The organism is Vibrio sp. JZG10 (assembly GCF_054064075.1).
Window position 1 is genome coordinate 1 of the sequence record NZ_JBSUGE010000027.1, and the last position, 54,989, is coordinate 54,989.

The 54,989-nt window shown below is 46.5% G+C and carries 48 protein-coding genes and 1 tRNA gene; 29 read left to right on the forward strand and 20 right to left on the reverse strand.

What is annotated here, in order from left to right; all coding sequences use genetic code 11:
• Positions 1 to 2: 2 nt before the first annotated feature.
• A tRNA-Gly gene (locus ACWYVB_RS21545) sits at positions 3 to 75 on the reverse strand.
• 156 nt (positions 76 to 231) lie between these two features.
• The gene (gene orn / locus ACWYVB_RS21550; protein ID WP_005395387.1) at positions 232 to 777 is read right to left on the reverse strand and encodes an oligoribonuclease; all 546 of its coding nucleotides are present in this window, start codon (positions 775 to 777) and stop codon (positions 232 to 234) included.
• 127 nt (positions 778 to 904) lie between these two features.
• Here orn and rsgA point away from each other — a divergent pair, with 127 nt between their 5' ends.
• The 4 genes from rsgA to ACWYVB_RS21570 all read left to right on the forward strand — a co-directional run bounded on the left by rsgA (position 905) and on the right by ACWYVB_RS21570 (position 5,546).
• Positions 905 to 1,969, forward strand: coding sequence for a small ribosomal subunit biogenesis GTPase RsgA (rsgA, locus tag ACWYVB_RS21555; protein ID WP_005395388.1), 1,065 nt, complete (start codon positions 905 to 907; stop codon positions 1,967 to 1,969).
• A 116-nt stretch (positions 1,970 to 2,085) separates the two neighbouring features.
• On the forward strand, positions 2,086 to 2,943 hold the full coding sequence (gene asd, locus ACWYVB_RS21560; protein ID WP_005395389.1) for an archaetidylserine decarboxylase: 858 nt from the start codon (positions 2,086 to 2,088) through the stop codon (positions 2,941 to 2,943).
• A gap of 167 nt (positions 2,944 to 3,110) precedes the next feature.
• A complete protein-coding gene (locus tag ACWYVB_RS21565; protein WP_005395396.1) occupies positions 3,111 to 4,526 on the forward strand; it encodes an SLC13 family permease in 1,416 nt (471 codons plus the stop codon).
• A gap of 132 nt (positions 4,527 to 4,658) precedes the next feature.
• Positions 4,659 to 5,546, forward strand: coding sequence for a DMT family transporter (locus ACWYVB_RS21570; protein WP_065646957.1), 888 nt, complete (start codon positions 4,659 to 4,661; stop codon positions 5,544 to 5,546).
• An 82-nt stretch (positions 5,547 to 5,628) separates the two neighbouring features.
• Here ACWYVB_RS21570 and gpmM read toward each other — a convergent pair whose 3' ends face one another.
• On the reverse strand, positions 5,629 to 7,161 hold the full coding sequence (gpmM, locus tag ACWYVB_RS21575) for a 2,3-bisphosphoglycerate-independent phosphoglycerate mutase (protein ID WP_005395398.1): 1,533 nt from the start codon (positions 7,159 to 7,161) through the stop codon (positions 5,629 to 5,631).
• Positions 7,162 to 7,708: 547 nt separating this feature from the next.
• Between gpmM and ACWYVB_RS21580 the strand changes: the two genes are divergently transcribed.
• From ACWYVB_RS21580 to ACWYVB_RS21600, 5 genes are all read left to right on the forward strand, one after another.
• Positions 7,709 to 8,143: a rhodanese-like domain-containing protein gene (locus ACWYVB_RS21580; RefSeq protein WP_005395399.1), complete on the forward strand. Its 435-nt coding sequence runs from the start codon at positions 7,709 to 7,711 to the stop codon at positions 8,141 to 8,143.
• A gap of 247 nt (positions 8,144 to 8,390) precedes the next feature.
• Positions 8,391 to 8,855 carry a protein-export chaperone SecB gene (gene secB / locus ACWYVB_RS21585; protein WP_005395400.1) on the forward strand — a complete coding sequence of 155 codons (465 nt, stop codon included), beginning with the start codon at positions 8,391 to 8,393 and terminating at the stop codon, positions 8,853 to 8,855.
• A gap of 185 nt (positions 8,856 to 9,040) precedes the next feature.
• The gene (gene gpsA, locus ACWYVB_RS21590; protein ID WP_006743122.1) at positions 9,041 to 10,078 is read left to right on the forward strand and encodes an NAD(P)H-dependent glycerol-3-phosphate dehydrogenase; all 1,038 of its coding nucleotides are present in this window, start codon (positions 9,041 to 9,043) and stop codon (positions 10,076 to 10,078) included.
• Between the two features lie 78 nt (positions 10,079 to 10,156).
• Complete coding sequence (gene cysE / locus ACWYVB_RS21595; RefSeq protein ID WP_457530103.1) at positions 10,157 to 10,978, forward strand: serine O-acetyltransferase; 822 nt, start codon at positions 10,157 to 10,159, stop codon at positions 10,976 to 10,978.
• Between the two features lie 26 nt (positions 10,979 to 11,004).
• On the forward strand, positions 11,005 to 12,150 hold the full coding sequence (locus ACWYVB_RS21600; protein WP_457530105.1) for a murein hydrolase activator EnvC family protein: 1,146 nt from the start codon (positions 11,005 to 11,007) through the stop codon (positions 12,148 to 12,150).
• 74 nt (positions 12,151 to 12,224) lie between these two features.
• On the opposite strand, the gene ACWYVB_RS21605 is transcribed toward ACWYVB_RS21600, so the two are convergent.
• The 4 genes from ACWYVB_RS21605 to epmA all read right to left on the reverse strand — a co-directional run bounded on the left by ACWYVB_RS21605 (position 12,225) and on the right by epmA (position 15,338).
• Positions 12,225 to 13,181, reverse strand: coding sequence for a DHH family phosphoesterase (locus ACWYVB_RS21605; protein ID WP_457530107.1), 957 nt, complete (start codon positions 13,179 to 13,181; stop codon positions 12,225 to 12,227).
• A 144-nt stretch (positions 13,182 to 13,325) separates the two neighbouring features.
• A complete protein-coding gene (locus tag ACWYVB_RS21610) occupies positions 13,326 to 13,961 on the reverse strand; it encodes a TetR/AcrR family transcriptional regulator (protein WP_005395413.1) in 636 nt (211 codons plus the stop codon).
• A gap of 21 nt (positions 13,962 to 13,982) precedes the next feature.
• Entirely contained in the window at positions 13,983 to 14,357 is a 375-nt protein-coding gene (locus tag ACWYVB_RS21615; RefSeq protein ID WP_048626684.1) for a VanZ family protein, read from the reverse strand.
• Positions 14,358 to 14,366: 9 nt separating this feature from the next.
• Positions 14,367 to 15,338: an elongation factor P--(R)-beta-lysine ligase gene (gene epmA / locus ACWYVB_RS21620; protein WP_054868158.1), complete on the reverse strand. Its 972-nt coding sequence runs from the start codon at positions 15,336 to 15,338 to the stop codon at positions 14,367 to 14,369.
• Positions 15,339 to 15,773: 435 nt separating this feature from the next.
• Here epmA and frdA point away from each other — a divergent pair, with 435 nt between their 5' ends.
• The 4 genes from frdA to frdD are packed head-to-tail and all read left to right on the forward strand — an operon-like array spanning position 15,774 to position 19,105.
• Positions 15,774 to 17,573, forward strand: coding sequence for a fumarate reductase (quinol) flavoprotein subunit (gene frdA / locus ACWYVB_RS21625; RefSeq protein WP_047010259.1), 1,800 nt, complete (start codon positions 15,774 to 15,776; stop codon positions 17,571 to 17,573).
• Complete coding sequence (locus tag ACWYVB_RS21630) at positions 17,573 to 18,331, forward strand: succinate dehydrogenase/fumarate reductase iron-sulfur subunit (RefSeq protein WP_005381489.1); 759 nt, start codon at positions 17,573 to 17,575, stop codon at positions 18,329 to 18,331. The genes frdA and ACWYVB_RS21630 overlap by 1 nt, the downstream gene beginning before the upstream one ends.
• A gap of 2 nt (positions 18,332 to 18,333) precedes the next feature.
• Positions 18,334 to 18,717, forward strand: coding sequence for a fumarate reductase subunit FrdC (frdC, locus tag ACWYVB_RS21635; RefSeq protein WP_005395419.1), 384 nt, complete (start codon positions 18,334 to 18,336; stop codon positions 18,715 to 18,717).
• A 10-nt stretch (positions 18,718 to 18,727) separates the two neighbouring features.
• Complete coding sequence (gene frdD / locus ACWYVB_RS21640; protein ID WP_005395421.1) at positions 18,728 to 19,105, forward strand: fumarate reductase subunit FrdD; 378 nt, start codon at positions 18,728 to 18,730, stop codon at positions 19,103 to 19,105.
• A gap of 101 nt (positions 19,106 to 19,206) precedes the next feature.
• On the opposite strand, the gene ACWYVB_RS21645 is transcribed toward frdD, so the two are convergent.
• Together ACWYVB_RS21645 and efp are read right to left on the reverse strand one after the other, a co-directional pair.
• Entirely contained in the window at positions 19,207 to 20,610 is a 1,404-nt protein-coding gene (locus tag ACWYVB_RS21645; RefSeq protein ID WP_457530112.1) for an SPFH domain-containing protein, read from the reverse strand.
• Between the two features lie 265 nt (positions 20,611 to 20,875).
• Positions 20,876 to 21,442 carry an elongation factor P gene (gene efp / locus ACWYVB_RS21650; RefSeq protein ID WP_005395425.1) on the reverse strand — a complete coding sequence of 189 codons (567 nt, stop codon included), beginning with the start codon at positions 21,440 to 21,442 and terminating at the stop codon, positions 20,876 to 20,878.
• 32 nt (positions 21,443 to 21,474) lie between these two features.
• On the opposite strand from efp, the gene epmB reads away from it, so the two are divergent.
• Positions 21,475 to 22,497 carry an EF-P beta-lysylation protein EpmB gene (gene epmB, locus ACWYVB_RS21655; protein ID WP_134648273.1) on the forward strand — a complete coding sequence of 341 codons (1,023 nt, stop codon included), beginning with the start codon at positions 21,475 to 21,477 and terminating at the stop codon, positions 22,495 to 22,497.
• A gap of 95 nt (positions 22,498 to 22,592) precedes the next feature.
• The gene (locus tag ACWYVB_RS21660; protein WP_457530114.1) at positions 22,593 to 23,090 is read left to right on the forward strand and encodes an MgtC/SapB family protein; all 498 of its coding nucleotides are present in this window, start codon (positions 22,593 to 22,595) and stop codon (positions 23,088 to 23,090) included.
• Positions 23,091 to 23,189: 99 nt separating this feature from the next.
• Here ACWYVB_RS21660 and ACWYVB_RS21665 read toward each other — a convergent pair whose 3' ends face one another.
• The 5 genes from ACWYVB_RS21665 to ACWYVB_RS21685 all read right to left on the reverse strand — a co-directional run bounded on the left by ACWYVB_RS21665 (position 23,190) and on the right by ACWYVB_RS21685 (position 29,404).
• A complete protein-coding gene (locus ACWYVB_RS21665) occupies positions 23,190 to 23,753 on the reverse strand; it encodes a VC2662 family protein (protein ID WP_005395435.1) in 564 nt (187 codons plus the stop codon).
• A 432-nt stretch (positions 23,754 to 24,185) separates the two neighbouring features.
• On the reverse strand, positions 24,186 to 24,407 hold the full coding sequence (locus ACWYVB_RS21670) for a DUF2188 domain-containing protein (protein WP_000517703.1): 222 nt from the start codon (positions 24,405 to 24,407) through the stop codon (positions 24,186 to 24,188).
• Between the two features lie 192 nt (positions 24,408 to 24,599).
• The gene (gene ltrA / locus ACWYVB_RS21675) at positions 24,600 to 26,267 is read right to left on the reverse strand and encodes a group II intron reverse transcriptase/maturase (RefSeq protein ID WP_225468021.1); all 1,668 of its coding nucleotides are present in this window, start codon (positions 26,265 to 26,267) and stop codon (positions 24,600 to 24,602) included.
• A gap of 1,122 nt (positions 26,268 to 27,389) precedes the next feature.
• Positions 27,390 to 29,036, reverse strand: coding sequence for a chaperonin GroEL (groL, locus tag ACWYVB_RS21680; RefSeq protein WP_005381509.1), 1,647 nt, complete (start codon positions 29,034 to 29,036; stop codon positions 27,390 to 27,392).
• Positions 29,037 to 29,113: 77 nt separating this feature from the next.
• Positions 29,114 to 29,404, reverse strand: a complete 291-nt coding sequence (locus ACWYVB_RS21685) for a co-chaperone GroES (RefSeq protein ID WP_005381516.1) — start codon at positions 29,402 to 29,404, stop codon at positions 29,114 to 29,116.
• A gap of 240 nt (positions 29,405 to 29,644) precedes the next feature.
• On the opposite strand from ACWYVB_RS21685, the gene ACWYVB_RS21690 reads away from it, so the two are divergent.
• Complete coding sequence (locus ACWYVB_RS21690) at positions 29,645 to 31,027, forward strand: MATE family efflux transporter (protein WP_301657784.1); 1,383 nt, start codon at positions 29,645 to 29,647, stop codon at positions 31,025 to 31,027.
• A 94-nt stretch (positions 31,028 to 31,121) separates the two neighbouring features.
• Here ACWYVB_RS21690 and pfkA read toward each other — a convergent pair whose 3' ends face one another.
• The 3 genes from pfkA to ACWYVB_RS21705 all read right to left on the reverse strand — a co-directional run bounded on the left by pfkA (position 31,122) and on the right by ACWYVB_RS21705 (position 33,901).
• Positions 31,122 to 32,084, reverse strand: a complete 963-nt coding sequence (gene pfkA, locus ACWYVB_RS21695) for a 6-phosphofructokinase (protein WP_005397529.1) — start codon at positions 32,082 to 32,084, stop codon at positions 31,122 to 31,124.
• A gap of 284 nt (positions 32,085 to 32,368) precedes the next feature.
• Positions 32,369 to 33,277 (reverse strand): CDF family cation-efflux transporter FieF, encoded by a 909-nt coding sequence (gene fieF, locus ACWYVB_RS21700; RefSeq protein WP_005397530.1) that lies wholly within the window; start codon positions 33,275 to 33,277, stop codon positions 32,369 to 32,371.
• A gap of 111 nt (positions 33,278 to 33,388) precedes the next feature.
• Entirely contained in the window at positions 33,389 to 33,901 is a 513-nt protein-coding gene (locus tag ACWYVB_RS21705; RefSeq protein WP_114324032.1) for a CpxP family protein, read from the reverse strand.
• A 190-nt stretch (positions 33,902 to 34,091) separates the two neighbouring features.
• Between ACWYVB_RS21705 and ACWYVB_RS21710 the strand changes: the two genes are divergently transcribed.
• The 4 genes from ACWYVB_RS21710 (at position 34,092) to trmL (ending at position 37,576) form a co-directional block, all read left to right on the forward strand.
• Positions 34,092 to 34,781: a response regulator gene (locus ACWYVB_RS21710; protein WP_005397534.1), complete on the forward strand. Its 690-nt coding sequence runs from the start codon at positions 34,092 to 34,094 to the stop codon at positions 34,779 to 34,781.
• Positions 34,781 to 36,175, forward strand: coding sequence for an envelope stress sensor histidine kinase CpxA (gene cpxA / locus ACWYVB_RS21715; protein ID WP_457530120.1), 1,395 nt, complete (start codon positions 34,781 to 34,783; stop codon positions 36,173 to 36,175). Before ACWYVB_RS21710 ends, cpxA begins: the two co-directional genes overlap by 1 nt.
• 176 nt (positions 36,176 to 36,351) lie before the next feature.
• Positions 36,352 to 36,960: a superoxide dismutase gene (locus tag ACWYVB_RS21720; protein ID WP_005397537.1), complete on the forward strand. Its 609-nt coding sequence runs from the start codon at positions 36,352 to 36,354 to the stop codon at positions 36,958 to 36,960.
• A 136-nt stretch (positions 36,961 to 37,096) separates the two neighbouring features.
• Entirely contained in the window at positions 37,097 to 37,576 is a 480-nt protein-coding gene (gene trmL / locus ACWYVB_RS21725; RefSeq protein WP_005382381.1) for a tRNA (uridine(34)/cytosine(34)/5-carboxymethylaminomethyluridine(34)-2'-O)-methyltransferase TrmL, read from the forward strand.
• 71 nt (positions 37,577 to 37,647) lie between these two features.
• Here trmL and ACWYVB_RS21730 read toward each other — a convergent pair whose 3' ends face one another.
• Positions 37,648 to 38,166, reverse strand: coding sequence for an FxsA family protein (locus ACWYVB_RS21730; RefSeq protein ID WP_053807754.1), 519 nt, complete (start codon positions 38,164 to 38,166; stop codon positions 37,648 to 37,650).
• Between the two features lie 430 nt (positions 38,167 to 38,596).
• Here ACWYVB_RS21730 and aspA point away from each other — a divergent pair, with 430 nt between their 5' ends.
• The 4 genes from aspA to ACWYVB_RS21750 all read left to right on the forward strand — a co-directional run bounded on the left by aspA (position 38,597) and on the right by ACWYVB_RS21750 (position 44,327).
• Positions 38,597 to 40,048, forward strand: coding sequence for an aspartate ammonia-lyase (gene aspA / locus ACWYVB_RS21735; RefSeq protein WP_005397540.1), 1,452 nt, complete (start codon positions 38,597 to 38,599; stop codon positions 40,046 to 40,048).
• Positions 40,049 to 40,222: 174 nt separating this feature from the next.
• The gene (locus tag ACWYVB_RS21740; RefSeq protein WP_457530123.1) at positions 40,223 to 41,530 is read left to right on the forward strand and encodes an anaerobic C4-dicarboxylate transporter; all 1,308 of its coding nucleotides are present in this window, start codon (positions 40,223 to 40,225) and stop codon (positions 41,528 to 41,530) included.
• A gap of 161 nt (positions 41,531 to 41,691) precedes the next feature.
• Positions 41,692 to 43,503, forward strand: a complete 1,812-nt coding sequence (locus ACWYVB_RS21745) for a protein-disulfide reductase DsbD (protein WP_457530125.1) — start codon at positions 41,692 to 41,694, stop codon at positions 43,501 to 43,503.
• Positions 43,504 to 43,697: 194 nt separating this feature from the next.
• A complete protein-coding gene (locus ACWYVB_RS21750) occupies positions 43,698 to 44,327 on the forward strand; it encodes a response regulator (protein ID WP_005397542.1) in 630 nt (209 codons plus the stop codon).
• A gap of 26 nt (positions 44,328 to 44,353) precedes the next feature.
• On the opposite strand, the gene ACWYVB_RS21755 is transcribed toward ACWYVB_RS21750, so the two are convergent.
• Positions 44,354 to 46,075, reverse strand: coding sequence for a potassium/proton antiporter (locus tag ACWYVB_RS21755; RefSeq protein ID WP_457530127.1), 1,722 nt, complete (start codon positions 46,073 to 46,075; stop codon positions 44,354 to 44,356).
• 520 nt (positions 46,076 to 46,595) lie between these two features.
• Here ACWYVB_RS21755 and ACWYVB_RS21760 point away from each other — a divergent pair.
• The 5 genes from ACWYVB_RS21760 (at position 46,596) to ACWYVB_RS21780 (ending at position 51,320) form a co-directional block, all read left to right on the forward strand.
• The gene (locus tag ACWYVB_RS21760; protein WP_005397548.1) at positions 46,596 to 46,859 is read left to right on the forward strand and encodes a DUF4212 domain-containing protein; all 264 of its coding nucleotides are present in this window, start codon (positions 46,596 to 46,598) and stop codon (positions 46,857 to 46,859) included.
• A gap of 12 nt (positions 46,860 to 46,871) precedes the next feature.
• A complete protein-coding gene (locus ACWYVB_RS21765; RefSeq protein ID WP_005397550.1) occupies positions 46,872 to 48,599 on the forward strand; it encodes a sodium:solute symporter family protein in 1,728 nt (575 codons plus the stop codon).
• Between the two features lie 256 nt (positions 48,600 to 48,855).
• Entirely contained in the window at positions 48,856 to 49,338 is a 483-nt protein-coding gene (locus ACWYVB_RS21770) for a hypothetical protein (protein WP_301569359.1), read from the forward strand.
• A gap of 201 nt (positions 49,339 to 49,539) precedes the next feature.
• Entirely contained in the window at positions 49,540 to 49,917 is a 378-nt protein-coding gene (locus ACWYVB_RS21775; protein WP_005382370.1) for a hypothetical protein, read from the forward strand.
• A gap of 17 nt (positions 49,918 to 49,934) precedes the next feature.
• Complete coding sequence (locus ACWYVB_RS21780) at positions 49,935 to 51,320, forward strand: class II fumarate hydratase (RefSeq protein ID WP_457530131.1); 1,386 nt, start codon at positions 49,935 to 49,937, stop codon at positions 51,318 to 51,320.
• 94 nt (positions 51,321 to 51,414) lie between these two features.
• Here ACWYVB_RS21780 and ACWYVB_RS21785 read toward each other — a convergent pair whose 3' ends face one another.
• The gene (locus ACWYVB_RS21785) at positions 51,415 to 54,846 is read right to left on the reverse strand and encodes a hybrid sensor histidine kinase/response regulator (RefSeq protein WP_457530133.1); all 3,432 of its coding nucleotides are present in this window, start codon (positions 54,844 to 54,846) and stop codon (positions 51,415 to 51,417) included.
• Between the last annotated feature and the right edge of the window lie 143 nt (positions 54,847 to 54,989).

Below are 54,989 nucleotides of genomic sequence, written 5' to 3' on the forward strand. Positions count from 1 at the left end.
GGAGCGACACACGAGGTTCGAACTCGTGACCTCAACCTTGGCAAGGTTGCGCTCTACCAACTGAGCTAGTGTCGCATCAACAACGTTTCCGCTGTTTAGGGCTGCGAATTATAAGAGCATTTTTTTGTGATGCAAGTCCTTCCTTCAAAAAAACTTTATTTTTTTACTGAACGATGAAAAAGCAATCAAAAGCGATATAAATTACAACAATTTGGATCGCAACCTTAACAGTTAAATCTTGAAAATAGTACCACGATAGTACTTAAGTTCTGCAATCGACTCGCGAATGTCGTCCAAGGCCAAATGTGTTCCCTGTTTTGTGAACCCATTTAATACTTCAGGTTGCCAACGACGCGCCAATTCTTTAAGAGTGCTGACGTCAACATATCGGTAATGAAAGAACTCTTCTAATTCCGGCATGTGTTTGTACAAGAAGCGACGATCCTGCCCAATGCTGTTACCACATATTGGCGACGCCCCTTTCGGCACCCATTTTTCTAAGAATTCAATGGTTTGTGCGACCGCATCTTGTTCTGAGATTTTACTGTTGCGAACGCGTTCCACCAAGCCGCTTGCCGTATGCGTATTGGTGCACCAATCGTCCATTTTCGCTAGCTCTTCTTCCGGCTGATGAATCGCTAATACTGGACCTTCAGCCAAAATATTTAGCTCGCTATCCGTGACAATAGAAGCAATTTCAATGATTTTGTGCGTTTCAGGATCAAGCCCTGTCATCTCTAAATCAACCCAAATTAGGTTTTGATCGCTAAAGGACATGGTTACGCCGCCTATTTGTTTATCGATAAAAGAGGTACTATACCTCAAAATACGGGAAACACGATACTCACTCAGAGCCAAGATCACGGCTCAACCATTTGAGTAAATTCACATAAAGTACAGAATTGTGGCAAAGAAGAAAAAGTTAACCAAAGGTCAAGTGCGACGCGTACGCAGCAACCAACAAAAGCGTTTAAAAAAGCAAGAAGAGTCCATCCAGTGGGATGAAAACATGCTAGGCGCAAGCAAACAAGGTCTCGTGATCACTCGTTTTGGCCAGCACGCGGATATTGAAGACCTTGAAACAGGCGAGATTCAACGCTGTAACCTTCGCCGTGGTATCGAATCTTTAGTATCTGGCGATCGAGTTTTATGGCGCGAAGGCTTGGAGTCTATGGCTGGCATTTCTGGCGTTGTTGAAGCGGTAGAACCTCGTTCTTCAGTGCTCACTCGTCCAGATTACTACGATGGCCTAAAGCCCGTAGCTGCCAATATTGATCAAATGGTCATTGTCTCCTCGGTACTGCCCGAGCTATCACTGAATATTATTGACCGTTACCTCGTAGCATCAGAAACACTGAATATCGCACCATTGCTGGTCTTAAACAAAGTCGATCTTCTAGAAGCCGATGATCGTGCAATGTATGAAGAATGGCTCAAAGAATATGAACGCATTGGCTATAAAGTGCTTCTGGTAAGCAAGAAGTCTGGAGAAGGCATTGCTGAACTAGAAACTCTGCTGCGTGACCGAATTAATATCTTTGTTGGTCAATCAGGCGTAGGGAAATCCAGCTTAGTCAACGCGTTAATGCCGGAACTAGAGAGCGAAGTGGAAGAAGGCGAAGTTTCCGAGAACTCTGGCTTAGGCCAACACACCACGACAGCAGCGCGCTTGTATCATATTCCGACGGGTGGCGACTTGATCGACTCGCCTGGAGTGCGTGAATTTGGGCTTTGGCATTTGGAAGCAGAAGAAGTAACGAAAGCATTCGTTGAATTCCGACCATACTTAGGCGGTTGTAAGTTCCGAGATTGTAAGCACAATGACGACCCTGGCTGCCTTCTACGTGAAGCTGTTGAGAAAGGGGAAATCAACGAAACTCGCTTTGAAAACTACCATCGCATTTTGGAAAGCATGGTTGAAAACAAAGCAAACCGTCAGTATTCACGCAATAAGAAAGCCGATCTGTAATTAAGTTAAGACTGTAACTGTGTAAAAAGTCTTCACCTAATACTGACAAGCAAATTAAATTTCAGTAACATCACGCGCCCTAAAGCGCGAATCTAACAGAAGTATCGGAATTAAAGATGGACAAGTTTAAAGTTGGACTGCAGTACTGGATCCCACAACACGGCCTCACTCGCCTAATGGGTAAACTGGCTTCAGCAAAAGCTGGCGGTCTAACAACAGCAGTTATTCGTTGGTTTATCAAACAATACAATGTGAACATGGATGAGGCGAAGCACTCAGATCCTAAGCATTTTAAAACGTTCAACGAGTTTTTCGTTCGTGAGCTAAAAGAGGGCGCACGCCCAATTTCTGAAGGCGAAAACGTCATCACTCACCCAGCCGACGCTTGTGTTAGCCAATTTGGCCCTATTGAAGATGGTCAACTTATCCAAGCAAAAGGTCATCACTTCTCAGCGCAAGAACTGCTGGGCGGTGACGCGAATTTAGCAAACGAATTTAAAGATGGATCTTTTGCCACGCTGTACCTGTCTCCGCGCGATTACCATCGTGTACACATGCCGTGTGACGGCACACTGCGCCAAATGATTTACGTCCCTGGTGACCTGTTCTCGGTAAACCCACTTACGGCAGAAAACGTTCCAAATCTATTCGCACGTAACGAGCGTGTGGTGTGTATCTTTGACACTGAGTTTGGTCCAATGGCACAAGTGCTTGTTGGTGCGACAATTGTTGGCAGCATTGAGCAAGTGTGGGCTGGCACGATCACTCCGCCTCGTGGCAATACTGTCTACAAATGGGATTATCCAGCTGAGGGTGACAAGGCCGTGATCTTGAAAAAAGGCGAAGAGATGGGCCGCTTCAAACTGGGCTCTACTGTTATTAACCTGTTTGCCAAAGACGCGATTGAGTTTGACGCAAGCATGGAAAACGGTAAGCCAACCGTAATGGGCACACCTTACGCCTTAAAAAAATAAACAAAACCCCGTTAAAAGAGCCCTTTCTCAAGGGCTCTTTTTATTGATAAAAAGCAAAATTCCGTTCAAAATTTAGCCTCTATTTCTCAAACTCATACCTGCCTCTAAGACCTTCATTCCACAATCAATTATCCTGCGCTTAGGATGAATATTTAGAGGGGCAGCCAATGCCAAAGATGAGTGTAAACACGCTGGCGAAATTGCTGGTATGCTTTTTAATTCCGCTCGGTGTTTTGATGATGCCGATTGATGCTATTCCTATTGATGATCTTACTTTAATTCAGCATCGTCTGTTGGCTATTTTTCTTCTTGCTGCCCTACTTTGGGTTCTTGAGCCGGTACCCGTTTTTGCTACGTCCATTCTTATTATCGCTCTTGAACTGATCATGATATCGGATAAAGGTTTGCATCTATTTCGCAATCCACCAGCGGGGCATGATTTAGGAGAGTTAATTGCTTACACAGATATTTTCTCGGCCTTCTCTTCACCGATCATTATTCTTTTTATGGGTGGGTTTGCCCTCGCCATCGCAGCTTCCAAATACGAACTCGACAACAATCTCGCCCGAGTGCTACTAAAACCATTCGGCACACAACCTAAGTTCATCATGCTGGGTTTGATGCTCATTACCGCCGTTTTTTCAATGTTCATGTCCAACACTGCCACGACGGTCATGATGTTGGCGCTGCTCGGTCCAATCGTCGCTTCTGCACCTAAAGGGGATCTAGGGATTAAAGCGCTGGTGCTGTGCATTCCAATTGCCGCGAATACTGGCGGCATTGCAACTCCGATAGGCACGCCACCTAACGCAATAGCGCTCCAATACCTCACCGGAGAAAACGCCATAGACTTCCTATCTTGGATGACAATGGGCCTACCATTTGTGCTGATACAACTCACTGTTGCTTGGTTTTTGTTGCAGAAGCTGTTTCCGTCCAGCGAACCAGAAATGAAACTAAAGCTGGATGGTACGTTCAAAAAGAGCTGGCGCGCGATCGTCGTCTACATCACTTTTGCACTAACCATTGTGCTTTGGATGACGACAAAAGTGCACGGCATGAACACGTATGTTGTTGCGATTATCCCGCTGGCGGTGTTCACGTTAACGGGCATTATGGGAAAAGAAGAACTCAAGCTGATTAACTGGGATGTTTTATGGCTGGTTGCCGGTGGTATCGCAATTGGTATTGCCTTAGACAAAACAGGCTTAGCCGAAGCATTAGCACACGCCATTGATTACAGCTTACTATCACCATTTGCCGTTGTCTTTGCCCTATCGGTCGTATGTTGGTTAATGGCGAACTTTATGTCTAATACCGCAACGGCAAACTTATTAATGCCTATTGCTGCCGCTATTGGTACATCCATGCCAAGCCTTATTGCGGTTGGTGGCCTACAAGGTTTACTGGTTGTCGTAGCATTCTCCGCATCACTTGGCATGATCTTACCGGTTTCCACGCCACCAAACTCTTTGGCTTATTCAACAGGCCTAATCGAGAGCAAAGACATGGCGAAAGTGGGGCTGATTCTTGGTTTGATTGGTCTATTTATCGTGTATGGCGCAGTTCTGGTGATGTTTTAATCGAAAAGCTCCGTGACAGAGCTTGCTGTCATGGAGCTGTTCGCCAACTATTGCCCTCACAGAGCAGCTTTTACATTCATTAAATTTCGTGCATATTAAGACTCCTCAAATCTACAAGGACGTCGACACATCATGGGTTACGAATGGCTTGCTTTATGTGCCGCTTTTTTGTGGGCAGTTTCTAGCCTTATTTCTGTCATTCCTGCACAACACCTAGGCGCATTTTCTTACAGCCGCTGGCGCATGGGCTGTACGGCCGTGATCTTATCAACAATGGCCTGGATAACTGGCGGCTGGTTAACGGTTTCTTGGGGACATGTAACGCCAATGATGGCCTCAGGACTGATTGGTATTTTTATTGGCGATACCGCTCTGTTCGCGTGCTTGAATCGTATGGGGCCAAGACAAGCCGGGCTACTGTTTTCCTGCCATGCGGTATTCTCTGCTATTTTGGGCTACTTCTTATTTAGCGAAGTCATGACCACAATAGAACTATTGGGCGCATCCTTGGTATTTAGCGGCGTGGTGATGGCGATATTCTTTGGTCGAAGAGGCCAAGTGAATAACGTCTTGGAAGACATTAAAGGTAACATCTGGGTGGGTATTGGACTTGGCTTAACCGCTGCAATGTGCCAAGCATTGGGTGGTATCATCGCCAAGCCAGTAATGCAAACCAGCATTGACCCTGTTGCGGCTTCTGCTATTCGAATGATCAGTGCATTTTTCGCCCACAGCATGTTGTTAGTTCTAGGGGTCAAAGTCGCTCGCTCGACACAACACATTACTTGGAGAGTATTTGGTATTACTGCGCTTAACGGTTTCTTGGCGATGGCCGTCGGCATGACGCTGATCTTATACGCACTGCAAGAAGGAAATGTAGGTATGGTTGCACTGCTATCTTCAACCACGCCAATTATGTTGCTACCACTGCTCTGGATTTACACTAAACGCCGACCAAACCGATTTGCATGGTTGGGCGCAGCCCTAGCCGTGATTGGTGCAGGCATTTTGGTTCAATAACCTTACAGACCAGCCCTTGTTGCCAGATACAAAAAAGCCCGAGTTTAAACTCGGGCTTTTGTCATTATGAGCTGTCAGTTAATTACTTAACTAGCACTTCACCCGTCATTTCTGCTGGGATTTCTAGACCTGCTAGAGAAAGCATGGTTGGTGCAAGGTCAGACAGTTTGCCGCCTTCTTTGAACTCAACCGCTTTATCACCTACGTAAATAAGAGGAACCGGTAGGTTAGTGTGCGCTGTGTGAGTACCACCCGTTTCTGGGTCAACCATCATTTCTGCGTTACCGTGGTCCGCAGTGATCAGTAGCTGACCGCCAACTTCTTTGATTGCTTCAACTACTTTGCCAACACTTTCATCTAGCGCTTCGATTGCTTTCTCAGCTGCTTCGTAAACGCCAGTGTGACCAACCATATCTGCGTTCGGGTAGTTACAGATGATAGTGTCGAACTTACCAGACTTGATCGCCGCAACCAGTTTCTCTGTAAGCTCAGGGGAGCTCATTTCTGGCTGAAGGTCGTAAGTGGCTACTTTTGGAGAAGCAACAAGCTGGCGCTCTTCGCCTTCAAATTCGTTTTCAACACCGCCGTTGAAGAAGAAAGTCACGTGTGCGTATTTCTCTGTTTCAGAGATACGTAGCTGAGTTTGACCTTGCTTAGACAGCCACTCACCGTACGTGTTTTCTAGAGACGCTGGTGGGAATGCGATTGCTAGAGGGATATCTGCCGCGTATTGAGTCAACATAACGAAGTTAACTGCTGGGAATACCGCACGCTCAAAACCATCAAAGTCAGGCACGAATGCGCGAGTGATTTGACGAGCACGGTCAGCACGGTAGTTCATGAAGATAACCGCATCGCCGTCTTGCATGATTGCGTCTTCTTCGCCTTCCGCTTTAATTGCTGTCGCTTTCACGAACTCATCGTTCTCTTCACGAGCGTAAGCGGCTTCTAGACCAGCAACGGCGGTTTCTGCTGTAAACTCAGCTTTCGCTTGAGTCAGAAGATCGTAAGCCACTTGAACGCGATCCCAGTTGTTGTCACGGTCCATAGCGTAGTAGCGACCTACTAGAGAAGCAACACGACCTTTACCTAGTTTCGCGAATAGATCTTGGAAACGTTGTAGCGAGTTTTCAGCACTACGTGGTGGCGTGTCACGACCGTCTAGGAAACAGTGTAGGTAGATTTTCTCAGCGCCACGAGCCGCTGCCATTTCAACCGCTGCGTAGATATGGTCTTCATGAGAGTGTACGCCACCTGGAGACATCAGACCCATGATGTGTACCGCTTTCTCTGCTTTAACAGCAGCATCAACTGCTTCAACAAGCGCTGGCGTTTCAGCGAACTCACCGTCAGCGATCGATTTAGTGATACGAGTTAGATCTTGGTATACAACGCGACCTGCGCCAATGTTAGTGTGACCAACTTCTGAGTTACCCATTTGACCATCAGGAAGGCCAACATCCATGCCTGAAGCAGAGATTAGAGTGTGTGGGTTATTCGCAATCAGAGCATCCATTACTGGTGTTTTCGCATTCGCAATTGCGTTACTTGCTGTGTCTTCACGGTAACCGTAACCGTCAAGGATAACTAGAGCCAGTGGCTTCTTAGCTGACATAGTGATGACCTCATCAAATTTAAGTAACTTTTGGCGTAGGGCCTCGCTGCCCTATCTAACCTTGAAACAAAACTAGCGTAATTTTACTACACTTTTTAACCAAAACTGTAGGTTAAGATCAAATAATGTTTGCGATTTATTGTTGCTATCTTACAAGTTAAGCGAACAACGAGTCAGTGCCGACAAACGTGTTCCACAAGCATAGTCATTCCTAATACGCTTTGTACACCCCAGTCTAGGTTCGGTTTTCTTACGCTTCTGATTCTTGTTTTTGCACCCGAAACAGCGCTTATTTAAAGCATTATCGAACAAGATTGGTTAGTACCTATTGTTCGCTTTTTTCGGTAAAACAAAAGTCACTTAAGTCGATAAATCCAATAGGCAAAAACAATCAAGCCACCATAGTCCAAGGCACGGATGGCAATAACATAAAGGGTTTATAGAGATCTCAATTATTCGTTAGAAAATTTTAACCCTCTCGCCTAAGAGGCTTAACCCCGCTATACTCCTGCTTTATTTTTCCGCCAACAGCGTAAGAGCTCAAGACATGCAAGAGTACATTGAATTTTTCCAACAGAACATGATTCTATCTTTGGTTTGGGTAGGTCTTCTTGTCGCCTTTATCATGAACATCGTGAAGTCAGCGACGGCCGCATACAAAGAAATCAACGTAAACCAACTGACTCATCTTATGAACCGTGAAAACGGCGTTGTAGTGGATATCCGCACAAAGGACGAGTTCAAAAAAGGTCATATCACCGACTCACTTCACATTTTACCGTCAGATATCAAAGCGGGTAACTTTGGTAGCCTTGAAAACCACAAATCAGACCCAATCATTGTGGTATGCAAGACAGGGCAAAACGCTCAAGAAAGCGCGAACCTATTAGTAAAAGCAGGCTTTGAAAAAGTAAGCCTACTAAAGAACGGCTTGATTGCATGGAACGAAGCGAACCTGCCTTTAGTTCGTGGTAAAAAGTAATACCCGGCAGCTTCGATAACGGGGCAGAGGCAAAAGATAAGGTACGCATTCAAGCGTGTTTTTGCCAAGCTTCGTGGATAATAAACTGAGCAAATTGAAAGCAGTTGAAGCATTAAGTTGTGACGCTTTGCACGTAATACACGCTTCATCTAGTCAAGGTAGATTGGCTCAGTTAGTCTCGGGACATACCAGTTTTCTGAGTTTAGACGTTTCTAGGCTCTACAAATATTTATTTAAGGATTAAAAAATGGCTGAAGCAGCACCTCAAGAAGCACAACAAAACTTCGCAATTCAACGCATCTTCCTAAAAGACGTTTCTTTCGAAGCGCCAAACTCTCCAGTAATCTTCCAAAAAGAATGGAACCCAGACGTTAAACTAGACCTAGACACTCAAAGCCGTGAGCTTGGTGAAGGCGTTTACGAAGTGGTTCTACGTCTAACTGTAACTGTGAAGAACGAAGAAGAAACAGCGTTCCTATGTGAAGTTCAACAAGGTGGTATCTTCACTGCTGAGCAAATGGAAGCAGGCCAACTTGCACATTGCCTAGGCGCATTCTGCCCGAACATCCTATTCCCATACGCTCGTGAAACTATCTCAAGCCTAGTGGTTAAAGGTACGTTCCCTCAACTGAACCTAGCGCCAGTTAACTTCGACGCGCTATTCATGAACTACCTACAACAGCAAGCTCAACAAGGCGAAGCTGAAGCGTAATTCACGTTTTGTAAGTGACGAATCTGACGTCATCGACTCTAATAAAATGCACAGAGCGTCTACCATCCGATGCAATGTGCATTTTTTATTTCTGACAAAAGTTCCTAGTTCCTAATCGCCAGAAGGCGTAAAATTTGACGATTAGGAACTAGATTCTACTAGTAGAAAGACAATTAGGCGGTAGCATGACACAAGCAAATACAAACAATGCTTACGGTAAAGACATCGCAATGACGGTGATTGGCGCAGGTTCATACGGTACCTCTCTGGCGATCTCACTCGCTCGTAACGGCGCGAACGTAGTCCTTTGGGGACACGAGCCTGAGCACATGGCACGTTTAGAAGCGGATCGCGCGAACCACGCTTTCTTACCTGGTGTTGATTTCCCTGAAAGCTTGATCATTGAATCGGATTTAGAAAAAGCCGTACAAGCAAGCCGAGATTTATTGGTTGTGGTTCCAAGCCATGTTTTTGGCATCGTACTGAACAGCTGTAAGCCTTTCTTACGTGAAGACTCTCGCATCTGCTGGGCAACCAAAGGTCTTGAGCCAGAAACGGGTCGTCTGCTGAAAGACGTCGCTTATGACATTATCGGTGAAAACTACTCACTGGCTGTATTGTCTGGCCCAACGTTCGCCAAAGAGCTCGCGATGGGCATGCCTACTGCAATTTCAGTTGCTTCTCCAGATGCTGAATTTGTCGCTGACCTACAAGAAAAAATCCACTGCAGCAAAACCTTCCGCGTGTACGCCAATAGTGACTTTATCGGCATGCAATTGGGCGGTGCGGTGAAAAACGTTATCGCAATTGGTGCGGGTATGTCTGACGGCATCGGTTTTGGAGCCAACGCGCGTACTGCATTGATTACTCGTGGTTTGGCCGAAATGAGTCGTCTTGGTGCTGCGCTTGGTGCAAAACCAGAAACCTTCATGGGTATGGCTGGTTTGGGCGACCTTGTCCTAACGTGTACCGACAATCAATCACGCAACCGCCGCTTTGGTTTAGCGCTAGGTCAAGGTAAAGACGTCGACACGGCACAAGAAGAAATTGGCCAAGTCGTAGAAGGCTACCGCAACACGAAAGAAGTATGGATGCTCTCTCAACGCATGGGTGTTGAGATGCCAATTGTTGATCAAATTTATCAAGTATTGTATCAAGGGAAGGATGCACGCCTGGCAGCGCAAGATTTACTTGCTCGTGACAAAAAAGCCGAAGGAAAGTAGCACTCTACGCCCCTTCGCACCTCATCTGAGAAGAATAGAAGTTGTCGGGTCACGGAAGAACCACTCAGGATATTGAGAATGAAACACTGCGAAAAACAAAAAGTCTGGAACAGAATTGTCTCAGAAGCCCGCGAAATGTCAGAGCAAGAGCCAATGCTGGCCAGCTTTTATCATGCCACCATCATCAAGCATGAAAGTTTCTGTGCCGCGCTCAGCTACATTTTGGCAAACAAGTTAAACACGGCATCGATGCCAGCAATGGCAGTACGTGAAGTGGTAGAAGAAGCGTTCTCTGCCGACCCAACCATTACCGATTGTGCCGCTTGTGACATTTGTGCCACGGTTAATCGCGACCCTGCAGTTTCGATGTACTCTATGCCATTGTTGTACCTAAAAGGCTACCATGCTCTGCAAGGCTACCGAGTGGCAAACTGGCTATGGAAGCAAGGTCGCCATGCACTGGCAACCTACCTGCAAAACCAAATTTCGGTTGCGTGTCAGGTAGACATTCACCCAGCAGCACGCATTGGTAGCGGCATCATGCTCGACCACGCAACGGGGATCGTCATCGGTGAAACTGCGGTTATCAATAATGACGTCTCAATTCTACAAGACGTTACCTTAGGCGGTACGGGTAAAGAGTGCGGCGATCGTCACCCGAAAATCCGTGAAGGTGTGATGATTGGTGCAGGTGCAAAAATTCTTGGCAATATCGAAGTGGGCGAAGGCGCGAAAATCGGCTCTTGCTCTGTGGTATTGCAAGCAGTGCCACCACACACAACCGTGGCGGGGGTTCCTGCGAAAATCGTCGGTCGTCCAAAAACGGACAAACCTTCTCTCGATATGGATCAAGGCTTTAATGGTAAATCACAAAGCTTTATCCATGGAGATGGTATTTAATCGTCAACAAACCTTTTGACAACAACGTGGTAGGTAAATCTAAAGTGCGAAAACAAAATCACCCTGTTCTACGCTCGGCTATTTTATTAACTTGTGCTTTATCTGCCACATATCCCCTCACCTCTTCTGCCGCTAGTCAACAAGAGCTCAAAGGCGTATCAAGTGAGATAAGCCGTCAACGCAAATCTCTCTCGTCCCAAGAAAAGCAACTCAATGAGCTACAAAAATCGCTCAAAGAGCAAGAACTTGGCATTTCTAAACTTGAACGCGAAATAAGACAAACCAAATCTGAGCTGGCACAAGCAGACAAAAACATAGACAAGCTAGAAGAGAAAATTGCCTTGCAAGAAGCGCAGCGCCAAGAGCAAGAGGAAGAGCTCAAACAGTTACTGCAAACGTATTACGTGACCGAACGAGCGAAAGCCAATGGTCACTTGTTGAATCAAGGTGTGGAAGAAGACCGCATGAGTCAATACTTCCAGCACTTAGCCAAAGCGCGTGCGGAAGTGATTGATGCAATCACCAAAACCACTCAAGAATTGGCACACAACAAAAACCAGCTTGAGCTAGAAAAAGAGCAAATCGAGACGTTACTCAAACAGCAATCTGAGAAACGTACGGCGCTGGCAAGTACACAATCCAAACGTAAGCAAACCCTGAATAAAATTCAGAGCAGTATCAAGAACGATAAACGCTACCTTGCTGAACTGCAGCGCAACGAAACACGCCTAAAAGCCGAGATCGCCAAAGCGGCTAAGCGTAATGCCGTGCCAATGGACGGACTGGGCAAACAGCGCGGTAAACTGCCATGGCCACTCAAAGGTCGTGTATTACACAACTTCGGTACTCGCCAAACCGGGCAAGTAAATTGGAAGGGCATGGTGCTTGCGGCCAATTACGGTCAACAAGTGAAAGCCGTTTACCCGGGTACTGTCGTATTTGCTGAGTATTTACGCGGGTATGGCTTAGTGGTATTGCTTGACCACGGCAAAGGCGACATGACGCTCTACGGCTACAACCAAGCGTTGACGAAAAAAGAAGGCGATCGAGTGACCGCTGGCGAAGTGATCGCTCTTGCGGGTGATACTGGCGGGCAAGATCGCGCATCACTCTACTTCGAAATTCGCCGCAACAGTGAAGCACAAAACCCGAAATATTGGTTGAAGCGCTGATTATCTGACTCATCGACTTATAATAAAAAAGGAGCCACTCGGCTCCTTTTTTTGTAGTCATATTTTGGCAAATGCTATGCGTAGTACGTTTCTACCGCATCAATAAAAGCACTTACATCATCTTTGCTTAATGCGTTGATGCCTGCCGCCGCTTCTCGGCCGCCACCAGTTGGAAACTGCCCACACACGGCAACGGCGCCTTGCTTGTTGTTCAACGGGGCACGTAGAGAGACCGTGTAAGTGCCATCTGCATTTTCGGTGAGTACTGCATGAGCAGAATCTGGGTTTTGATTTGCCAGCCAGTTGCCATATACACCGCTGATTCGACGTGATGCGGCCGTGTTTGGTAGTTCGAACAGCTTTAGCTTACCGCTCTCATGCGTGGCAGGCACTGCCAGAGCGGCATCCATATCTTGTTGGTAAGCAGACTGCAGTTGGTAGTAAGGCGAAGTTTTATCTTCAATTACATCAAATGGCGACGTGTACTTCAGCAAGGCTTGGTACAAATCCGCTGGATGGAAATGTAAGTCATCCACTTTCGAGCCGTAACCGTTGTAATTAATCAAAGTGCCCAGCTCTTTAAGCTGCGCTTTCTGCTCGTGTGACAATCCGACCTTGTCAGCCAATTCATCCGCTTTCGCGATCATGTTATCGCCATAAGCCGCCGTAATCGCCCATGTGTGAAAACGTCCATTTAGCAATTGATCGACAATTAAAGCCGTACACATGTTGGCATCGAGATCGATGTGCGCATCCAAGTTGCCATGCTGAGGAATATCACCCGCCTTATGGTGATCGGCGTAAAACACGTGCGCGCCTTGAGCCAATGCTTGCTCTAGGCCTACCATGTTCTTTTCCATCGAAATGTCTAACACCGTTAGCTCATCACCCGCTTGCACGTCTACTTTTTCCACCAGCTTGATATCGCGCTTTACACCAGTAATTAACTGAGCCTCGATAGGATCAGCCAAGCGTAATTGTAGAAGCGCAATGATGCCATCAGCATCGCCATTAAAAATGTCGTAATTCATGGAGCGATAGTTCCTTTATCGAGAGTCATATCCCAGAGAGGGCTGAACGGTATGAGGACTATTGTGCGTGGCATATTTGACAAGTCAACTCGAGCCACGACTCGAAAATGAGAGTGACTCTCGAAATATTAAGCAGTTTGACGTTTAACTGTGTAGATTGCTGACTGCATCTTCCAGTAACAGTAGCTGCTCTAACCCCTGCTCAGTTGCTAATGGCTTAACGACATTAAGCATCTGCAACATCCCTTGCTTCACCATTTGCTCAGTGATGCTGGTTTTCGAAGCCATTGCAGATTGATACGCCAACCAGCTACACGCAATCAAATGCAACGTACACACCAGTGACTTCAACTGCTGTTGATCAACATTAAGCAGCTTCAGCGATACAAACTCTTGCATGATCGCAATGAGGTTCGCTTGCAGCTTTTCTTGCACATCGATGTACTGCTCATGTAACTGCTCATCTCGTGACAAGATCTCAGGTAGATTCGCGTAGAAAAAGCGGTATTTCCACATTAGCGTAAAGATGGAATCTAGGTAGCTCTTCAGCATAGTCAGGCTTTCTTGTGAGCCTTGAATAGGGGTAAATCTTTCTAAAAGTTCTGCTGAATAAAGCGCAAAGATCTCACGAACGATTTCTTGCTTATTACGGAAGTGGTAATACAGATTACCTGGGCTAATTTCGATGTGATCGGCAATGTGATTGGTGGTGATGTTGCGTTCACCATGTTGGTTGAACAACTCCAGTGCCGCGTAGACGATTTTGTCGCGCGTTTTCATTGTTATCGTGTTCCCTCTTCATTAACGAATCGAGTATAGCGACTTCACCAACCTAGGTCGATAGAGGCTCCAAATACGGTAACATAACAGACCAGTTAGAATACCCGTTGAGTTGGCGACAAGGTCTAACCAAGAGGTTTGTCTTCCGACATACCCTTGTAGCCATTCGATGGCAGCACTAAATAATAAGATACTAATCGCCACCGCCCAACGCTGACGCCAACGCCACACGCAAAAGCAACCTAAAAACGCAAATCCGCTGTACGCCATGGCGTGCTGCATTTTATCAAGATACGCAATGTTGCCCCAGTCTTGCAACTCGCCCGAGCTCAACGATAAGTAAGCGATCAGTATTGCGTAGCTGAGAATGACCAAACGTGCAGCAGCCAAGTTCATTGAATATCCTTATGCGATTGGGAATGGAAAAGCCGTCACTTGATCAATGTGGTCACAGCCGAGCGCTAGCATGATCAAACGATCGATGCCTAACGCAACACCCGCACAATCTGGCAACCCAGCCTCCAATGCGGAGATCAAATGATAGTCGATTGGCTGCGGTTTTAAACCCATGTCGAGACGCTTCGCGTTATCTTGCTCAAAACGCGCCAGTTGCTCTTTCGGGTTATCGAGCTCATGGAACCCATTTGCCAGCTCAATTCCCTTAAAATACACCTCAAAGCGATCCGCAACACGATGGTCTTGAGGATTGATTTTCGCAAGCGCCGCCTGTGATGCCGGGAAGTCGTACACAAAAGCAGGCACATCCTGACCAATTTTGTGTTCGACTCCCACGCTAAATAGCAATTGCAGTAACGTATCGCGATCTTCTTCAGGCTCTGCAATGTCACTCAAACCCAGCTTGCTTGCCGCTGTTTTCAGCTCCGTCATCGAGCCTTCTAGTGGGCACACACCCAACACATCAATGAAGGCTTGTTGATACGTCATGCGCTGCGCTGCGCCACACTTCAATACCAGTTGCAACAGATCATCCATTTCATCCATCAATTTATGATGGTCAAAGCCAACGCGATACCACTCCAACATCGTGAATTCTGGATTGTGGTAACGACCATTTTCTTCGTTACGAAATGCTTTGTTGATTTGATAAATACAACCGCTGCCAGCCGCCAGCAGGCGCTTCATGTGGAATTCAGGGCTGGTCATAAAGAACAGCTTGCTACCATCGGCGTAACCCGGGCCAACAAACTCGGTTTGGAAAGTATGCAAATGAATGTCGGTCACGGTTGCGTGACTCATGGCTGGCGTGTCGACTTCCATCACCTGTCGATCAGCGAAGAATTGGCGAATCGACGCGATTAACGTCGCACGTTGACGAAGTTGGTCAATGGAAGCAGTAGGTTGCCAGTTGGTTTGCATAACAAGTCTCTCAAACTTTAATTCAGCGTGGAAAGTCTCATTCTACATGCTTTTTACTCTTCAAGAAGAGAGGAATATCCCTTCTTCTTTTTACTAACGTGCTCGCCTATTTGAGGCAAGTATTACTCGTGCCGCAGCACAAAAAACACTCAGTTAAAATCCTATTATCCATGCGGTTAATGTCACGCAACACAGGTTTAACATCCCTAATGTTAATGCTTGAGGGCCAAAACCTCGATGCCGTGATAGCAGTCACATAACCTATAAATTCTATGCCCTTAAGTGCATTACCGAAGCAAAAACCCAATTACATCAATTTTTCTGCCATGTGGCTCATCTACACTAACCCTACTACTTTTGGGGAGTTCTTTTTAAAGAGCGCCTCGTAATGACAATAACAAGCGGATTTCCGCAATCACACACTGGAGGATAACTGTGCAAATTATCACCACAGATATCGCAGTCATCGGCGCAGGCGGCGCTGGTCTTCGTACTGCTATTGCAGCGGCTGAAGCAAACCCAGACTTAGAAGTCGCTCTGATTTCTAAAGTTTATCCAATGCGCTCCCACACGGTCGCTGCAGAGGGTGGCTCAGCAGCAGTTATCAAGGATGAAGATAGCTTAGACAACCACTTCAACGACACTGTTGGCGGTGGTGACTGGCTATGTGAACAGGATGTTGTTGAATACTTTGTAGAGAACGCGACTCGCGAAATGATCCAAATGGAGCAATGGGGTTGCCCATGGAGTCGTAAAGAGAACGGTGAAGTCAACGTACGCCGCTTTGGTGGTATGAAGGTTGAACGTACTTGGTTCGCTGCAGACAAAACTGGCTTCCACATGCTTCATACGCTATTCCAGACATCAATGAAGTACAGCAACATCAAACGTTTTGATGAGTACTTTGTGGTGGATCTGCTTGTTGATGAAGGCGAAGTTCAAGGTCTGATTGCGATTCACATGTCTGAAGGCGAGCTTGTCACTATCAAAGCAAAATCTGTTGTTCTAGCAACAGGTGGCGCGGGTCGTGTTTACCACTGTAACACCAATGGCGGTATCGTAACGGGCGATGGTATGGCAATGGCTTACCGTCACGGCGTTCCTCTACGTGATATGGAATTCGTTCAATACCACCCAACCGGTCTTCCAGGCACAGGCATCCTGATGACGGAAGGTTGTCGTGGTGAAGGCGGTATCATCGTTAACAAGAACGGCTACCGTTACCTACAAGATTACGGCATGGGTCCTGAAACTCCAGTTGGCCAACCGAAGAACAAATACATGGAACTGGGTCCTCGTGACAAAGTTTCTCAAGCTTTCTGGCACGAACAACAGAAAGGCAACACCATCAAGCACCCTCTTGGTGATGTGGTACACCTAGACCTTCGCCACCTAGGTGAAGAGTACCTACAAGAGCGTCTACCGTTCATCTGTGAGCTAGCAAAAGCTTACGTAAACGTAGACCCTGCAAAAGAGCCAATTCCAATTCGTCCAACGGTTCACTACACCATGGGTGGTATCGAGACAAACGGCGGCTGTGAAACTCGCATTAAAGGTCTATTCGCGGTTGGTGAATGTGCGTCTGTTGGTCTTCACGGTGCAAACCGTCTAGGTTCTAACTCACTGGCTGAGTTCGTGGTATTTGGTCGCGTAGCGGGTGAAAACGCAGTGAAACGCGCTGAAGAATTCAAAGGTTGGAACGAGTCTGCAATCGATGCTCAAGTGAAAGCAGTTGAAGAGCGCATCGCCAAACTGATGAACCAAGAAGGTGATGAGAACTGGGCAAACATCCGCACGGAAATGGGTCATACCATGGAAGCGGGTTGTGGTATCTACCGTCAAGAAGATTTGATGCAAGAAACCATTAACAAGATCACCGAACTAAAAGAACGCTACAAACGCATCAGCATTAAAGACAAAGGCAAAGTGTTTAACACTGATCTTCTGTACGCAATTGAAGTGGGTTACGGCCTAGAAGTCGCAGAAGCGATGGTTCACTCTGCGATTCTACGTAAAGAGTCTCGCGGCGCGCACCAACGTCTGGACGACGGTTGTACAGAACGTGATGACGTGAACTTCCTAAAACACTCACTTGCTTTCTACAAACCAGATTCAGCGCCAAGTATCGATTACAGCAATGTGACTATCACTAAGTCACAACCAAAAGCTCGTCTATACGGTGAAGCAGCAGAAAAAGCCGCAGCTGAAGAGAAGAACGCAGAGGAGCAAGCATAATGTCAGCAAATCGCATTCAAAAAGTAGACATTCTGCGTTATGACCCAGAAAAAGATGCAGAACCATACAAGCAAACATTCGAAGTGCCATTCGATGAAACCATGTCTGTGCTTGACGCACTGGGCTACATTAAAGATCACCTAGACAAAGATCTGTCTTACCGTTGGTCTTGCCGTATGGCGATCTGTGGTTCTTGCGGCATCATGGTGAACAACGTACCGAAACTTGCTTGTAAGAGCTTCCTACGTGATTACCCAGACGGTGTGACTATCGAGCCTCTAGCGAACTTCCCAATCGAGAAAGACTTGATTGTTGATATGACACCGTTCATCGAACGTCTTGAAGCAATCAAACCGTACATCATTGGTAACGACCGTAAACCAGAAGACGGTACGAACTTGCAAACGCCAGAGCAAATGGCGAAATACAAGCAGTTCGCTGGTTGTATCAACTGCGGTCTATGCTATGCGGCGTGTCCTCAGTTTGGTCTAAACCCTGAGTTCATCGGTCCTGCGGCACTAACGCTAGCGCACCGCTACAACCTAGACAGTCGTGACAACGGTAAAGATGAGCGCATGAAGCTTATCAACGGTGAAAACGGTGCTTGGGGTTGTACGTTTGTTGGTTACTGTTCTGAAGTTTGTCCGAAGAACGTTGACCCAGCAGCGGCAGTAAACCAAGGCAAAGTGGAGTCTTCTATGGACTTCGTGATTGCTATGTTGAAACCTGATGGTTCACCAAAGAAAGTGGAGGCATAAGGATGAGCAATCGTAAACCTTACGTTCGTGAAGTTAAACGCACTTGGTGGAAGAACCATCCTTTCTACCGCTTCTACATGCTACGTGAAGCGACTGTGCTGCCTTTGATCCTATTCACTCTGTTCCTAACTTTCGGTTTAGGTTGCTTGGTGAAAGGCCCTGAAGCATGGCAAGGTTGGTTGGATTTTATGGCAAACCCAATCGTAGTCGCAATCAACATCGTTGCACTACTAGGTAGCCTATTCCACGCTCAAACTTTCTTCAGCATGATGCCGCAAGTAATGCCAATTCGTTTGAAAGGCAAACTGGTGGACAAGAAAATCATCGTATTGACTCAGTGGGCCGCGGTTGCGTTCATCTCACTGATCGTTCTCATCGTGGTGTAAGGAGCTGAGCATGAAACCGAATTATAGTGTAAACACATCACCAAAACGTTCTGATGAGCCAATCTGGTGGGGTCTATTTGGTGCTGGCGGTACTTGGTTCGCGATGATCACGCCAATCACGGTATTGGTGCTGGGCATCTTGGTCCCACTAGGCGTGATTGATGCAGAAGCGATGAGCTACGAGCGTGTCTCCGAATTCGCAACCAGTATCATCGGTGCGCTATTCATCATTGGCACCCTAGCTCTACCAATGTGGCATGCGATGCACCGTGTACACCACGGCATGCACGACCTTAAATTCCACACTGGTGTGATAGGTAAAATTGCATGCTATGCATTTGCAGGCCTCATTACTGCACTAGCCGTTATCTTTATCTTCATGATTTAAGATACTGACTAAAAAGAAAAAGCTGGCTCTATGCCAGCTTTTTTATTGCTTTGGGTTACCCATGATCTTTTTGCTTTTTAAGCTTTTGACCACCCATGATCTTATTGCTGTATGACCTTCTTCGTTTGGTCCATAAGACCCAGGGCACCAAAGCCAGTAATCACATCTAGGTTTGTTTTCAAGCCCGTTTCTTCGCTACCACCAATGTAGTTTTGTGGCATCTGAACTTGGAAGTTTTGCAAGTTGTTGTACAACGAGTTCGCTACGTCTCGACTCAACTCTGCCAAATAAACTTCACGGTTTGCCCCTAACGCCGAGTACTTCGCTTTTAGGACCTCAGATTCTGCACGACCTTTCGCTAATATCGCTTTCGCTTCAAACTCAGCAGAAAGTGCGTTCGCCTTTTGAATGGCTAAGTTAGCCTCTGCGATAGCTAGCTCTTTCTCCTTCTCGACTTCAGCAAGTCGTTTGGTTTTTTCCACTTCAACGATTTCACGCTCTGCAATCTGACGTGCAACTTCCACTTCTTTTTGCTGAGCAATAATAGCGAGTTCTTTACCACGCTGAGCGTCTTGCACTTCACGTGTTCGCTGAATCTCTTTGCGTAACTGCTCGGTCTCTGCTTGTGCTTTTGACGTTTCTTGCTCCTGAATCGCGCGAATACGATCCGCCACTAAACGCTTTTTATCCGCCAATAGCTGATCTAACTGCTTTTCTGGCTGTGGATCACCAATGGTCACCTGCGTCACTTGAATGCCGTATTGTTGTAACGGGTTGTCTTGACGAATTGGTTGCCCGGTTTTATCTACAACTGGCACCGTTTTCCAAACCAGTTGATTGGTACGCTGTAGTTGGTTCGCATTGGCCTGATTCGCCCCAACAGGCGCAAGATCCAACTCTTCCACTTCAACCTGACGTCGCTCTGTTAGATAAATCCCCTCTCGCAACTGATCGCCAAGTTTCGATTTGAACTGGTTCAAACCACCTTGGAAAAACTCTTCACCCGTGTATTGGGTTGCAGTAATCACCGTCACGTTACGTGCGTTCTTTACAAGCAACGCATCAATCAAGTTACTATTGTTGCGGAACTCTTTGTGCATCTTCTTCACCGCTTCAGGGTCATTACTGAGCTTAAAGCGGAATGTTACGGGGATCTGACCAATGTAGGTGTCGGCAAACCGAACCTGAATCGCATCAAGACGTTGATAAAAATCTTCGCCCTTGCTGTTACCGAATGACACAGTGATCACTTGGTCATACTTGGTGATTTTGGACAGAAATGGCATGCGAAAATGAATGCCAGGTTCAGTAAACACATCCAACTCACCAGTGATATTGTTCTGATGCACGTAGCTGTAACCTGCATCGGTCATCAGCACAGAGCTATTAATCGTTAAGCCTATTGCCAACAGCGGTACGCCAAACACCGCAGCTTTCAATCCTTTGTGTAGTAACTGACGTCTTTCTTCCACCTTTAAACCCCTTCCTAAGCCTCTGCTTTCCATTTTGTTCTCCTTTTTGGATTGTTACTGAGTTAAATCGATAAAAATCAGATTGCTATGCAACTCAACAACAAGAACTAATGTATCAAAATGTTACATTAAGGAATAATCGACAGATTCATGAAATAAATAAGATTTTTACGAATAATACAAAATCATCGAAAATTTGCGGAGGATATCGATTTTCTATGCAGGGACATTCAAGAGAGAATTCCAGGCAATAAAAAAGGCCGCCGAAGCGACCTTTCAAACAATCAATCTAAAGTGCTTACTTCACACGGCCTACGTATTCAGCCGTACGAGTATCAACGCGAATCACTTCACCAATTGAGATGAACAGAGGAACACGAACAACAGCGCCAGTTGATAGCGTAGCTGGTTTACCGCCAGTACCTTGAGTATCACCTTTCAGGCCTGGATCTGTGTCTACCACTTCTAGCTCAACGAAGTTTGGTGGAGTAACAGTAATTGGGTTACCGTTCCAAAGTGTGATCATACAAGTGTTGTTTTCTACCAACCACTTAGCGTTGTCACCTACCGCTTTTGCGTCTGCTGCGATCTGTTCAAACGTTTCACTGTTCATAAAGTGGTAGAATTCGCCGTCTGAATATAGATAATCTAGGTCGATATCCATTACGTCTGCCACTTCACAAGTGTCACCAGACTTGAATGTTTTCTCTAGCACTTTACCAGAAAGAAGTTTACGAATTTTAACGCGGTTGAACGCTTGGCCTTTACCTGGTTTAACGTATTCGTTTTCCAGAATTACACAAGGCTCGTTATCAAGCATTAACTTAAGACCGCCTTTAAATTCATTGGTGCTAACTGTAGCCATTTTTTCCTCTTACATTCTTAGAGCTAAATTCAATGCCGCACATAATAACCCGAAAAGTCGAATCTGTTGAGCAAAACTGGCTCAAACAGTTGGCGAATGGGATCTCTGATCCTGCAAAATTGCTCGAAATACTGGAAATTGATCCTTCACCGTGGCAAGACGGGTTTGCCGCGCGCAAGCTGTTTGCACAGCGTGTACCGCAAAGTTTTGTCGATAGGATGGAGAAAGGCAACCCTAAAGACCCTCTTTTACGTCAGGTTTTACCATTAAGTGACGAATTTGAAGTACATCCGGGCTATTCCAACGATCCGTTAGAAGAGCAGGATAATGAAGTCCCTGGTCTGCTACACAAGTATCGCAACCGCGCCCTAATGATTGTCAAAGGTGGCTGCGCGGTAAATTGCCGTTACTGTTTTCGTCGTCATTTCCCATATCAAGAAAATAAAAGCGGCAAGCAGGCATGGGCAAAGTGCTTAGAGTACATGGCGCAGCAACCAGAGTTGAACGAAGTTATCTTCTCAGGTGGTGACCCATTGATGGCAAAAGACGATGAAATTCATTGGCTTTTAGAGCACATTGCTCATATACCTCACATCAAACGTCTGCGTATTCATAGCCGTTTACCTGTGGTGATTCCCGCTCGAGTCACTGATGAACTATGCCAACTGCTGCAAGCATCAAGGTTACAAATCATCCTTGTGACTCACATCAACCATGCCAACGAAATCAATGACGAATTTGCTGAACAGATGTTCAAGCTCAAAAGAGCGGGCGTTACGCTTCTAAACCAAGGCGTTCTACTGAAAGGTGTGAATGATTCGGTAGAAGCTCAAGTGGCGTTAAGTGAAGCCTTATTTGACGCGGGTATCTTGCCTTATTACCTCCACGTTCTTGATAAGGTGCAAGGCGCGGCGCACTACTTTATTTCGGACGAAGAAGCAAAAGCCATTATGCGCGGACTCATCACACGTGTATCGGGTTATCTGGTACCAAAACTGACACGAGAAATTGGTGGCAGGCCAAGTAAAACGCCGTTGGATTTGCATTTAGAATAGGTCCTGACGCTCAATTAAATTTGTCGTCACGACCGTTCCTTTTTGTTCGCTTTGCACGGTAAGTCTATGCATACTCCGCTCTTTTGGAGGTCAAGATGCATACAGCACTCGAACAAATTTTCGATCTTGCCCCATTCAGCTGGCCTGCCCTACTATGCTGTGCCATTAATGGGCTAATGATCGGTATCGAACGCCAAACTCGTGGTAAACCTGTTGGCATTCGCACGGCAATTCTTATTATTTCAGGCACTTACCTGTTTATGTCGATGGCAGTATCGTTATCGCCAAATACACTCGATCAAGCACGCGTGCTTGGTCAGATTATTACTGGCGTCGGCTTCTTGGGTGCAGGGGTGATGATGACACTCGATGGAAAAATCCACGGCGTAACATCCGCAGCGGTTATTTGGGTACTGGCAGGATTAGGGTTGATGATCGGTTTGGGTTATTTAACGCAGTCGGTGGTCATTACCCTACTGGCTTTAACGGTGTTGCTGGGCGTGGATAAAGCAGAAAACCACATCAAAGCATTGCGCCGAGGGGTTCACCAAAGAATTCAACAACGCAAAACCTCATCCCGCTTAATTAAATAGTTAACGCGCCGATAACTCGCTTCACCCCATCAGTAATTAAAAAGCCCTCGACGAATATCGAGGGCTTTCGGTATCTAAAGATTCTGACTTGCTCAGGGATTATTTAGCGAAGTTGATGAGTGGGAAACACTTGAAGAAACCGTTATCCGCACAGTTCAAAAGACCAATTTGTACGCCATCAATTTGATCGGTCATGTTGAAGAAGCCAAACTGGAAGTTAGACTTTTTAGAGATACTCGCTAAGCCCACATCCGCCATGGTGTAGCCTTCAGAATAGTTCACCGCGCTCCAGTTCAAGCCTTTTACATTGTTCGTAATGTTGACAGCACCCAAGTTAACACCCGTCGTCTGACCTTGGTTCCAGTTAACTAAGCCTAAAGACGCACCTTTCATTTCTTGGTTTACCTTTGCTGCACCAAAAAACAAACCGAAGTTCACACCTGTCGTACGATCCGTTTCTGACATACCAAGCAGTGAAAAGTCGACACCTTTAACCTCATTCACCTGTCCATGCAACACGGCTAAACGAACACCACCAACTGACGAGTTAGAAGGTGCGTTTGTGTTGTCGATAGTAGAGAACATCACAGGTGTACTGTCAGCAAGAGCAACTGGTGATGCGATAGCGGCTGCAACCGCCAATGACGTCATAAGCTTTTTCATTTTCATCTCCATGATGGGAAGCAACAATTTACAACATAGTGTAATGTTCAGATTTTGCGCTATCCACGTTCAAAAAGTGTTAGCGGTAGGTCAGATTTAACCATCTGACTCAAAAGAAAAAATTTTATCGCTTCTATTTTCATGTTTTTCCACTGACATTTCTTGAACTCGCCTCTCACAATCGAAGCCACATCAGAATGCTATATTTCTCGGATAACGCACATAAAAAAGTCGAGGCAAATGCCTCGACTTTTAAAGGTTTGGTCGGTTATCTTTCCGCTATAAGGATTCCCTTAGAGCAAAGAGATAAGCTGGCTGTCGGGTAAGGAGCAGCCATTCCTGACTACCCCTCCCCTAAGAACCGTACGTGCGAGTTTCCCCGCATACGGCTCAAGCCTTTATAAACCCACACTTGCGTGTAGGCCAACAACACTACCCCTTGGGCGGAAATGGGTCATTACCATAAGAGTCTTTATCTCTTATTTGACCATTAGGTCTGTGAATTACAACTTCACTTTGCTGATTCTTCGCTATCTCGCGAGCGGCCTGTCTGGCTTCCTCTTGAGTACGATGATGTGAAGTGTCGCGTGAGTTATTCTCTCCGCGCACAGCCCACCCGTCGGGGCGCTTTACAACGTGTTGGTTTTTGCCCATTGATCACCTCCTTAGTATAGGATTTGGACAAATACTATATAAGGACAGAAACGACAACTCTCAACCCAACATGTTGTATTATTTCTGGTTAAAGACATTATTTAAAACGACTTGATAACCAGAAGACCACTCCAACACAGGCTATGGTTGCTATTAAACCTAATAGCCATACCCATAGATAAAGCTCATTGTTCATAGCGACAAACTACCTTTGTTGTTGTGGATCTGCCTGTGACAGTTTATATGCAACATCATCAAATTCGAGCTAATGTCCGTGCCGCCATCCACTCTTCTGACAATATGGTGAATATCCCATTCATCTTCTGAGTTGAACTGCTGATGGCACACCGCACATTTGTAGTCTTGTCTCTCGACAATCTTCCATAGCTTCCAGTTACCCGACAAAGATTTCTTCAATCTTTGCATCTTCAGACGCTCAAAGTATTGTTCGTCCTCCGGTAGGTAACAGTTAGCTGTTGCCCGAATTTTCACATGTTTATCGACTTTCACTCTCGCTGCACTAAGCAGGCGGTAGTGGCCATCTTCCCCTTTCGGTTTTGGTGCGCTGAATACCCAGTTTCTATCGCCCACTGATTTGAAGTACTTGTCTTTAATCCAGCGCTTACGGCGATTCAAATGAATTCGACGGCACCACTGCCACAACATTTTCCAGATCCGGCAATCAATATACTTGAATGTCTCACTCGCACATACCCAGCGGTGGTAGTTACACCACCCTCTGATCATCGGGTTCAACTTCGCTATCATAGCTGAAGCTGGCACCGTTTTATGGCTGTTGAGATAATCTCGTATACCGCGCAGAAAGTTCTTCACGTTTTTCTTTGACGGCTTAATCAACATCTTGCCGTCGTATTTACGCAAATTCTGCCCGAGAAAGTCGAACCCGTCGTCTATGTGCGTGATCAGCGTTTTTTCTGCTGACAATTGCAACCCTCGTTCTGCCATAAAGGCTTCAACAATGGGTAAAACCTCATTTTCCAGTAGCTCTTTCGAGATTCCAGTGATGATAAAGTCATCTGCATAACGCACATAGTTGACCTTAGTTTTGTAACTGGCTTTTGTGTTCTTCTTCCCGAAGTGGGTTTCGAGCACCGTTTCCAGTCCATCTAAGGCCATATTGGCTAGTACGGGTGAGATAATCCCACCTTGTGGTGTACCCGCCTCCGTCGAGTTAAACTTCCCAGATTCCATAAATCCGGCTTTCAGCCATTTCTTGAGTATCGCCTTATCCATAGGGATATTGCCGATAAGCCAATCATGGCTGATAAAGTCAAAACACCCTTTGATGTCACCCTCCAGCACCCAACGAGCACTGGCCTTGCGACTGAGATTCACGAAACATTGTTCGATAGCATCAGCACAAGAGCGATTCGGGCGAAAGCCATAGCTGTTTCGATCCGCCGTGGTTTCCGATATGGGTTCAAGAGCTAGCAAGTATAGAGCTTGCATTGCTCTGTCTCTCATTGTCGGTATCCCCAGCGGCCTCTTCTTACCATTGGCTTTGGGAATATAGACTCGCCTGAGCGGTTTGGGCTTGTAGCCCGCTCGCTGTAGCTGCTCTATTGCTTCCCATTTCTTTGCAGGTGTACTCCAAGTTTCCCCGTCAACCCCTGCGGTGTTTTTCCCTCTGTTTTCGGTGACTCGCCGAATGGCTATCACCTTGGCAGCAAACGAACGAGTTAACATACGTTGCAGTCTTTTGACCTGTCGCCAGTCAGACTTTTTCGTTGCCTTTGCGATCCGTACCTGTAGCCCTCTCACCGTACGATACATTAGTGACCAGTCGATGCTGTGCCACTGCTGTGTCTGGTGGGAGGATGCAGATACGTCAATTCGCATTGAAGTATGCACCTTGCTTTCCTCCATTAACGATAAGTTAATCAAGCAACACAAGGCGCATCTATGCCCCATAGGGCAGAGATTTACCCTATGAGGCTTGAACTTGTTACTGACAGTACCCGAAATCCTCAAATAGGAAAGGTAACGCCCACCATTGGGCTCTGACAGTTTCAACTACCGTAAAACTTGACGGCTTTACTGATTTTCACGCAATTAAAGACCAAGCAGACGTGGGCCCCGTTTCCGGTGAAAGCACGTTGGCTTTCTATCCAGCTCATTACAAACTGGCTTTCGCTTCTTCTGCTCTCCTGTGCCCGCACCCTCAACAGCTTCTCTTACAAGTTGCCTGCCCGTTGATAGGCAAAGATACGGGGTTTCCGAGTTCCGTTTTCATTACACGAGTTACTTAGGTTCTACCTATCCACCGATGGCGCATGAGTCAGCGTATCCCCAGATGTAAAAGAGATAACCGGCCATATACCTTTTGGTCAGAGCGTTGGTGACGGCTAATCCTCCCGAGGGGACAATTAATCGTCACGACAATAGCGTTACGCTCGTCGCGGCTGACGGTGTTTATCAGTAGTTCACTTACGTTAACCATATAACTCAGCCTAGCCCCTCAACCACCTGCTATTGGCAATTGTCTTAACCTTCACTTCGCAGCAAGGATTAACCACTTGCGTGGGGGTACATTGTCAGGAAGCTCCGCACACCGCGTTACCGCAGATGCACTATCCCTAGGCTACTATTGGCTGAACAATAGGTCTCACTGTCCAATCACCTACCCGTTCGAGTATGAAATTGGTTAAGACAATAATGAAAACAGCTTCGCACCGTGCAGGTGGCTCAAGCTTAAATAAGACACGAATATTCCCGTTACTTCACAGACACTGATAGCGCTGCTTCAACGTATATCATTCGCCTAAAGCGAGGGACACAGACTTTCGCCCATGCCTAAAATCGGACCTCTTACGAGGACCGATATTCGGGCTTGGGTTCAGCCCGAATATCGGGTTTTATTTATTTGCTATTTCGGCGGGTGGGATAGTAACCACAACACAAAGTTAGTGGTTACTATGGACGTAGCCCGCTCGGCTAGCTACCTACGCGACTCTCGTCGCACTACATCATGCCACCCATACCGCCCATGCCACCCATACCGCCCATGTCAGGCATCGCTGGTGCGTCTTTTTGCGGTAGGTCAGTAACCATTGCTTCAGTCGTGATCATCAGACCCGCAACCGATGCTGCGAACTGTAGCGCAGAACGAGTTACTTTCGTTGGGTCTAGAATACCCATCTCTAGCATGTCGCCGTATTCGCCTGTTGCCGCGTTGTAACCGTAAGAGCCTTCACCCGCTTTCACGTTGTTCGCAACCACTGAGTCTTCCTCACCTGCGTTCTTCGTGATTTGACGGATTGGCGCTTCCATTGCACGTAGTGCAACGCGGATACCAACGTTTTGCTCTTCGTTGTCACCCGTTAGGTGAGCAATCTTAGATGCCGCGCGGATAAGTGCAACACCACCACCAGCAACAACACCTTCTTCAACCGCTGCACGAGTTGCGGCTAGCGCATCTTCTACACGGTCTTTCTTCTCTTTCATTTCAACTTCAGTTGCTGCACCAACTTTGATTACTGCAACACCGCCAGCCAGTTTCGCTACGCGCTCTTGTAGTTTCTCTTTGTCGTAGTCTGAAGTTGCGTCTTCGATTTGTTGACGAATTTGAGCTACGCGGCCAGAGATCATCTCTTCTTCACCGATACCATCGATGATAGTCGTGTTTTCTTTCGTGATAGAAACACGCTTCGCTTGACCTAGATCTTCTAGTGCTACTTTTTCAAGCTCTAGACCGATTTCTTCAGAAATCACAGTACCGCCAGTTAGGATAGCGATGTCTTGTAGCATTGCTTTACGACGGTCACCGAAGCCAGGTGCTTTCACTGCAGCAACTTTCACGATGCCACGCATGTTGTTGACAACCAATGTTGCTAGCGCTTCGCCTTCTACATCTTCTGCGATGATAAGCAGTGGACGAGACGCTTTCGCTACAGCTTCTAGCGTTGGAAGAAGTTCACGAATGTTTGAGATCTTCTTATCAACTAGCAGGATGAATGGGTTTTCTAGATCAACACTGCCTGACTCTTGGTTGTTGATGAAGTAAGGAGATAGGTAACCGCGGTCGAACTGCATACCTTCTACTACGTCTAGCTCATCTTGTAGCGCCTGACCTTCTTCAACAGTGATAACGCCATCACGGCCCACACGCTCCATTGCTTCAGCAATGATGTTACCTACGCTTGCGTCTGAGTTTGCAGAGATAGTACCAACCTGTGCGATCGCTTTCGTGTCGTTACATTCAACAGAAAGCTCTTTTAGTTGCTCTACTGCTGCTGCTACTGCTTTGTCGATACCGCGCTTAAGGTCCATTGGGTTCATACCCGCAGCGACTGCTTTTAGACCTTCGTTTACGATAGATTGCGCTAGTACTGTTGCTGTTGTTGTACCGTCACCTGCCGCGTCGTTTGCTTTAGACGCAACTTCTTTAACCATTTGTGCGCCCATGTTCTGGAATTTATCTTCCAGTTCAATTTCACGCGCTACTGATACACCATCTTTCGTGATAGTCGGTGCACCAAAAGATTTGTCTAGAACGACATTACGTCCTTTAGGACCCAGTGTTACTTTTACTGCGTCAGCCAGAACGTTTACACCTTCTAGCATTTTAACTCGTGCGTCATTACCAAATTTAACGTCTTTAGCAGCCATCTTTGATTTCCTTTCTAAAATTCTTTGTGTGTAATTTCGTAATTGAATCTGAGCAAAAAATTACTCAATGATTGCTATTATTCAACGATCGCCATGATGTCGTTTTCAGACATGACAAGCACTTCTTTACCGTCGATTTTTTCAGTTTTTGTACCGTAACCTTCAGCGAAGATAACAGTATCACCAACTTTAACGTCCAGCGGCAGTACTGTGCCGTTTTCTAGGATGCGGCCTTTACCCACAGCTAGAACAACACCGCGAGTTGATTTTTCTGCAGCAGAACCAGTGAGAACGATGCCACCAGCAGACTTAGATTCAACTTCTTTACGTTCAACGATAACTCGGTCATGTAATGGACGAATGTTCATCGGTCGTCTCTCCTGAAAATTTCCATGTTTATTTGATAATTGTCCTTAGGGACTGTAGCCCCAGACACGTGATCCCTATATAAGGGGTCGAAGCAGCGATCCCAAGGGGGTGGCACAAAATTTTTGTGACTTAGTTAAAATAACGAACAACTAAGCAACGGTTTGCGTTCGAAATGCTCACTCGCCCAGCATCTCGCTTTCTTGTATCCTTGCAGTTTGCTCACCACATAGTTGTCATACATGCAGGAAAATAACAAGCTGGAACCCCAAGCGACCGATAAGCATGGTTTGTTGACCGCACCCATTCCTGAAACGCTGCGGAAAATGACCGTCCCCATGACCATGGGCATGATCGCGATTTTGATGTTTAACTTGGTGGACACGTTTTTTATCTCGTTGCTTGGTACTCAAGCGCTAGCGGCGATCAGCTATACCTTCCCTGTAACCTTTGCGGTTAACTGCATCACGATGGGGATAGGGATGGGTCTATCGACCAATATTGGTCGCTTACTTGGACAAGGTCACGCCCCACAAGCCGCTCGGTTTACCACTCACGGTTTGTTATTAGCGGTGTTACTCGTGGCTATCGCCTCTTCGATTGGCTTTGCCACCATTGCACCACTGTTCCGCTTTCTTGGCGCAGCCGACGACCTAATTCCACTCATCGAAGAGTACATGCAGGTGTGGTATCTCACCATTCCATTGTTGGTGATCCCGATGGCGGGCAACAGTGCGATACGAGCATCTGGGGATACAAAAACACCCGCCAAAATCATGATGTTGGCAGGCTTGATTAACGGCATGCTCGATCCACTACTGATCTTCGGACTTGGCCCATTCCCCGAGCTTGGCATCCAAGGGGCGGCAATAGCCAGTGCTTTTAGCTGGTTAGGTGCACTATGTGGCTCATTCTATGTGCTAGTTAAACGCGAAAAGTTGCTCGCTCAACCCCAATGGTCCTTACTGAAACAAGATTGGCAGCAAACGTTAAAAATCGGCACTCCTGCCGCACTGTCGAACGCGATGAATCCATTGTCGGGCGCAATTTTGATGATGCTTTTATCCAGCCACGGTACGGCAGCAGTTGCGGCTTACGGTGCGGCGCAGCGTATTGAGTCTATTTTGATCCTAGTCTTGATGTCTCTGACCTCAGCACTCACGCCATTCATGGCACAAAACTTAGGGGCGAAAAAACCTCAACGCGCCTTTTCCGGCTTATTTATCAGCATGCGTTTTGCGGTGGTGTTCCAAGGGTTTATCTTCTTGATGATGGTGCCATTGAGTATTCCTCTAGCGGCATTGTTCTCGCAGGAAGAAGCGGTTAAAAATCTGCTGTGGCATTACCTGCTTGTGGTGCCGTTCAGTTATGGTTTTCAAGGCATTGTGATGATGTTAATCAGTGGGTTGAATGCGATGCACAAACCATTACGAGCATTCCAATGGAGCTTTATGCGTTTGTTTGTGTTTACCCTGCCATCGGCATGGATCGGAAGCCAAATTTACAGTATTGAAGGCTTGTTTATAGGTATCGCAGTGGGGAATACGTTAGGTGGCCTACTTGGCTATATGTTTGCACTGCGCGAACGTAAATTGACGCTCATTGAACAGAGCAGCGCTTCGTAAGATTTTGTCCGATGCGTCAGCTTCCTTTTGCTAATACTCAAATACAAAAAAACCGCGGAAAGCCGCGGTTTTTCTTTATCTATTTCAAACTTGCTTAGAACAGTTCTTCAGCAACTTTGTATAGATCGTTGCGTACTGGACGCTTCATGTTTTCGATCGCGTCGATGATGTCGTGGTGAACAAGTTGCTCTTTCACGATACCTACACAGCGACCACCATGACCTTCGATCAATAGGTGAACAGCGTAGTTACCCATGCGAGATGCTAGAACACGGTCAAATGCAGTTGGACGACCACCACGTTGGATGTGACCAAGTACTGTTGCACGAGTTTCACGACCTGTCGCCGCTTCGATGTCACGTGCTAGTTCATTAGCATCCATCATTAGCTCAGTCAACGCGATGATTGCGTGTTTCTTACCTTTTGCAATGCCGTCTTGGATGTTGCTGATCAGCTTGTCTTTGTCTAGACCAGTTTCTGGAGTGATGATGTACTCACAACCACCCGCGATTGCAGACATCAGAGTTAGGTCACCACAGTGACGACCCATGATTTCTACAATTGAAATACGTTGGTGAGATGAAGAAGTATCACGTAGACGGTCGATTGCATCGATAACTGTGTTTAGTGCACTTAGGTAGCCCACTGTGTAGTCAGTACCAGCGATATCGTTATCGATTGTGCCTGGAAGACCGATACATGGGTAACCCATTTCAGTCAGTTTCTTCGCACCCATGTACGAACCGTCACCACCGATCACGACTAGCGCATCGATACCATGTTTTTTCAGGTTCTCAATCGCTTTTTCACGCACTTCCACTTCTTTAAATTCAGGGAAACGTGCAGAACCTAGGAACGTACCACCTTTGTTGATCACATCTGAAACGCTAGAACGATCTAGCTTCTCGATGCGGCCTTCGTATAGGCCTAGGTAGCCGTCGTACACACCGAATACTTCCAATCCCTCGGATAGTGCTGTACGTACTACGCCGCGTATCGCCGCGTTCATACCAGGTGCGTCACCGCCACTTGTTAAAACACCGATCTTCTTAATCATGCTCACCCTCGATCTTTGGCAATCAATTATTTAATTTTCTTTTAGGCCCCTTGTTACCAAGCAACCTGCATAATCCAGAACTGTGCGTTATGTTACATTTCCTCTACAGGATTACCAATGAAAACGCACTTTTTTATGTAACTTTTCTACTTATGTAAGAGTATTACAGTTTCTCTATGAAACTTTGTTGATTCACATCAGGATCACGAATCTTAATAAGTATTGATGGAAAGATAGTCAATAAGTGCCTGTTTGTCGTCAGGCACTTATGGATTTTTCGAGCCCTACCAATCTTGCGCTTTTTGCTCTTTCTCTGGCCCAAAAACGACAGACAATGGATCTTGATGGATCAAAACATCCGCATCAGGAAACAAAGCTAAAAGGTTTTCTTCAACTTTATCGGCAATATAGTGCGCTTCGATTAAACGTAAGTTATCGTCTAGCTCCAAGTGCAACTGAATAAAGCGTGTCGGTCCTGACATACGGGTGCGCAGTTGATGAACCCCAAGAACCCCTTTCACATTCAAACATTCATTGCGGATTTGCTCCAATTCGGAATCCGGCAGCTTTCGGTCTAATAACGTCTGAATCGCTTCGCTGACCATTTTGAAGGCGCTGTAAAGAATGAAGACACCAATGCCAATCGCAAACACCGCATCCGCTTGTGTCACGCCAAAGTAGCTGAGTCCCAGAGCCACCATGATCGCAGCGTTCATATACAAATCAGTCTGATAATGCAGAGAATCTGCCGCGATTGCTTGGCTCCCTGTCACGCGTACCACATGTTTTTGGAACATCACCAAGCCAAGTGTGACCACAATCGCAAACAGCGATACATAAACACCGAGCTCCGGCGCATGCAGTGCGTGTGGACGGAAAAATCGGTCAATCCCGTTCAGGATCAAAAACACCGCCGACCCCGAAATAAACATCGCCTGAGCCAAGGCCGCTAGAGACTCAGCTTTACCATGCCCAAACGTATGTTCGCGGTCTGCTGGTTGTAAGGCATAACGGACAACAACGAGATTTACCACCGACGCGGCGATATCCAACATTGAGTCGATAAGTGATGCCAATAGGCTAACTGAGCCGGTTACCCACCACGTGATGACTTTTACAATCAAGAGAAGAGTCGCCACAATAGTTGCAGTCCAAGCTGCGGTCGTCACTAAACGTGCATATTGCTGTTTCATAATCAAAGAGTTAACTCAAACCATACGTTGAGTATATTGAATGCCCATGAAATAACCAGATCAAAAAGAGGCAACCAATGGCTGCCTCTTTATATAACATTAATTCATGACTTAATTATTGCGGTATTTTTCCATGCGCTTATGCATTCTATCGCCGCACTCTTGCATGCGTTCATTTTGCAACTTCACAAATTCTGCTTTTTGTTCTGGCGTTAATACGCTCAGCATTTGGTGCTTTCTTTCTAGCATTTGCACACGGTGCTCAGTTTGACGTTCAACCATTTCTTTTGCTAATGCGGTCGCTTGTGCTTCATCAAAACTATCCGCTAGTAAGAGTGACTGCATTTTTGCATGGTGTGCTTGTCGCTCAGCCATACGAGCTTCGCGATTTTCAGAATATTTGCCTTTCATCTGTGCGCGGTTTGCTTCACGGAAAGACTTAAGCTGATCTTTTTGAGCATCCGTCAAACTCAAATCACGCATAATGCCGCGGTCCATTCCCATGCCACATTCATCACGCGGGCCTTGATGATGGTTTTTACCACCGTAAGCGAATGCGCTTGCTGCGCCGAGAGTAAGAGGTAGAACAACAGCAGCTAACACAAGTTTTTTTGCAGATTTCATAATTTGATTCCTTACACAGGTGAGTGATTCTTCTGAGCTGTTCTCACAGCGCTTGAGTATAGAATACGACCCACTAGGTAAAGCGACGTATAGGGAGCGTAAAGAATCGTAAAGAGTGATTTTTACCCTCTTCGCAGCACATCATTCCAATGTAATATTAATCTATCGGTAACTTACTATAGGTGCCCCCATGGCAAACATTCTTTTAATTGATGACGATATCGAGCTAACCAGCTTATTAAAAGAAGTACTCAGTTTCGAAGGATTTGACGTCAGCGAAGCAAATGATGGCGAAGCAGGCTTAGCTGCGGTAAATGATAAGATTGATTTGATTTTGTTGGATGTCATGATGCCGAAGCTAAATGGCATGGAAACCCTTAAACGCTTGCGTGAAAACTGGGAAACCCCTGTCTTGATGCTGACCGCTAAAGGGGAAGAAATTGACCGCGTGATCGGTTTAGAGCTAGGCGCGGATGATTATTTACCGAAACCTTTTAGTGACCGTGAACTGTTAGCTCGTATCCGTGCGATCTTACGCCGTACCAGCAGCACACAGAAAAACACCAAAAACAGCGATTGCATTGAGTATCAAGAGCTCCGTCTTTACCCAGGTAAACAAGAAGCATACTGCGATCAACAGTTGCTCGATCTCACAGCAACCGAGTTTGCTCTGTTGACCCACTTTGTGCAAAACCCAGGACAAGTGCTAACTAAAGAAACATTGAGCCTAGATGTGCTTGGTAAACGACTCGCTGCTTTTGATCGCGCGATCGATATGCATGTTTCGAACTTACGTAAAAAATTACCAGATCAGAGCAATGGCAAGCCGCGAATCAAAACCCTGCGTGGTCGTGGCTATATGCTGCTTGAGGAGGATTAATGCGCCTATCACGCATCAAACTGCCAAACATCAATAGCTTGTATGGACGCATCTTTGCCATTTTTTCGTTCACTATGTTATTGGTGTTGGTAGCTGTGCTATCACTGCCACATTTGGACCCTCGCAAAGCTCGCGACATTCCAGAAGAGCACTATAAACGTATGGTAGAAACGCGTGACGCAATCCAACAAAAATACAGTCAGCAAACTGATTTAGGTCGAATACTATTTCGTATCGAGGGTAACCGTCACGGTAAGCATGACCCTCGTCCGCGCGTATTTTTTTCTGACTACAGCGGTAATGTTCTTACGACAGAAAAACGCAGTAATTTCCAATTACGTGCCATGCAAAACTTTGTCACCAGTATCGAAGATTACAACCAGCCAAAGCAGAAACTGTATGGTCGATACATGATTGCAGGTCCAATCCCGATAACTTTGGCTGGCTCCGATATCTTGATGTATGTGGGCTTCAAGTGGAATGAGCCACCACCACTACTCTTGCGTCTGTTTGATCACCCATTCCAGCTGTTGCTCGCGGTCATGCTGGTTAGTACACCATTGCTGTTATGGCTTGCCTGGGCACTAAGTCAGCCAGCGCGTCGTCTTGAAGCCGCCGCTCAACGTGTGGCGAAAGGCGAATTTGTCACAGACCCAAATTTAGAAAAAGGCACGGCAGAGTTTCGTCAGGCTGGCAGCAGCTTCAACCAGATGGTCGAGGCGGTTAATCAAATGATTTCAGGACAACAACGCCTGCTATCCGATATCTCTCACGAGCTGCGCTCACCTTTAACTCGTCTACGCATGGCAAGCGCATTAGCAACGCGTAAACAAGGCGAAAGCCCAGAACTGACTCGTATCGATACCGAAGCGCAGCGCTTGGAACAGATGATCAGCGAATTGCTTGAACTGTCTCGCATGCAGGCGAACAGCCATATGACTCGCGAAACGCAGCCACTGGAAAGTTTGTGGGAAGAGATCATTAAAGATGCGCAGTTTGAAGCTGAGCAAATGGGTAAGCACCTACACTATTCTGAACTGCCAAAACGAAGTATCTCCGGCAATCCTAAACTGCTGATGAGTGCGGTGGAAAACATCGTTCGTAACGCCATTTATTACGGGAAAGATGAGGTGCAAATCGACATCAAGGCCGATGATGATACGCTGCATATCACGGTTGATGACAATGGCGAGGGCGTTCCTGAAGAAGAATTAGCCGCGATTTTTCGTCCGTTCTATCGCGTTTCAACGGCCCGCGATCGCCACTCCGGCGGCACGGGTCTCGGCCTAACCATTACCGAAAGTGCCATCCGCCAGCACAGTGGAACGATCGTCGCCAGTCGAAGTCCGTTAGGCGGATTGCGCATGAGTATCACCTTACCTATCAATCGTTAACTTCAAGCCGATGAGCTAACAGTAAGCCACACCCTATTTCTAGAGTGAGAGATTCACGGCTTCATCTTCACTTTAGAAATTGGGTGGGAACGCCTTCGAATACCCTTACAAAGATCAAAGTTGATAATAATTATCGTTAGCATTAAAGTAAATTTTCCAATTAAGGAGGATTTACTATGTCACATACATTTCCCGCTCTGCCTTACCCGTACGATTCACTAGAGCCGTACATCGACGCGAAAACCATGGAAGTGCATTACAGCAAACATCACAAGACTTATTTCGATAAGTTCGTAAGTGCCGTTGAAGGGAGCGAGCTCGAAACTCAGTCATTAGACGAGATCTTTGACAATATCTCTAAGCTCAGCCCTGCAGTGCGTAATAATGGCGGCGGCTACTACAACCACATCATTTATTGGAATTGCATGTCTCCAAACGGTGGCGGTGAGCCTCAAGGCGCACTTGCTCAGGCAATTAACGATAAATTTGGTAGCTTTGCGCAATTTAAAGAAGCGTTTGCCCAAGCCGCGATTAATACCTTTGGTTCTGGCTTTGCATGGTTGATCGTAAAAGATGGTGAGATTCACATTACGTCCACCAGCAATCAAGACAACCCTCTGATGGACGTAGTGGATGTACGCGGCGAACCAATCCTCGCATTAGACGTGTGGGAGCACGCGTATTACATCAGCTACCAAAACCGTCGCCCAGAATACATTGACGCATGGTGGAACGTCGTCAACTGGCGAGCGGTTGAAGAAAATTACGCTCACGCTCTATTATAAAGAGCATCGATACTTACGGTATTAACGTCCGCGCTAATGCCTGCTTTCATACCCAGGTCAATCTTGCTGAATCTCGCATATCTTGCTGACTTGGGTATATACTGCCCCTCTATTTGACCAACTCTATTTCAATACCATGTTTGATATCGCTTTATACGAACCAGAAATCGCGCCGAACACCGGCAACATCATTCGACTTTGTGCCAACTGCGGTGCAAACCTTCACTTAATTGAACCTCTAGGTTTCGATCTTGAAGAGAAGAAAGTCCGCCGCGCTGGTTTGGATTACCATGATTTAGCTCGCGTAACGCGTCATAAGAACTATCAAGCATTCTTAGAATATTTAGAGAAAGAGAAACAAGGTAACTACCGATTGTTTGCCTGCACCACCAAAACCACAGGTCACCACGTTGATGCACAATACCAAGCAGGTGACGTATTGATGTTTGGTCCAGAAACTCGTGGCTTGCCTGCTGAAATCATCGATAGCTTGCCAATGGAGCAGCGTATCCGCATTCCAATGATGCCAGATGCGCGCAGCCTAAACCTTTCGAACGCCGTTGCGATCATTGCTTTTGAAGCATGGCGTCAAATGGGGTTTGAAGGCGCGTTGTAAGCACCACGAATTCCAAACACAAAAAAAGGGCGCTTAGTGCGCCCTTTTGTTTTCTTTACTCTCTGACTCAATCAGTTGAGCTTGTTGCGATCATCATCGTCTTTACGCTCGTATTCCCCTTCAAAGGTATTGCCATCGTCTGACTGGGAATTAAATGGGTCACGGCGGAACGGGTCTTGCTCAAATGGCCCTTGGTTAGAGAAACCACCTTGGAAGCCACCACCATGCATGGTTTTCACCACCATTTTACTCATCAAGTATTTGGCAATCGCGGCGCGTGGTGCAGGAAGCAACACCAGCATACCAAGAGCATCGGTCATAAAGCCCGGTGTTAACAGCAGCACGCCAGCCACCGCTAGCATTACACCTTCAAAAATTTGCTGGGCTGGAATTTCACCTTGTTCCAGACGCCCCTGCACCGACATCAGAGTTTGGATGCCTTGGCTGCGCACCAACGATGCACCGACAAATGCCGTGATTAATACTAATGCGATAGTCGGCCATAAACCTAAAAAGCCGCCCACCTGAATAAATAAGCCGATTTCAATGATCGGGACAAAAATAAACGCCAATAATAAGATAGGAAACACACGCCCTCCTTTGTTTAATTCAGTGTAATGGTAAAAGCGGACTAAGCTCAAACGAATCGTTGTAAAAAAGCGTGTTCATACTGGTCTCTTCCTACGCAGAAAAAGTGGTAGTGGAGTGTTTCATTCAATTGCATACCGATTTTTTCGTGCTTTTAAAGTGCTAATTTCGAACTCTAAAAACCCATGTTTGTCGAGGAAAATCGAGTACCCATAAAGGGTTATTAATAACCCGTTCATACTTTGCAAATTATTGACTCATGAAAAACGAAAAAGGTGATCTAGTTACTATTTTTATGCGCTAGGTGCAGTATCATGTGCCACATAAGTCAGGACGGATTTTCCAGCCAAAAATTCTGATGAATGGATTCTAGATTGCAGAAATGGCTAATAAATAACTTTATTATCAGAATTATCATCTAAGGATCCTGCTATGGCTACCCTATCTGATGCTCCAAAAACAGCAAACCCAGCCACTCGTATTGAAGAAGATCTATTAGGTCAACGTCATGTCCCTGCAGATGCGTACTACGGTATTCATACGCTACGTGCGATCGAGAACTTCAACATCTCTAATATGACCATCTCTGACGTACCAGAATTTGTACGCGGTATGGTAATGACCAAAAAAGCAGCGGCGTTAGCAAACAAAGAACTTGGTGCGATTCCAAAAGACGTTGCAAACTACATCATCGAAGCGTGTGATTTGATCCTAGAAACTGGCAAGTGCATGGATCAGTTCCCATCAGACGTATTCCAAGGTGGTGCGGGCACTTCCGTGAACATGAACACAAACGAAGTGATCGCAAACGTTGCGCTTGAGCTAATGGGTAAAGAGAAAGGTCAATACGAATTTGTTAACCCAAATGACCACGTAAACAAGAGCCAATCAACCAACTGTGCGTACCCAACGGGTTTCCGTATCGCGGTTTACAACAGCGTACACAAACTAATGGAAGCAATTGAGTACCTAAAAGGCGCATTCGAACTTAAAGCAATTGAGTTTAAAGATGTACTGAAAATGGGTCGTACTCAGCTACAAGACGCGGTACCGATGACTGTAGGTCAAGAGTTCCACGCTTGGGCAGTAACACTAAACGAAGAGATTCGTGCTCTAGATTACACCTCTAAACTACTCCTAGAAATCAACCTAGGCGCAACCGCAATCGGTACAGGTCTAAATACACCGACTGGCTACCAAGCTCTTGCAGTAAAACACCTAGCGGAAGTAACAGGTCTTGACGTTGTTGCGGCAGAAGACCTTATCGAAGCGACTTCTGACTGTGGCGCATACGTAATGACGCACAGTGCACTAAAACGTCTAGCGGTGAAACTATCGAAGATCTGTAACGACCTTCGTCTACTTTCTTCTGGCCCACGCGCTGGTCTAAATGAATTGAACCTACCTGAAATGCAAGCAGGTTCTTCAATCATGCCAGCAAAAGTAAACCCAGTTATCCCAGAAGTAGTAAACCAAGTTTGCTTTAAAGTTCTAGGTAACGACAACACGGTTTCTTTCGCAGCAGAAGGCGGTCAGCTACAGCTAAACGTAATGGAACCAGTTATCGCACAAAGCATGTTTGAGTCTATCTCTCTACTACACAATGCGTGTGTGAACCTACGTGATAAATGTATCGACGGCATCACGGTCAACAAAGAGACTTGTGAAAACTACGTTTACAACTCTATCGGTATCGTCACTTATCTAAACCCATACATCGGCCACCACGAAGGTGACATCGTAGGTAAGATTTGTGCGGAAACCGGTAAGAGTGTTCGCGAAGTTGTGCTAGAGCGCGGCCTGCTAACCGCAGAAGAGCTTGATGAAATCTTGTCAGTCGAAAACTTCATGCATCCAACTTACAAAGCGAAACGCTACGAGTAATAACTAATTCGAAGGGGGCCACTCAGGCCCCTTTTTTAGGCTCTCATACGGTTAACCACATTTTTTATATGCTTTATTGCCATTAGGCCACTGGGTTCTAATTCTCTGAGCATTTACTCCTGTTCCTGAGTGTTCAAAAAATCAGAATCAAATAAAAACTAAAGAGGTATCAATATGGTCATGCTCGAACTCTTCGTGGTTCTGCTCTTCATCTATTTGGGGGCTAGAATCGGCGGTATCGGCATTGGTTTTGCTGGTGGTGCTGGGGTCATTGCGTTGTCTTTGATCTTAGGTGTGCCAACAAGCCAAGCTTACATCCCAGTTGACGTAATTTTGATCATCATGTCTGTCATCACGGCTATCGCAGCAATGCAAGTCGCTGGTGGTTTAGACTGGATGGTGCAAGTTGCTGAAAACTTTTTGCGCAAGCATCCTGAGCGCATCACCTTTTATGCGCCTATCGTAACTTACCTAATGACATTAATGGCGGGTACTGGCCACACGGCATTCTCTACTTTGCCAGTGATTGCAGAAGTAGCGAAAGGCCAAGGCGTGCGCCCTTCTCGTCCACTGTCTATCGCGGTCGTGGCATCGCAAATCGCTATCACCGCATCACCAATCTCAGCGGCTGTTGTCGCGTTCGCGGCAATGCTGCACCCATTTGGCGTTGACTACCTAACACTACTAGCAATCTGTATCCCAACGACGTTCATCGCGTGCATGATCGGTGCGTTCGTGGCGAACTTCATGGGCTGTGAGCTAAAAGACGATGCTGAATACCAAGAGCGTCTAGAAAAAGGCTTAATCAAGCTAAATACAGAAGCAAAACGCGAAATCCTACCAACAGCGAAGAAAGCTACCTTCATCTTCCTAGGCGCAATCGCATTCGTAGTGTGTTACGCAGCAGCAATTTCTGGCTCTGTTGGCCTTATCGAGAACCCTGCTCTAGGTCGTAACGAAGCTATCATGACGGTAATGCTAGCAGCCGCGGCAGCTATCGTAATGAGCTGTAAAATCGACGCTGGCAAAATCCCAGCAGCAGCAACATTCCGCTCTGGTATGACAGCGTGTGTGTGTGTTCTTGGTGTGGCATGGTTAGGTTCTACCTTCGTTAACGCGCACGTTGAAGGCATCAAAGAAGTGGCTGGTGCGCTACTAGCAGACTACCCATGGATGCTAGCACTGGTTCTATTCTTCGCGTCTATGCTGCTTTACTCTCAAGGTGCAACCACGGTTGCGCTAATGCCAGCAGCACTTGCTATCGGTGTAGCACCACTAACCGCCGTTGCGTCTTTCGCAGCAGTAAGTGCGCTATTCGTACTGCCAACTTACCCAACGCTACTTGCGGCGGTTGAGATGGACGACACGGGTTCAACTCGTATCGGTAAGTACGTATTCAACCACCCATTCTTTGTACCTGGTGTGGTAACCATCGCTTCTGCGGTAGCACTTGGCTTCGCATTCGGTGGTCTACTGATCTAGTAGAAACAGAGTCTTACTCGGGGAGCTTCGGCTCCCTTTTTTATTGCCTGTTGTCTTGATTTATGCTCAATAAATCTTCATTTTCATGAAACTTATTGACTCGCCTCCGGGTCTGATTGAGTTACACTAACGGCAATTATCTAAGATGAATTGACTCTTTTATGCGCGCATTACTTTCCGTTTTACTCTTAGGGCTCATTACCTTTTCCACTCCGTCTTTAGCTTTATTTGGCAAAGACCAGTTTAACAATAGCCAGAACAACAGTTTTGGTAGCAGCAGCGACAGCTTTGTTCCGGTTGATCAGGCGTTTCCATTTAACTTCTACCAGCAAGATGACAAATTGATGCTCGATTGGCAGGTACGTGACGGGTACTACCTATATCAAGAGCGCTTGTCTGTAGCTGGTGAGAGAGTATCGCTAGGCGAACTGCAAATGGAAGACGGCACACCGCATAAAGATGAATTCTTTGGTGACGTGCATATCTATACTCAACCTCTCTTCGTTAATGTACCAATGCATGATTGGCAAGACGGTGCTCGCGTAGTCGTGCAATACCAAGGTTGTGCGAAAGCAGGCTTCTGTTACCCGCCAGAAACTCGCGTGATTCCTATCAGCGCGTTTTCTTCATCCAATTCCGACACCGTAGCACCGACTGCCAAGGCACCAACGACAGAACAAGCACAGCCAACAACAAAATCAACCACCACTTCAGTACCAGTCAGTGAGCAAGATAGCTTAGCCGCGAATCTAGCCGACAAGTGGTGGACGCCGTTGTTGTTTTTGGCACTTGGTGTGGGTCTAGCATTTACCCCTTGTGTACTGCCGATGTATCCCATTCTCACCAGCATCGTGCTTGGTAGCGGCAAACTGAGCCAACGTCGTGCGCTTGGTTTGTCATTTGTTTACGTACAAGGCATGGCGCTGACTTACACGCTGCTCGGCCTTGTAGTGGCGTCTGCGGGCATGCAGTTCCAAGCGGCGATGCAACACCCTTATGTGCTGATTGGTTTGAGTGTACTGTTCATCGCATTAGCTATGTCGATGTTTGGTCTGTACTCATTGCAGTTACCAAGCAGCGTGCAAACGTGGCTGAATAACTTAAGTAACAAGCAGCAAGGTGGTAGCAGTGCTGGCGTGTTTGCAATGGGGGCAATATCTGGCTTGGTTTGTTCTCCGTGTACTACCGCCCCACTCTCTGGTGCGCTGCTTTACGTCGCACAAAGTGGCGACTTACTCACTGGTGGGGTCGCCCTTTACGCGCTGGCGATGGGCATGGGGATTCCGTTGATCCTTGTGGCGGTATTTGGCAACAAGTTGCTACCAAAAGCCGGCGGTTGGATGGACCGCGTGAAAACGCTGTTCGGCTTTATTCTGCTTGCCGCACCTATCTTCTTGTTGGAACGCATCATGCCAGAAATGTGGTCAACAATTCTGTGGTCAACACTGGGCCTCGCTGCCTTTGGTTGGCTGTATCATGTGAAAAACAGCTTGGAGTTTGGTGGCTGGAAACAAAGCGCCGTTGGCATCATCGCCGTATTGGGTTTGCTCGCGTCAGCACAGCCAGTATTAAATTACTGGTTTGGTAATAACGCAACGCAAGCTCAACAAACTTCCGTAAGCTTTACACGCATTGCCAATGTTGCGGAGTTGGAAGAACAACTAGCGCTAGCCAAAGCAGCTGGCAAACCTGTGATGCTCGACTTCTACGCCGATTGGTGTGTGGCGTGTAAAGAGTTTGAGAAGTACACCTTCCATGATCCAAGCGTCGAAGCCAAGCTAAAAGACTTTGTTCTTCTGCAAGCTGATGTAACCAAGAACCAAGTGCAAGATATTGAGTTACTCAAACACATGAACGTACTTGGCTTGCCAACCATCGAGTTCTGGGATGCGAATGGCGAACACGTTTCAAACGCGCGTTTAACCGGTTTTATGCAAGCCGAGCCTTTCTTAGAGCACATCCAACAATTCTGATCATCAGATATTCAAACGCCAGTGATGACCACTGGCGTTTTTTATTACCCAGATTTGAATGAGAAAATTGCGCTTATATGCAATTTTCCTAATAAAAGTCGATTTGGTTCAGACTTTTAGCGAATAAATATTGTCCACTCTCTCAAAGCTGGACAATAATAAATTTAACGAAATAGTCAAAAGTGTTTAACGTCATGGATTCGACCTACACCATCATCATTGCAGATGATCACCCACTCTTCCGTAATGCCTTGTTTCAATCTATCCACATGGCAATCAGTGGGGCAAATTTGCTGGAAGCGGACTCACTCGACGCACTGCTGGCTTTGTTAGAGCGAGAAGAAGAGCCAGATTTGGTGCTATTGGATCTCAAAATGCCAGGAGCAAATGGTATGTCTGGCTTGATTCACTTGCGAGCAGAACACCCAGACTTACCAATCGTCGTCGTCTCGGCTAGTGAAGAGCCAGCGATCGTGACACAAGTGAAAAGCCATGGTGCGTTTGGTTTTATTCCTAAATCGAGCGATATGCGCGAATTGGTGAATGCGCTCAATCAAGTGCTCAATGGCGACCCGTATTTTCCTGAAGGGCTGATCACCAATAACGCGGCATGTAATGACTTAGCGGAGAAGATTGCCGCGCTAACGCCACAGCAATATAAGGTGTTGGGGATGTTGTCAGATGGCTTACTGAACAAACAAATCGCCTATGAATTGAATGTTTCAGAAGCCACCATCAAAGCGCATATGACGGCGATTTTCCGCAAGCTCGGCGTAAAAAACCGCACACAAGCCGTCATCATGCTAACGGAGATGAACGACTAGACTCACTCCTCGTCAGCGAGCAGGCTTTACTCGCTTGGCAAACGGATACCTACTTTGGTGACTTGTTGGTCAACGACATCGGCAATGATCCATTGCAAGCCTTGCCACTCGAATTGGTCCCCTAACACTGGTGTACTCCCCAATTGTTCTTCTACAAGGTTTCTTAAGCTTTTATCGAGTGATTCATCGCCCAAGTTCAGGCCATACATCATCGCAATATCGGCAAGGTTCACTTCAATATCTAGGAAGAAATCACCAAAGAATCGTGCCAATGACGCTTTCTCAGGCGCTTCACTAAATAGCAAGCTCAGGGCATCCAAATCCTTTTCTTGCGCCAACACACACAAGGTATCGTCTTCTTCGAGGCGCGTACTACCTGACGGATGCAATAACGCTTTATTGCGAAATACTGCGGCGATGCGCGTTCCATCCGGCATCGAAAGACTACGCAATGGTTCACCAATACACCATTTATCCGCTTTAAGCTTATAGATAAACAGTTCCCACTCACTAGTTGGGTAAATCTCCACACCTGTGCGTGAAATTGGCTCAGGTTTAGAAGGTAGCTCTACCTTCGCCAGAGACATCGCTTTAGTCAATGTGCCACCTTGTACAATCAAAGAGACCATTACCACGAAAAACGCCAAATTGAAGTACAACTGCGCATCTGGCAATCCTGCCATCATTGGAAATACTGCCAGAATAATTGGGACAGCACCGCGCAAGCCCACCCAAGAAACAAACCACTTTTCACGTGGTGTGAAACTCTTGAATGGCAGTAAACCGATCCAAACCGAGATTGGACGGGCAAATAAAATCATCCCAAAGGCCAGCGCCAAACCAGGCAACGCAATAGAGAGCAAGTTGGAAGGCGTAACCAATAAACCAAGCACGAGGAACATACCGATTTGAGCTAGCCACGTCATGCCATCTAGCACATGAAGAATGGAATGGCGGCTGCGTGTTGGACGATTACCTAGCAGTAAACCAACCAGATAAATTGACAGAATACCGCTGCCACCTAATGCATTAGATAAAGCGAAAATCAGCAAGCCACCACTGACGGTTAAAATCGAATATAAGCCATCCGGCAGTTGATTACGATTGATGACCTTCCACAAAATCCAGCCACCAGCAAAACCGAGTAAAGCGCCAATACCAAACTGCTTAAGAAAACTGAGCGCCAAAAAGCCCACACTCAAATCTGCATCTGGGGTCGCTAAAATAGCAATCAGAGTAACAGTCAGAAACACCGCCATAGGATCATTGGTGCCGGATTCAATTTCCAGCGTTGAGCCAACACGTTCGTTAAGACTACGACCTTTGAGTAGAGAAAAAACCGCGGCAGCATCTGTGGAGCCGACAATCGCACCAACTAATATACCTTGCAGCAAGTCTAAGTCGAATAACCACGTTGCCATCAGCCCGGTCAAAATAGTGGTGATCGCAACCCCAAACGTTGCCAAGGACACCGAAGGCCATAACGCCACCCTAAAGCTGGCAACCCGTGTTCTCATACCACCATCGAGCAAAATGATGGCTAATGCGAGGTTACTGACCAAGTAAGCGATCGAAAAATTATCAAATAAAATACCGCCTAAACCGTCTTCCCCCGCCAGCATTCCAACGGCTAAAAATACCAAAAGAATTGGGATTCCCAACTTAGAGGAAACTGGGCTTAAAAGAACGCTAAGTGCGATTAACAACGCACCTATAAGAAAAAAACTGTTAATGGTGTCTGCGTCCATTCTCACCCTCCCTTAATGAAAAACGATATGCTTGTGATGAGCTAAGGCGACTTCGTTAATAAGTTAATGCCTTAATCTGCCTCCTCCTTAAACCGTCCCAAAGCGCGAGGTTGTACGAGAATGACTCAGTTATATTACTTTATTGTGCGCTAAAACGGTGATTTGGTACGAAAACTTTATGTAAATAAATTACTTGTGAATTTTTCACGCCAATTTTTTCGCTGATTGATAAAAAGAAGAACGCAGAATGTTTCTGTTAAGGATCGCTAAAATCAATGAAGAAAAAATTAATCACGTCTCTTATTCGTGCTTTTTATCATTTCTCTCCTTAGACCTTTGGCTAATTTAACAGCTTTTTAACATTAATAAATAACCCTAACTTTTCTCTAAGCGACCATATCACGGGAGTTTTTTATTTTTTATACCCCGACTAAAGTTGAAAAGAGTTCTTGCCAACACCTTGCTAATGTACATGTTGAAACATTTTTTTAACAACAATACCAATCGTAAGGAGACGGCAATGGCATTTGAAAGCGAAGAAAGAGCCAAAGCCTATTGGGACAAAAACGTGAAGCTCATGATTGGCCTTATGGTCATCTGGTTCGTAGTGTCTTTCGGCTGCGGCATTTTATTTGTCGACGTACTTAATCAATTTCAATTAGGTGGATACAAACTTGGTTTCTGGTTTGCTCAGCAAGGCTCCATCTACACCTTCCTAGGTATTATTTTCTATTACGCATGGAAGATGCGCCAAATCGACCGTGAATTCGGCGTAGATGAGTAAGGAGTAACTCAGATGGATTTGAAAACTATTACCTACCTGGTTGTTGGTGCAACCTTCGTCCTCTACATCGGTATTGCGATCTGGGCGCGTGCGGGGTCAACCAAAGAGTTCTATGTCGCAGGTGGCGGGGTAAACCCAATCGCTAACGGTATGGCAACCGCTGCTGACTGGATGTCGGCGGCATCGTTCATCTCAATGGCAGGCCTAATTGCCTTTATGGGTTACGGCGGCTCCGTATTCCTAATGGGTTGGACGGGTGGTTACGTACTGCTTGCACTGTTACTCGCCCCTTATCTACGTAAGTTTGGTAAGTTTACGGTGCCAGAGTTTGTTGGTGAACGCTTCTACTCGAACACGGCACGTATCGTGGCGGTTATCTGTCTTATCATCGCATCGGTCACTTATGTTATCGGCCAGATGAAAGGCGTTGGCGTTGCCTTCGGTCGCTTCCTAGAAGTTGATTACTCAACAGGCCTACTGATTGGTATGTGTATCGTATTCATGTACGCAGTACTTGGCGGCATGAAAGGCATCACATACACGCAGATTGCTCAATATTGCGTACTCATTCTTGCTTACACTATCCCTGCAATCTTTATCTCTCTGCAACTTACAGGTAACCCGCTACCTCAGATTGGCCTCGGTAGTACCATTCAAGGCACCGATGTTTATCTGCTCGATAGGCTCGACCAAGTGGTGACCGAACTCGGCTTTAGTGAATACACTACGCAGGTTCGCGGTAGCACACTAAACATGTTCGTTTACACCATGTCATTGATGATCGGTACTGCGGGTCTACCACACGTTATCATCCGTTTCTTTACGGTACCTAAGGTACGTGATGCGCGTACTTCTGCAGGCTGGGCACTTGTGTTCATCGCTATTCTATACACAACAGCGCCAGCAGTTTCAGCAATGGCTCGTCTAAACCTAATGGATACCGTTAACCCAGCTCCGGGCCAACACCTTGCGTATGATGAGCGCCCTGATTGGTTCAAAAACTGGGAAACAACAGGTCTATTAGGCTTTGATGATAAGAATGGCGATGGCCTGATCGAGTACACCTCAAACCCTGACACCAATGAGTTGCGAGTTGACCGTGACATCATGGTACTAGCAAACCCAGAAATCGCTAAGCTACCAAACTGGGTCATTGCACTCGTAGCCGCTGGTGGTCTCGCTGCAGCACTATCCACAGCTGCGGGTCTGTTGCTCGCTATTTCGTCGGCGATTTCCCATGACTTAATCAAAGGGGTTATAAATCCGAACATATCCGAGAAGAAGGAGCTGCTTGCCAGCCGAATCTCGATGGCGGTGGCAATCGCAGCCGCAGGCTATCTCGGATTGAATCCTCCTGGCTTTGCAGCTGGTACGGTGGCGCTCGCCTTTGGTCTTGCTGCGTCATCCATCTTCCCTGCGTTGATGATGGGTATCTTCAGCAAAGGCATCAATAAAGAAGGTGCAATCGCCGGTATGATTGCCGGTATCAGTATCACACTGTTCTACGTATTCCAGCACAAAGGCATCCTATTCGTTGCTGACTGGAAATATCTAGAAAGCTGGGGAACCAACTGGTTCCTAGGTATTGAGCCAAACGCGTTTGGTGCTATCGGCGCACTATTTAACTTCATCGTGGCATTCGCGGTATCGAAAGTTACGGCGGAAACACCTCAAGAAGTTAAAGATCTTGTTGAACACGTTCGTGTTCCTGTTGGTGCAGGCGATGCCGTGGATCACTAAAATCTAACGCAAGCCACAAAAGCCCCACTTGGGGCTTTTTTATTCATCTAACTTATTCTAATAATTAGATTCCCTGAGCCGTAGCAAGGAAGCACACGAATGGCATTGGTTATATGTTCGGGGAACTCAGAAACAATCGTTTAGAACAAGGCAAAGATTGCAGCAAGCTAGTTGCTCTACCTTCAAAATCATTAACGAAGTTATTAATGATTTTAGCCAGTTAAAATGAACAGATAATTGATGGAATTAGTATTTTATGTTCAAAAACAAGCACTTTATTCTCGCTCTGCTGATTGCGCCGATTCTTTCTTTGATCGCCTACTTCGGCACCGATATGGCACTCAGCGAAAAACCCCACGCGGCACAAGAAGGGGAAACTTACAAACTCGCGAGTAAGTCTAACTGTCGTTACACCAGTGGACTGTGTGACATGGAAAATGGCGACTTTAAAGTGAAGTTTCGCTCAGAACAGCTCACGCAAAATGGCTTAGAATTGTCACTCAATGCCGCCTATCCACTCGAAGGGGTCAAAGTTTCCATCGTTAATGACGAAGAGAAAAATGCTCAGCCGATTGATATGAAGCCCGCCGATCAGGCTGGAAAAAGTTGGTACATTACCTTACCAAGACCAGCATCCGCAGAAAGTTGGTTAAGAGTCGTCATTCAATCTGGAGGCACACTTTATTACGGCGAAACACAAACCGCGTTTGTGAAGTACGAAACCTTATTTACAGAGTAATGGCCACAGATAAAGACACCGATATCCAAAACGTCGATACCTCATTGTCACCTCAGGACTAAATAATTCCCTCTCTGCCGACGCTTTTACGTCGGCTTTTGTTTCCGTAAGTCTTTCTTCAACAACCTCTTACTCTAAAAAGGGTTGCCAACCCACCACTTAATTGATAATAATTATCATTACATCAAACGAGAGGTGGTTATGGACAACAAACGGGACATCTTCAACGCATTTTTTAAAGCACAAGATAGATTCCTTCTCGCCGCACCACACGGCTTTGAGCCAGACGTAATTCATGACTATATTCATTGGGGAATGGTGTTGTCTTCCTGCTATGAACACGATGCCGATGAAGAAAATCTATTGTTGTGTGAGCTGTTTTTGCGTCAGGTTTATTTCCATCTACTAGACGCAATTCAAGACTCCACTCGCAGTCGCATCTTCCGTCGTGTCTGTCTCGATTCTATCCATACGCCATTATTCTGTCTCAAACGCTATTACTATCAGTTTGAACAAGGCGACGTGAAATTTCTCGCATTACAACAACAATTACGCCTGATTCAAATCTCACTCGATTAACCAAAAGGATCCCTACTATGAACACCGAATTCCGCATAGAAACTGACAGTATGGGCGAAGTGAAAGTCCCAGCAGATGCACTCTACCAAGCCCAAACTCAGCGCGCCGTCGATAACTTCTCATTCAGTCAACATAAGATGCCATCTGGCTTCATCCAAGCGTTGGCACACATCAAGCAGACTGCGGCACTCACCAACGCACAATTGGGGCTGCTTGAAGGTGATATCGCTAATGCGATTGCTGACGCAGCTCAGGCGATTATCGAGGACAATCATATTGAGCAATTTCCAATTGACGTATTTCAAACCGGATCAGGCACCAGCTCAAATATGAATGCGAATGAAGTGATTGCAACACTGGCCTCCCAGCATCTAGGCGGTACCGTCAGTCCTAATGATCACGTCAACATGGGACAAAGCAGTAACGATGTGGTGCCAACCGCAATTCAAGTTAGCACAGCATTAGCCATTGAAAAACAGCTCTTTCCGGCCTTGTCACACCTCAGCCAAGCACTAGAGTCTAAGCAGCAAGCACTGAAAGATGTTGTAAAAACTGGTCGCACTCACTTAATGGACGCGATGCCCATTACCTTTGCTCAAGAGCTTGGCGGTTGGCAGTTCCAAATCGACCATGCTAAGCAAGCGATTGAGCAAGCACTGCCAGCGGTAAAAGCCTTAGCCCAAGGTGGTACGGCGGTTGGCACGGGGATCAATGCCGATCCACGCTTTGCGGATTTATTCGCCAGCAACCTAACCCAGTCAACTCGTATTCAGTTCACGGCCAGTGATAATTTCTTTTTCAATTTAAGCAGCCAAGATGCGATCGTCGCCCTATCGGGACAGCTCAAAACAGCAGCAGTTGCGATCATGAAGATCGCAAACGATCTTCGCTGGATGAACTCAGGCCCATTGGCTGGTTTAGGTGAGATTGAATTACAAGGCTTGCAACCGGGTTCTTCCATCATGCCTGGCAAAGTAAATCCTGTGATCCCAGAAGCCGCAGCTATGGCCTCAGCGCAAGTCATTGGTAATGACACCACGATTACCGTCGCGGGCCAAGCAGGCAACTTCCAACTAAACGTCATGCTACCTGTCATTGCTCATAACGTATTGGAGAGCATCGAGTTGCTCGCTAACAGCGCAACCGCTTTAGCCGATAAGGCCATTGCAACATTTGAAGTTCGTCAAGATAACTTGGATATAGCGCTCGCCAAAAACCCAATTTTGGTCACGGCCCTCAACCCAGTCATTGGCTACCTGAAAGCGGCAGAAGTCGCGAAAAAAGCCTATAAGCAGGGGCGTGCGATTATTGATGTCGCAGAAGAAGAAACCGATTTAGATAGAGCAACGCTAGAACGATTGCTTAATCCAGCGAAGCTAACCCAAGGCGGCGTCGCGGAATAAGCGGCAAACTCAGCCTACAAACCAAAATAAGATTACAAACACAGAGACCTCCATTCGGAGGTCTCTTTTATAGCAACGCTAAAGCACTCTAAATTTATGCGACGCGGTTGAGCACCGAACGCAATTTAAGCGGCTTAACTGGCTTCGCAATAAAGCTGAACCCATTTGCCTTGATGCCATCAAGCATATCATCGGTGCGATCCGCGCTGATGATGACACCTTCAAAGCAGCTGCCTAGCCTCAAGCGACATTGCTGTAGCACTTCCAAGCCAGTACGACCATCATCAAGTCGGTAATCGGAAAAAATCACGTCCGGAATCCAACCATCCTCAAGCGCTTGTAGACTTTCAACTAAATCAATTGCAACTCGTGTATCGCAGCCCCATCGAGACAGTAAGTTTTCCATGCCGACTAGAATGTCAGGCTCATTATCGACACATAGGATTCTCAGATGACCAAGTTCAGATTGCTTACTCATTGCCACGTGAACTGGATGAGGCTGAACATGATCAGCTTTATCTAGGGTGATGGAAAAAACACTGCCTTTTCCAACCCAAGAGCGCATCGAAATTTCATGCCCAAGTACCTGAGCAATTCCCTTGGAAATCGCCAAACCAAGCCCGAGACCTTGGTCGGAACGAACTTGAGTTCCGCGATTAAACTCTTCAAAGATCTCTTGCTGCTTCTCTTCTTCAATACCTACACCGTTGTCCCACACATCAATACGCACTCGCCCTTTTACCCGGCGAACACCGAGCGCCACTTTGCCATTCGGGTTATAACGAAACGCATTGGTCAGGAAGTTTTGCACCACACGGCGCAGCAGTTTGGGATCCGATTTCACCATGAGTGAGGATGGAATCATGGTGAATACTATGCCTTGTTGCTTGGCTAATGCGCTGAACTCCGCATTCAAATTCGACAACACATCGTTTAACGCAAAACCGTGCACATTGACTTCCAGCTTGCCCGACTCCAAGCGCGAAATATCCAGCAAATCTCCTATCAGGTCTTCGGCCGCCTCTAAAGCACTCTCAATGTGTGCCGACAGCTTTTTGGCTTCGCTGTCTTTGGCAACTTCCGACAGTGAAGAAGCGAACAGGCGCGCCGCGTTGAGTGGCTGCATCAAGTCATGGCTTACTGCCGCCAAGAACCGTGATTTGGACTTCGATTCCAAATCGGAGCGTTGCGTCGCGGCCACCAGCTGTTTGTTAAGCTGTTCTAATTCCCGAGTCCGCAGACGCACCCTTTCTTCCAATGTCTCGTTGGCGTCTTTCAGCGCTTGCTCTGCATCTCGGAATACGGTGATGTCGGTAAAGCTCATCACAAAGCCACCACCTGGCATTGGGTTACCTTGTACCTCAATCACGCGACCATCGGGACGAACCCGAGAAGAGGTGTGCCGAGTCCCTTGCTCAAGGTGATACACACGGCGACGGACGTGGTCATCAGGATCGCCTGGGCCACATAAACCTTGCTCTGCATTGTGCCGAATCACATCCGCAATCGGTCGCCCAACTTGGATCAAGCCAGGCGGAAATTCAAAGAGTTCTAAGTAGCGTTGGTTCCACGCTACCAAGCGTAGTTGCTTATCGACCACCGCAATACCTTGGCCGATATGTTCAATCGCCCCTTGAAGTAGGCCTCGGCTAAAATCGTACAGTTCAGAGGCTTCATCGACGATAGTCGCCACCTCTTCAAGCTGCATGTTTCTTCCCTGCAGGGCAGAAGTAAGTACTAACTTAGCAGAAGAGGCACCGAATACCCCGGCTAATACACGTTCGGTATGTCGAATCAGAGAAGATGGCGCTTGCTGATTCGGCATTAGCTCTTCTCGTTGCTGGCTCCAATACGCTTGAAAAGCCGCTTTTACTCGCGTTCGCCCAACAAACCTAGACGCTAGCATTTCTAGTTCAGCAACCGTAACACGACTCTGGTATAGGCTCATGTTTTCGCTTTCAGGCAGTGGCGTACCAACGAATGATGCCGATTGTAAGCGCTCACTTAGGCTTGGTCGTGTAGTCATAGAAACCACGACAAAACACACTGCATTGGCGACCACGCTGAGGATCATCCCCCAATCTGAAATCGCAATGTCAAAGCCAGCCAATACCTCTGGTGGGGTGATCAACCAAATCAAAAAGTTGTTACTGGCATTCCCGGCAAGCATGTCCGTTTGGCTCATTAACGTAATCAGCCAAATGGTAAAGCCTACCGCCAAGCCAACATACACACCTTTCTTATTCCCTTGACGCCAGTACATACCGCCCACTAGCGCAGGCGCGAATTGCGTGATCGCCGCAAATGAGAGAAAGCCGATCGCTGAAAGTGAGTGAATGGTATCTAACGCTTGATAAAAACCCCAGGCGCCAATTAGTAGGACTAAAATCAGACCACGGCGGATCCGCAGTAATAATTCAGAGAAGTGATGATGGTTACGCTGCGTCAATCGCATGCGACGTAACAGTAGTGGCATAACCAAGTCGTTCGATACCATGATCGCTAAGGCAATCGTCGACACGATAACCATGCCACTGGCCGCCGAAGTGCCACCTAAAAATGCAAGCAAAGCGATTTCACTCGCCCCTACCGACATCGGCACACTGATCACATAAGTATCAGGCGAAGCACCACTCAACAAACCTTGCCCTACCCACGCAATAGGTAAAACAAAAATCCCCATCAAGATCAGATAAATGGGAAACAACCAACGAGCAACATGCAAATCTTGCGCTCGTTCATTTTCCACTACCATCGTATGGAATTGTCGTGGAAGACAAACAATCGCCAGCATCGTGAGTACGGTATGAATCAATATGGTCGGGATGTTTGGTGACTGATACGTCTGTGCGGCAACATCAACTAAGCTCAAATTCTCGGTGTTCATCGCCAACCAAACAATGAATACACCGACTACTAAAAACGCCAACAGTTTGATAATCGATTCGAAGGCAATCGCCATCATCATCCCACGATGGTGTTCCGTGTTATCAATGTGTCGGGTACCAAATAGCATGGTAAAAATTGCCAGTGCGACCACGACAAACCACGACACGCTATCGTTTTGATAACCAAAATCGGTAGCCAGTTCTGGGGCAATGATTTCTAGCCCCATGGTGATACCACGCAACTGCAAAGCGATGTACGGCAAAATTCCCGCAACCGCAATGAGTGTAACAACCACGGCCAAACCTTGAGATTTGCCGTAACGAGCTCCGATAAAATCAGCAATCGACGTGATGTGTTCCCGTTTAGCAATCAAAATAAGCCGAGCTAAAACGCGCCATCCGATGGTAAACACTAAAATGGGGGCAATATAGATGGGCAAGAAAGACCAAGGGTTACTGCTGGCCTGCCCGACCGTGCCGTAGAAGGTCCACGATGTACAGTACACCGCAATGGAAAGGCTATAAATCCACGGCCGCCAGCGTGCTAACCACCTTTTCTGAATGTCGCCGTACCACGCGATGATAAATAAGGCTCCCAAATACGTCAAAGAAACGGGAACCACCAGCCATCCTTGCATCCGATATCCTTTCTTGCCTTTCTTGCCGTTTTAAGGCAAGAGAATAAAAAAAAACCTCTCCATTAGGTTATATACAGTAACACAAAGGGTGTATATTGTGTATTAAGGCAGAGAAATCTGCCTTTTTATTGCACAACGAATCT

Coding starts and splice junctions, on each gene's coding strand:
- orn (WP_005395387.1), bottom strand. CDS start 777: ATGTCCTTTAGCGATCAAAACCTAATTTGGGTTGATTTAGAGATGACA.
- asd (WP_005395389.1), top strand. CDS start 2,086: ATGGACAAGTTTAAAGTTGGACTGCAGTACTGGATCCCACAACACGGC.
- ACWYVB_RS21565 (WP_005395396.1), top strand. CDS start 3,111: ATGCCAAAGATGAGTGTAAACACGCTGGCGAAATTGCTGGTATGCTTT.
- ACWYVB_RS21570 (WP_065646957.1), top strand. CDS start 4,659: ATGGGTTACGAATGGCTTGCTTTATGTGCCGCTTTTTTGTGGGCAGTT.
- gpmM (WP_005395398.1), bottom strand. CDS start 7,161: ATGTCAGCTAAGAAGCCACTGGCTCTAGTTATCCTTGACGGTTACGGT.
- ACWYVB_RS21580 (WP_005395399.1), top strand. CDS start 7,709: ATGCAAGAGTACATTGAATTTTTCCAACAGAACATGATTCTATCTTTG.
- secB (WP_005395400.1), top strand. CDS start 8,391: ATGGCTGAAGCAGCACCTCAAGAAGCACAACAAAACTTCGCAATTCAA.
- gpsA (WP_006743122.1), top strand. CDS start 9,041: ATGACACAAGCAAATACAAACAATGCTTACGGTAAAGACATCGCAATG.
- cysE (WP_457530103.1), top strand. CDS start 10,157: ATGAAACACTGCGAAAAACAAAAAGTCTGGAACAGAATTGTCTCAGAA.
- ACWYVB_RS21605 (WP_457530107.1), bottom strand. CDS start 13,181: ATGAATTACGACATTTTTAATGGCGATGCTGATGGCATCATTGCGCTT.
- ACWYVB_RS21610 (WP_005395413.1), bottom strand. CDS start 13,961: ATGAAAACGCGCGACAAAATCGTCTACGCGGCACTGGAGTTGTTCAAC.
- ACWYVB_RS21615 (WP_048626684.1), bottom strand. CDS start 14,357: ATGAACTTGGCTGCTGCACGTTTGGTCATTCTCAGCTACGCAATACTG.
- epmA (WP_054868158.1), bottom strand. CDS start 15,338: ATGCAAACCAACTGGCAACCTACTGCTTCCATTGACCAACTTCGTCAA.
- ACWYVB_RS21630 (WP_005381489.1), top strand. CDS start 17,573: ATGTCAGCAAATCGCATTCAAAAAGTAGACATTCTGCGTTATGACCCA.
- frdC (WP_005395419.1), top strand. CDS start 18,334: ATGAGCAATCGTAAACCTTACGTTCGTGAAGTTAAACGCACTTGGTGG.
- frdD (WP_005395421.1), top strand. CDS start 18,728: ATGAAACCGAATTATAGTGTAAACACATCACCAAAACGTTCTGATGAG.
- ACWYVB_RS21645 (WP_457530112.1), bottom strand. CDS start 20,610: ATGGAAAGCAGAGGCTTAGGAAGGGGTTTAAAGGTGGAAGAAAGACGT.
- efp (WP_005395425.1), bottom strand. CDS start 21,442: ATGGCTACAGTTAGCACCAATGAATTTAAAGGCGGTCTTAAGTTAATG.
- epmB (WP_134648273.1), top strand. CDS start 21,475: ATGCCGCACATAATAACCCGAAAAGTCGAATCTGTTGAGCAAAACTGG.
- ACWYVB_RS21660 (WP_457530114.1), top strand. CDS start 22,593: ATGCATACAGCACTCGAACAAATTTTCGATCTTGCCCCATTCAGCTGG.
- ACWYVB_RS21665 (WP_005395435.1), bottom strand. CDS start 23,753: ATGAAAAAGCTTATGACGTCATTGGCGGTTGCAGCCGCTATCGCATCA.
- ACWYVB_RS21670 (WP_000517703.1), bottom strand. CDS start 24,407: ATGGGCAAAAACCAACACGTTGTAAAGCGCCCCGACGGGTGGGCTGTG.
- ltrA (WP_225468021.1), bottom strand. CDS start 26,267: ATGCGAATTGACGTATCTGCATCCTCCCACCAGACACAGCAGTGGCAC.
- groL (WP_005381509.1), bottom strand. CDS start 29,036: ATGGCTGCTAAAGACGTTAAATTTGGTAATGACGCACGAGTTAAAATG.
- ACWYVB_RS21685 (WP_005381516.1), bottom strand. CDS start 29,404: ATGAACATTCGTCCATTACATGACCGAGTTATCGTTGAACGTAAAGAA.
- ACWYVB_RS21690 (WP_301657784.1), top strand. CDS start 29,645: ATGCAGGAAAATAACAAGCTGGAACCCCAAGCGACCGATAAGCATGGT.
- pfkA (WP_005397529.1), bottom strand. CDS start 32,084: ATGATTAAGAAGATCGGTGTTTTAACAAGTGGCGGTGACGCACCTGGT.
- fieF (WP_005397530.1), bottom strand. CDS start 33,277: ATGAAACAGCAATATGCACGTTTAGTGACGACCGCAGCTTGGACTGCA.
- ACWYVB_RS21705 (WP_114324032.1), bottom strand. CDS start 33,901: ATGAAATCTGCAAAAAAACTTGTGTTAGCTGCTGTTGTTCTACCTCTT.
- ACWYVB_RS21710 (WP_005397534.1), top strand. CDS start 34,092: ATGGCAAACATTCTTTTAATTGATGACGATATCGAGCTAACCAGCTTA.
- cpxA (WP_457530120.1), top strand. CDS start 34,781: ATGCGCCTATCACGCATCAAACTGCCAAACATCAATAGCTTGTATGGA.
- ACWYVB_RS21720 (WP_005397537.1), top strand. CDS start 36,352: ATGTCACATACATTTCCCGCTCTGCCTTACCCGTACGATTCACTAGAG.
- trmL (WP_005382381.1), top strand. CDS start 37,097: ATGTTTGATATCGCTTTATACGAACCAGAAATCGCGCCGAACACCGGC.
- aspA (WP_005397540.1), top strand. CDS start 38,597: ATGGCTACCCTATCTGATGCTCCAAAAACAGCAAACCCAGCCACTCGT.
- ACWYVB_RS21740 (WP_457530123.1), top strand. CDS start 40,223: ATGGTCATGCTCGAACTCTTCGTGGTTCTGCTCTTCATCTATTTGGGG.
- ACWYVB_RS21745 (WP_457530125.1), top strand. CDS start 41,692: ATGCGCGCATTACTTTCCGTTTTACTCTTAGGGCTCATTACCTTTTCC.
- ACWYVB_RS21750 (WP_005397542.1), top strand. CDS start 43,698: ATGGATTCGACCTACACCATCATCATTGCAGATGATCACCCACTCTTC.
- ACWYVB_RS21755 (WP_457530127.1), bottom strand. CDS start 46,075: ATGGACGCAGACACCATTAACAGTTTTTTTCTTATAGGTGCGTTGTTA.
- ACWYVB_RS21760 (WP_005397548.1), top strand. CDS start 46,596: ATGGCATTTGAAAGCGAAGAAAGAGCCAAAGCCTATTGGGACAAAAAC.
- ACWYVB_RS21765 (WP_005397550.1), top strand. CDS start 46,872: ATGGATTTGAAAACTATTACCTACCTGGTTGTTGGTGCAACCTTCGTC.
- ACWYVB_RS21770 (WP_301569359.1), top strand. CDS start 48,856: ATGTTCAAAAACAAGCACTTTATTCTCGCTCTGCTGATTGCGCCGATT.
- ACWYVB_RS21775 (WP_005382370.1), top strand. CDS start 49,540: ATGGACAACAAACGGGACATCTTCAACGCATTTTTTAAAGCACAAGAT.
- ACWYVB_RS21780 (WP_457530131.1), top strand. CDS start 49,935: ATGAACACCGAATTCCGCATAGAAACTGACAGTATGGGCGAAGTGAAA.
- ACWYVB_RS21785 (WP_457530133.1), bottom strand. CDS start 54,846: ATGCAAGGATGGCTGGTGGTTCCCGTTTCTTTGACGTATTTGGGAGCC.